At 60.8% G+C, this 43,567-nt stretch carries 38 protein-coding genes and 1 pseudogene; 25 read left to right on the top strand and 14 right to left on the bottom strand.

The window, feature by feature from the left end:
* Positions 1–18 precede the first annotated feature (18 nt).
* The 5 genes from FNJ47_RS14915 to FNJ47_RS51225 form a co-directional block, all read right to left on the bottom strand.
* Entirely contained in the window at positions 19–831 is an 813-nt protein-coding gene (locus FNJ47_RS14915; protein WP_163154250.1) for an FAD binding domain-containing protein, read from the bottom strand.
* Positions 828–3,206, bottom strand: a complete 2,379-nt coding sequence (locus FNJ47_RS14910; RefSeq protein WP_163154248.1) for a xanthine dehydrogenase family protein molybdopterin-binding subunit — start codon at positions 3,204–3,206, stop codon at positions 828–830. Before FNJ47_RS14910 ends, FNJ47_RS14915 begins: the two co-directional genes overlap by 4 nt.
* Before the next feature lie 80 nt (positions 3,207–3,286).
* Positions 3,287–3,799 (bottom strand): aromatic-ring-hydroxylating dioxygenase subunit beta, encoded by a 513-nt coding sequence (locus tag FNJ47_RS14905; protein WP_163154246.1) that lies wholly within the window; start codon positions 3,797–3,799, stop codon positions 3,287–3,289.
* A 23-nt stretch (positions 3,800–3,822) separates the two neighbouring features.
* The gene (locus tag FNJ47_RS14900) at positions 3,823–6,675 is read right to left on the bottom strand and encodes an FAD-dependent oxidoreductase (RefSeq protein ID WP_163154244.1); all 2,853 of its coding nucleotides are present in this window, start codon (positions 6,673–6,675) and stop codon (positions 3,823–3,825) included.
* 611 nt (positions 6,676–7,286) lie between these two features.
* Positions 7,287–7,712, bottom strand: a complete 426-nt coding sequence (locus FNJ47_RS51225; RefSeq protein WP_235999887.1) for a glycosyltransferase family 9 protein — start codon at positions 7,710–7,712, stop codon at positions 7,287–7,289.
* A 67-nt stretch (positions 7,713–7,779) separates the two neighbouring features.
* Between FNJ47_RS51225 and FNJ47_RS14890 the strand changes: the two genes are divergently transcribed.
* From FNJ47_RS14890 to FNJ47_RS14845, 10 genes are all read left to right on the top strand, one after another.
* Complete coding sequence (locus tag FNJ47_RS14890; RefSeq protein WP_235999886.1) at positions 7,780–8,661, top strand: pirin family protein; 882 nt, start codon at positions 7,780–7,782, stop codon at positions 8,659–8,661.
* 1,226 nt (positions 8,662–9,887) lie between these two features.
* Positions 9,888–12,764: a winged helix-turn-helix domain-containing protein gene (locus FNJ47_RS14885; protein ID WP_163154238.1), complete on the top strand. Its 2,877-nt coding sequence runs from the start codon at positions 9,888–9,890 to the stop codon at positions 12,762–12,764.
* 397 nt (positions 12,765–13,161) lie between these two features.
* Positions 13,162–14,988 (top strand): FUSC family protein, encoded by a 1,827-nt coding sequence (locus tag FNJ47_RS14880; RefSeq protein ID WP_163154236.1) that lies wholly within the window; start codon positions 13,162–13,164, stop codon positions 14,986–14,988.
* Positions 14,988–15,191 (top strand): DUF1656 domain-containing protein, encoded by a 204-nt coding sequence (locus FNJ47_RS14875; RefSeq protein ID WP_163154234.1) that lies wholly within the window; start codon positions 14,988–14,990, stop codon positions 15,189–15,191. Before FNJ47_RS14880 ends, FNJ47_RS14875 begins: the two co-directional genes overlap by 1 nt.
* 11 nt (positions 15,192–15,202) lie before the next feature.
* Positions 15,203–16,378, top strand: coding sequence for an HlyD family secretion protein (locus tag FNJ47_RS14870; RefSeq protein WP_163154232.1), 1,176 nt, complete (start codon positions 15,203–15,205; stop codon positions 16,376–16,378).
* Between the two features lie 44 nt (positions 16,379–16,422).
* Positions 16,423–17,220, top strand: coding sequence for an alpha/beta fold hydrolase (locus FNJ47_RS14865; RefSeq protein ID WP_163154230.1), 798 nt, complete (start codon positions 16,423–16,425; stop codon positions 17,218–17,220).
* Between the two features lie 66 nt (positions 17,221–17,286).
* On the top strand, positions 17,287–19,005 hold the full coding sequence (locus FNJ47_RS14860) for an alpha-keto acid decarboxylase family protein (RefSeq protein ID WP_163154228.1): 1,719 nt from the start codon (positions 17,287–17,289) through the stop codon (positions 19,003–19,005).
* A 35-nt stretch (positions 19,006–19,040) separates the two neighbouring features.
* Positions 19,041–19,955: a 3-hydroxyacyl-CoA dehydrogenase gene (locus FNJ47_RS14855; RefSeq protein WP_163154226.1), complete on the top strand. Its 915-nt coding sequence runs from the start codon at positions 19,041–19,043 to the stop codon at positions 19,953–19,955.
* 23 nt (positions 19,956–19,978) lie between these two features.
* Positions 19,979–20,953, top strand: a complete 975-nt coding sequence (locus FNJ47_RS14850) for a 3-hydroxyacyl-CoA dehydrogenase NAD-binding domain-containing protein (RefSeq protein ID WP_163154224.1) — start codon at positions 19,979–19,981, stop codon at positions 20,951–20,953.
* Between the two features lie 76 nt (positions 20,954–21,029).
* Entirely contained in the window at positions 21,030–21,740 is a 711-nt protein-coding gene (locus tag FNJ47_RS14845; RefSeq protein WP_163154222.1) for an ATP-binding protein, read from the top strand.
* A 52-nt stretch (positions 21,741–21,792) separates the two neighbouring features.
* On the opposite strand, the gene FNJ47_RS14840 is transcribed toward FNJ47_RS14845, so the two are convergent.
* The 4 genes from FNJ47_RS14840 to FNJ47_RS14825 are packed head-to-tail and all read right to left on the bottom strand — an operon-like array spanning position 21,793 to position 25,517.
* Positions 21,793–22,245 carry a cupin domain-containing protein gene (locus FNJ47_RS14840; protein ID WP_163154221.1) on the bottom strand — a complete coding sequence of 151 codons (453 nt, stop codon included), beginning with the start codon at positions 22,243–22,245 and terminating at the stop codon, positions 21,793–21,795.
* Positions 22,246–22,274: 29 nt separating this feature from the next.
* Complete coding sequence (actP, locus tag FNJ47_RS14835; protein ID WP_163154219.1) at positions 22,275–23,933, bottom strand: cation/acetate symporter ActP; 1,659 nt, start codon at positions 23,931–23,933, stop codon at positions 22,275–22,277.
* Positions 23,930–24,229 carry a DUF485 domain-containing protein gene (locus FNJ47_RS14830; RefSeq protein WP_163154217.1) on the bottom strand — a complete coding sequence of 100 codons (300 nt, stop codon included), beginning with the start codon at positions 24,227–24,229 and terminating at the stop codon, positions 23,930–23,932. Before FNJ47_RS14830 ends, actP begins: the two co-directional genes overlap by 4 nt.
* A 37-nt stretch (positions 24,230–24,266) precedes the next feature.
* Entirely contained in the window at positions 24,267–25,517 is a 1,251-nt protein-coding gene (locus FNJ47_RS14825) for an FAD binding domain-containing protein (RefSeq protein ID WP_163154215.1), read from the bottom strand.
* Positions 25,518–25,715: 198 nt separating this feature from the next.
* Here FNJ47_RS14825 and FNJ47_RS14820 point away from each other — a divergent pair, with 198 nt between their 5' ends.
* The 5 genes from FNJ47_RS14820 to FNJ47_RS14800 all read left to right on the top strand — a co-directional run bounded on the left by FNJ47_RS14820 (position 25,716) and on the right by FNJ47_RS14800 (position 30,313).
* Entirely contained in the window at positions 25,716–26,387 is a 672-nt protein-coding gene (locus FNJ47_RS14820; RefSeq protein ID WP_163154206.1) for a TetR family transcriptional regulator, read from the top strand.
* Positions 26,388–26,578: 191 nt separating this feature from the next.
* Complete coding sequence (locus tag FNJ47_RS14815) at positions 26,579–26,740, top strand: hypothetical protein (RefSeq protein WP_163154204.1); 162 nt, start codon at positions 26,579–26,581, stop codon at positions 26,738–26,740.
* A gap of 114 nt (positions 26,741–26,854) precedes the next feature.
* Positions 26,855–27,964 carry an FAD binding domain-containing protein gene (locus tag FNJ47_RS14810; protein ID WP_235999885.1) on the top strand — a complete coding sequence of 370 codons (1,110 nt, stop codon included), beginning with the start codon at positions 26,855–26,857 and terminating at the stop codon, positions 27,962–27,964.
* A gap of 70 nt (positions 27,965–28,034) precedes the next feature.
* Positions 28,035–29,153: an FAD binding domain-containing protein gene (locus FNJ47_RS14805; protein ID WP_163154200.1), complete on the top strand. Its 1,119-nt coding sequence runs from the start codon at positions 28,035–28,037 to the stop codon at positions 29,151–29,153.
* A gap of 47 nt (positions 29,154–29,200) precedes the next feature.
* Positions 29,201–30,313, top strand: coding sequence for an alkene reductase (locus tag FNJ47_RS14800; RefSeq protein WP_163154198.1), 1,113 nt, complete (start codon positions 29,201–29,203; stop codon positions 30,311–30,313).
* A 786-nt stretch (positions 30,314–31,099) separates the two neighbouring features.
* On the opposite strand, the pseudogene FNJ47_RS14795 reads toward FNJ47_RS14800, so the two are convergent.
* From FNJ47_RS14795 to FNJ47_RS14785, 3 genes and pseudogenes are all read right to left on the bottom strand, one after another.
* Positions 31,100–31,351 (bottom strand): annotated as a pseudogene (locus tag FNJ47_RS14795) (LysR family transcriptional regulator); the annotation flags it as partial.
* Positions 31,352–31,554: 203 nt separating this feature from the next.
* Positions 31,555–32,037 carry an enoyl-CoA hydratase-related protein gene (locus FNJ47_RS14790; RefSeq protein WP_163154196.1) on the bottom strand — a complete coding sequence of 161 codons (483 nt, stop codon included), beginning with the start codon at positions 32,035–32,037 and terminating at the stop codon, positions 31,555–31,557.
* Positions 32,038–32,343: 306 nt separating this feature from the next.
* On the bottom strand, positions 32,344–32,550 hold the full coding sequence (locus FNJ47_RS14785; RefSeq protein ID WP_163154194.1) for a hypothetical protein: 207 nt from the start codon (positions 32,548–32,550) through the stop codon (positions 32,344–32,346).
* 842 nt (positions 32,551–33,392) lie between these two features.
* Between FNJ47_RS14785 and FNJ47_RS14780 the strand changes: the two genes are divergently transcribed.
* The 3 genes from FNJ47_RS14780 (at position 33,393) to FNJ47_RS14770 (ending at position 34,965) form a co-directional block, all read left to right on the top strand.
* Positions 33,393–33,821, top strand: coding sequence for a hypothetical protein (locus tag FNJ47_RS14780; protein WP_163154192.1), 429 nt, complete (start codon positions 33,393–33,395; stop codon positions 33,819–33,821).
* A gap of 30 nt (positions 33,822–33,851) precedes the next feature.
* Positions 33,852–34,241, top strand: coding sequence for a PRC-barrel domain-containing protein (locus FNJ47_RS14775; RefSeq protein WP_163154190.1), 390 nt, complete (start codon positions 33,852–33,854; stop codon positions 34,239–34,241).
* Positions 34,242–34,368: 127 nt separating this feature from the next.
* Positions 34,369–34,965 (top strand): HdeD family acid-resistance protein, encoded by a 597-nt coding sequence (locus FNJ47_RS14770; protein WP_163154188.1) that lies wholly within the window; start codon positions 34,369–34,371, stop codon positions 34,963–34,965.
* Positions 34,966–35,330: 365 nt separating this feature from the next.
* Here FNJ47_RS14770 and FNJ47_RS14765 read toward each other — a convergent pair whose 3' ends face one another.
* Positions 35,331–36,788: an FAD-dependent oxidoreductase gene (locus tag FNJ47_RS14765; RefSeq protein ID WP_163154186.1), complete on the bottom strand. Its 1,458-nt coding sequence runs from the start codon at positions 36,786–36,788 to the stop codon at positions 35,331–35,333.
* A gap of 18 nt (positions 36,789–36,806) precedes the next feature.
* On the opposite strand from FNJ47_RS14765, the gene FNJ47_RS14760 reads away from it, so the two are divergent.
* On the top strand, positions 36,807–37,322 hold the full coding sequence (locus FNJ47_RS14760; protein ID WP_163154184.1) for a hypothetical protein: 516 nt from the start codon (positions 36,807–36,809) through the stop codon (positions 37,320–37,322).
* A gap of 698 nt (positions 37,323–38,020) precedes the next feature.
* Here the strand turns inward: FNJ47_RS14760 and FNJ47_RS14755 are convergent.
* Complete coding sequence (locus tag FNJ47_RS14755; protein ID WP_163154183.1) at positions 38,021–38,509, bottom strand: helix-turn-helix domain-containing protein; 489 nt, start codon at positions 38,507–38,509, stop codon at positions 38,021–38,023.
* A gap of 317 nt (positions 38,510–38,826) precedes the next feature.
* Here FNJ47_RS14755 and FNJ47_RS14750 point away from each other — a divergent pair, with 317 nt between their 5' ends.
* The 6 genes from FNJ47_RS14750 to FNJ47_RS14725 all read left to right on the top strand — a co-directional run.
* The gene (locus FNJ47_RS14750; protein ID WP_163154182.1) at positions 38,827–39,459 is read left to right on the top strand and encodes a response regulator transcription factor; all 633 of its coding nucleotides are present in this window, start codon (positions 38,827–38,829) and stop codon (positions 39,457–39,459) included.
* A gap of 64 nt (positions 39,460–39,523) precedes the next feature.
* Positions 39,524–39,904 (top strand): response regulator transcription factor, encoded by a 381-nt coding sequence (locus tag FNJ47_RS14745; protein ID WP_235999883.1) that lies wholly within the window; start codon positions 39,524–39,526, stop codon positions 39,902–39,904.
* On the top strand, positions 39,904–40,143 hold the full coding sequence (locus FNJ47_RS14740) for a hypothetical protein (RefSeq protein WP_163154181.1): 240 nt from the start codon (positions 39,904–39,906) through the stop codon (positions 40,141–40,143). Before FNJ47_RS14745 ends, FNJ47_RS14740 begins: the two co-directional genes overlap by 1 nt.
* Positions 40,144–40,337: 194 nt before the next feature.
* The gene (locus FNJ47_RS14735; protein WP_163154180.1) at positions 40,338–41,519 is read left to right on the top strand and encodes a sensor histidine kinase; all 1,182 of its coding nucleotides are present in this window, start codon (positions 40,338–40,340) and stop codon (positions 41,517–41,519) included.
* A complete protein-coding gene (locus FNJ47_RS14730; protein WP_163154179.1) occupies positions 41,516–41,971 on the top strand; it encodes a response regulator in 456 nt (151 codons plus the stop codon). Before FNJ47_RS14735 ends, FNJ47_RS14730 begins: the two co-directional genes overlap by 4 nt.
* Before the next feature lie 30 nt (positions 41,972–42,001).
* On the top strand, positions 42,002–43,567 hold a 1,566-nt coding region (locus FNJ47_RS14725), incomplete at its 3' end, for an adenylate/guanylate cyclase domain-containing protein (RefSeq protein ID WP_163154178.1).

Raw genomic sequence — 43,567 nt, 5'->3', positions numbered from 1 at the left:
AGCGAGAGTATCGGGGTTTTATTTTTGCAACAGAAAGCCGCAATCCGGGTTCTCTGCCTGTCTCGTGGCCTCTGAGATGTATATAAGATACAGTTCCTCCCCCCCAATCTCCCATGCCGCACCCGGCCCCGCCTCGGCAAGACGTGCGGCGGTCTCGGGCAGAAGCGCCGGCGAACCGCTGGTCGCACCGGCAAGCACCCGCTTTATGCCGGCCTTCTGATCGAGAACGGCAACGCCGATCGCGTTGGCGAATTCGCCGGTCTTGCGGCAAATCTTGTGATAGGCCCACGATGCGTCCGCCGACAACCGTGGAACCTCGATCGCGGCGATCACTTCGCTCTCACCGAGCTTCGTCGAAAACGCTCCGTCGACGAAGCTCTCGGCAGCGTAGCGCTTCGGCTGCTCCTCGCCCCCCTGGGCGACGATCACGGCTCCGAGCGCCGCCAGCGTCGAAACCCAGTCTGCGGCAGGGTCCGCATGCGCCAGGCTCCCGCCCATCGTTCCGCGATTGCGCACTGCCCTGTAGGCTATTCCATGCGCCACCGATCGCAGCAGTCCGCACGTCGGGTCCTCCAGGACACCATCCTCGATCTCGGCATGCGTCCATCCGGCCCCGATCGAGAATACCTTGTCGTCGGCTGCAAGCTCCCGAAAGCCGGATGCGCGCTTGATATCGACCAGCAGTTTGGGCCGTGCCAGTCTCAGGTTCAGCATCGGGACCAACGATTGGCCCCCAGCCAACACCTTGGCATTGCCGTCCGCCCCTGCGAGGAGCTCGGTTGCTTCCCCGAGGGTCCGCGCATGCTTGAGCTCGAAAGCCGATGATTTCATCGGGCCACGTCCCTTCGAGATTCTGTCGCCTGCGATGGACGCGCGCGCCGGATTGCCTCCCGTATTCGCTGCGGGCTCGCCGGCACCTGCCGTATCGTAGCGTTCAAGGGCGACAAAGCGTCGTTTATCGCGTTGACGATCGCAGCAGGCGGCGCGATCGCTCCGCCCTCGCCGACCCCCTTGATCCCGTGCGCCGAGTATGGCGATAGCGTCTCGCGATGGTCGATGCGAAATGTGGGCAGTTCCGTCGGACCAGGAAGAATATAATCGAGCAGCGTCGATGCGAGCGGTTGGGCGTTATCGTCATACGGGCTCTCTTCGAACAGCGCAGTACCGATACCCTGCGCTGCACCTCCATAGGTCTGCCCTTCGACAATCATCGGATTAACCATGCGTCCGCAGTCCTCGACGATCGCATAGTCGAGGATCTCGACAAGCCCGGTTTCGGGGTCAACCGCGAGCCGAACGGCGTGCGTGGCGTAGGAGAACACTCCCGTATCGACTTCCGGCTTGTATCCTTCGGTCGCCTCCAGACCCGCCGTGTTCACGGTCTCCGGAAGTTGGTCCGGCCGAAGATACCAGGCACGCCCAACATCCTCGTAAGTGACGCTGGCATTTGCCGCAAAGATGCGCCCTTCGGCAAATCCGACGGCGGCAGGTTCGACTTGCAGCAAATGGGCGGCAATTGACCTGATCCGACCGGCAACGACCTCCGCGGCCCGTGAGACCGCGCCGCCCGACATGACGATCCCGCGCGAAGCATAAGCGCCGGTCGAGAATGGGGTCGTCGCGGTGTCCCCCAGGGTGACCCTGATGTGCTTGAGCGGAACACCCGTCTGTTCGTGAGCAATCTGCGCCAGCGTTGTTTCCAAGCCCTGCCCGATCGTGTGGATGCCTGCGGCAACCTCCAGCGCGCCGTCAGGCGTCAGCTTCACGTGTGCCTGATCGAAGCCCGGCACCAGCGGCAATCCCCAGGATGCAAATACCTTGGTGCCATGCGCAGACTGTTCGGTGAAACTGGCAAACCCGATGCCGAGGTAACGCCCCCGGTCGTCGCGCTTGGCCCCAGCACGGAACGCCTCGAGTCCGATCATGTCCTTTGCGGCAACGAGCGCCTCCGGATAGTCCCCGGAATCGTAGTGCTTGTTCGTGATGTTGGTGTATGGCATGGCCGAAGCCGGGACCAAATTGTCACGGCGTACTTCCCATGCTTCGCGACCGACCTTCTGTGCGATCGCGTCGATAACCTGCTCCATTGCAAAGCAGACGCCCGGCCGCGCAACGCCACGATAAGGCGCGAAAGGCGGCTTGTTGGTCGCAACCGAATAGGTCCGACATCGATAGGCCGGCAGGTGATACGGCCCGGGGAGGTTGCCTCCGGCCTGCGCAGCCTCCAGGCAGGCGGTGAATGGCCAAACGGAGTACGCCCCCGTGTCGACGGACACTTCGGCGTCGAGCGCGAGAAGCCGTCCCTGCGCGTCCGCATAGGCTTTGACGTGGTATTCGTGCTGCCGCGCATTTGCGCCGGCGACAAGATGCTCTCTGCGATCTTCGGTCCAGCGGAAGGGCTTTTTAAAGGTAGCAGCCAGCCAGGCTACGGCAACCTCCTCGGGCTGCAACAGGCACTTGTAGCCGAACCCGCCTCCGACGTCCGGCGGGGCGACCCTGATCTGAGCCTGCGCGATCCCGAGGCACTCGGCCAGCCCGGCCCGTATCATATGCGGCACCTGGGTGGAGGTGTGAATGACAAGCTGATCAGCACGATCATCCCACCAAGCCAACACTCCCTTGCCTTCCATGGGGTGCATCGTCTGACGAGCACATGACATCTCGAGCTCGACCGAGATCGGGGCCTTGGCGATGACTTCGTCGACGCCACTGTCGAAGAACGTCTCCAAGAACAGATTATCACCCCACTCCGGATGCAAGAGTTCCGCGTTCTCGCGGCGACCGCCCGCACAAGATGCGATCACCGGCAGGTCGTCATAGCCGATCTCGACCTGCTCGATCAGATCTTCCGCGATCGCACGGCTCTTTGCCACGCACATGGCGACCGGCTCGCCGACGAAGCGCACCCTGTCGGTGGCCAGGATCGGATACTGCGATACCTTGTATCCCGGAATGGAAGATCGCGTAACGATCGGCGAGACCCCGATGAGATCTTCGGAGAAGAAGGTATCGACGGCGTGATCCGGTGATTTTGCCTTCGACGATATCTTCGCATGCGCCGTTGGACTGCGCAGGAATGCTACTTCCCGTAGCCCGGGCATATGGATATCGCCGACGAACCGGCCTCGACCACGCAAGTGTCGGGCATCCTCTTTGCGCGGGGCTCGCGCCCCAATACCTTCACCGGCCGGGCTGACCCTGCTCATCATGATCCCTTCATGCGCTCCGCCAAACCGACCTCGCCGCTACCAAGGTCACAGTACCTACCCTCTCCTCGCCAAAGGCTTCACACCGGAATGCAAAGCGCATTCGGAACGAGCAGGTTATCGTAGACGCAGCGGCGCTGCCTGAGCCTAAGGCCCTCGTCGGAACGCCGAAACACATCGTGATAAGTCCCGACCTGGTGAATGGTCGCGTCAGGGCGATCAAACAAGACTTGCAAGACGACGTAGTTCGCTCGAGCCTTTATGTTTCCGTCCTCATCTTCGCCGAGCAACTGCAAATTGCTGATCAGATGACGAAGGTACCGCGGTGCAAACATGGCGGTCTTCTCTAGTGCGAACGCCCGATCGCGAATCATGCCCCTATTCTCGCAGTAGATGAGACCAACCGGGTGGCCGCGATCTTCGTTCTCACGCGACAAAACGACATAGCTTGCGTCCGCCGTGAACATCTCGCTCCAGTCGGAGAGCCGCTGCTCGTCGAGGGCGGCTGCGTATTGGCAATTGAACTGCTCAATTGCGTTGCGGAGCAATAGCTGGCGGATTTCCGCGGTGTAGGTGGGATCGGTGGCCGACATCTGATTGGTCCGTATCTCTCGCGTTAGAGTTCCATCGCGCTGCGCCAGTGCTGATACATCGCCCGTATCGACGCCTCGGAGATCAAGGTATCCGCGGTGCCGATGACACCAGGATCCAACTCGACCACATGTTCACCATCGGGGACCGCAAGCATGCCATCCTGCACGAACTTGATGGCTTCGTTGTCTTCGAGGCCAAGGAAGCCTGCGGGTCCCATCAGGTTGCCTTGCCGCAACCGATGCCGCGTCATTTCCTCATCGTCGCCCTCAAAACCGAACATGGTCCACTTCATGATGAACTCGTTGGGCCCCGTCGGGACGATCTGACGAACACCGAGTGTATTCATCTCCCGCTGCACAATGAGATTGGGCCAGATCGTCGTCATGGTCACTGACCAGGGACTATCGAACTCATTGATGAAATCCATGAAGCGCGGCTCCTCGAGCTTCATGCCTTCCTTGTAAGCACGCATCTCCTTCTTGGTGCTGTTGTCGAGTTTGCTGACGTCCGACTTTGCCGATGCCATCACGCCATGCCGACCGGAGGCATCGGCGATCATGGACGATTTATTACCGGCCACCAGGAGACCGAAGGTCACCAGAAACGTGTGCAGCAACGTTGCGTGATAAGGATCCTTGAGGTTCTCGTGATAGAGCTTCCAGTTTCCCGGCAGGCTGTGGCGATAGTGACCGAGCACCTTGGGCTTCCGCCCGTCAAAGGTAGCCTCGAACTCGCGGAGAATTTCCGGTCCGAGATACTCGGCCAGCGGCTCCATGTCGTTGCAGTAGGACGCGAACACGACACCGCGATGGGTCGTGACTTTTAGCTGCCTGAGCCCGTGGTCTGCATTCTTGAAATCGCGAGGCATTCCGCCCTTGCCGTCCACACCGCGGCGGAACGGCACCCCCGCCAGATTGCCCTTCAAGTCGTAAGACCATTGATGATAGGGGCAGACGAATTCCTTGGCGTTACCGCTTAGTTCGCGGCAGAACTCGGCTGCGCGATGCGCGCAACGATTCTCGAAGACGTTGATCGAGCCATCTTCGGCGCGCGATACGACGACAGGCGTTGGCCCCACATTGGAACGGATGAAGTCGCCGACATCGGGAATCTCGCTCTCGAGCGCAACGTAGTTCCATGTTCGCCCGTGAAAGATCTTCTCGACTTCGCGCCGGTAGATGTAGTCGTCCGTGTAGACCCAATCAGGCACCCTGGTGAGCCCTTCGGATGGCCAGACGTATTGGTTCGTCATTGTCGCCACTGACCTCTCATTCACCACCTGACCGTTCTCCTCTTTGCCGTCGCTCGTGAGCCAAGCGGCGGAAGCCTTGGCGATATCAAAAACTCCCGGGCCTTCGAGCTCCTTGCGCGCGTGCCGTATCGCGGCAGGATCAGAAAACGCGACCACGCTGGTAAGCCGCCCGGTGTTCGGATCAATCGTGCGGTACACGGCGCCACGCTCGCCGTCGCGCCCAGTGAGCGCGACCTTGTCGCCCGGTGACGAGACACCGAGTATCTGGATGTTCAGGCCAAACTGATCGGTCCAGAACCAGGGGGCCTGGACGTCCTCACTCCGAGGCACCCCGGCAATCGATTGACCTGCGGCCGCACCTTGCAGCTCGGCATTGTGCCAACTCTCAAAACGGCGCGAGCGCCCCCTGACGGGACTATGGTGCAACGCACAATCGCCAGCTGCCCATATGTCTGCGACGCTCGTCCTTTGCTCTGCGTCGACAACGATCCCCCCATCCACGGCGCACCCGGCCGCGGCAGCCAATTCGGTCTCGACGGCTAACCCGACACCAATGCAAACGGTGTCCGCAGCGAAAGGGCCGGCGGACGTAGTGACCACAAGGTGCTGACCATCGAGCCGAATGTCCTGAACCTCCACGTCGCACAGAACGGAGACGTTGTGGCGTTCGGCAAGAGAGCGAAAGGTGCACCCAAGTGGTGGGGGCAGCACGCGGGCCATCAGCTCGCCCTCGCGCTCGAGGACGACGGTGGCGACCCCGAGCGTCGCGGCGGCCGACGCAAGCTCAAGGCCAATGAAGCCGCCGCCGACGATGACTAGACGCTTCGCCTTTTCGAGAGACCGCCTGATGGAATTGGCATCCTCGATCGTGCGCAGATAATGCACACCGGGTAGATCGGCACCAGCAATGGAAAGTCGCCGCGGGACTCCACCGGTCGCCAGCAAGATCGCATCGTATTGAAGCTCAGTCCCGTCACTCAAGAGCGCAATCCTGGCGGCGGGATCGATGCGAGTGACGGAGCGGCCGAGGTGCGTCCTGACGTCGAGGGAGACCACGTCGGCTTCAGGCAAATGCCGACACGATTCGATCGACGCCTTTCCAAGGAGAACATCCTTTGAGAGTGGCGGACGCTCGTACGGCAGGTGCTCCTCCCGTCCAACGAGGTCTATCGTGCCGGTGAATTCATTGGCACGCATGCTGCGAATTGCGGCTGAAGCCGCCTGCCCGGCTCCCACGATGACGACGGCCCTACTGGCAGGCCGTTCCCTCAGTGTGCCGACCGGCGCCCGATCTTCGGTCGCAGCCTTCTTGCCCTCATCGATATCGACAAATACCTCGCCATCCGCAACCTTGACCGCGTAGGTCTCAAGGTCCTTCGTGACCGGAGAGCACAGCGCCTTTCCTGACCTGATATCGAAGATGCCTTGGTGCAGCGGGCACTCGATCGTGTCGCCGTCAACGAAACCATCGGCAAGAAAGGCTAGCGCATGCGTGCATATGCCATGCGTGGCAAAGACTTCTCCACCAAGGAGATAGAGCGCCACAGGCTTGCCGTCGATCTCGACGCTCCTGACGCCGTTGGGCTTCAGTTCCTCCAAAGCAATTGCTTTTCGCCACGCCATCCCAAACCTCGGAACCACCCTGAATTTTACTCAGTATACATCCTATTTTAGACAATGCAAGCCAAAGAGACCTCACTGGGCCGCGGCAATACAAACGGTTGCAAATTGCCGCCAATGTGCATCTTTCGAACTCCGGGTTTAGCAAGTTGAGCGGCGATGGCAGCGCCATATAAGGTGATATACTGATAATATCAGCCACGTCCGCCGCATCGCGGGAGGCCTCGGTCGTGAATTTTTAGTGAAGAAGCTCGCCGAGATCAGGTTCGCATGTGCGACCGCCTGCGGCGGGCGCGATCGCCGGGCAGCAATCAGGATTTGCCGACACCGACTATAGTGACCTGATCTGTGAAAGCGCTTGAAATACTGTCTCTTGATAATTCTCGGTTTACACCAAGCGGCACCGGCGATCAGGCAGCACGGCGGTCCGGCGCCGACTGGCGCCGGCGCCACTATTCTATCGCTTATGCAATCGAGGCTTTGCTCAAACGCGTCAGTAATCGAGGGGCAACTTTCGATCAGCATTCACGTGTGGGTTTATGGCGCGCTCGGATCGCATTGTCGGTAACACGGTCTAACGTAGCTCGAAGCCACCAGGGAAGGTTGGTGCTTGGCTACTGCGCGCTTCGCGGTCCTGACGCTTCGGTGAGAAGCTTGGACTCTAGCAAATTGGCAAGTTCGGAACGAACGCGTCGGATCACGGCTTCGTAACCGCCGGCGGCCTCTTTCCTGAATAGCCGCACAGTTGGGTACCAGGGACTGTTTTCACGATCTAACAACCACCTGTAATCAGGCAAATGGGGAAGCAGTATCCAAGTTGGGCATCCCATAGCGCCGGCCAAGTGAGCAATGCTGGTGTCCACCGTGATCACCAAATCAAGGCAAGACAAAAGCGCAGCCGTCTCACCGAAATCGGCGAGATCGGCCGTCAGGTCAACGATGCCAGACGTCCCAAGAAAGACCTCATCAGTAGGACGCGGATCTTTCTGCAAGCTTATGAAGCTAGCGTTCATATCCAGAAGACTGGCAAGCAACTGCAACGGGATTGATACGTAATCGTTGGGATGCGTAAGACTACCGGACCACGTTAGACCAATACGTGGTCGATTGCGCCTGCCAAGCCGCTTCTCCCAAACTTGCAGCTGGTCGGGTTCTGACGACAAGCGGACCGGCGGGGGAATCGTGTTAAGCGTCGTTCTGAGCGGACTTAAGGCCGAATTGCGCGCACCGAAAGTCATTTCGGAGTACGTACGTACATACCTCGATGAGCGGAAGCGCCGTTTCGGCAAGCTTTGTAGGCAGGAGATTAAGCGTCCCGACGTGCTCGCTTTCATGCGTTCATACGAAGCAGAGGGAAAGCTGGAAACGCGCACCGAGGGCAACCTCCGTTTCGACATGGGCGACTGGGGCACCGGACTGCTCGACTATGGCGGGGTCGAATGGATGCGTGCCGGCAGCGGAATCTGGCATGGCGGTGAATATCGACCGGCTGGCGCGTCACGATTCAAGGGTTTTCAGCTCTGGGTGGCTCTGCCTGCCGCGCAGGAAGCGAGTGCGCCCGAGTGGCAGTTCATCGAGGCAAGCGGAATTCCGACCGTCGGCCCGGCGCGCCTGATCGTCGGCGCCTATCAAGGCAAGGCCAGCCCTGTGCGCGCCTTCAACGGCCTCAACTATCTGCTCGTCACGCTTGCTCCGGGAGAGACGTGGGTCTACGAAACGCCGGTTGGCCATGAGGTCGGCTGGCTCAGCCTGTCCCACGGTAGTCTCTTGGGCGATGGCCGATACAAGGCCGGCGACATGATCGCATTTGACCGAAGTGATGCCGCGATCTCGCTTCAGTCAGGCCCCGAGGGCGCGACCTTCGTTCTCGGCTCGGCGGTGCCGCATCCCTACGATCTCGTGCTGGGCTACTACTCGGTTCACACCTCGGACGAGGCGTTGAAAGCCGGCGAAGCGCGCATCGCCGATGTTCGGCACCTCTATGCGTAAGGCAGCCCTCGACGAAAGATGCGCGGCCGCGCGAATGTAGCAACTCCAACCCTCGGTGACGGTGAAACGCGTGGGCCGTCGACATCCAAGCTATTTTCAGCGTTCACTCAAGCGGAGGTCAGGCCCCCGATCGGCCTGGCCTCATAGATTTCATGGCAAGCTGGCAACAAGTCTACACAACGAGTTCTCGCACGATACCTATCGGGTGGAGCGGTGGTCCAACCCTCCGCCTTTCTGCACGCTGCAATGCGCCGCAATACGCTAGAGGCAAGGGGACGATCGGATATCGGATTCGGATAGGTTAGATCGAAGCACGCAACTCCGGCCGACTGCTCGGCGCCGAAAGGAAGGGAGAACAAGAATACTTCCAAAGATACGCCAATTTACGCGATGGTAGCCGCGGGACCTGCTCTCACTCTATCATTTCAAACGACGTTTCATCGTTGTTTTGCAAGCACAAATTTCCAAGTCTGACGGACAAGTGCCGACGGTATACGCGCCGCATTTTTCTGACCTTGATTTCACAGAAAACAATGCTCCTCACGAAGCACCGGCAATTCCTCTACCTATCGAAGTCTATCAACTGGACGGCGCGCCGCGTACGTGACTAAGACTGACATTGCTCGCACTGGCACAGAGCCTCAGATACCGTCAGAGATCAGGAAGGCACCTCCCGCCCGGGCGCCGCTCACTCCCACTGCTGTGTGCCAGCCATACCGGTCGGCTCCGCATTCCAAAGCCGCCCTCTCGGTCAACTCGGTTCGTGACCCGATGCGCACAAAGCGTCTAGCTTTGGGGAATTGCGCCAAGCCTTTCTTGCGCCTAAGCGGCGGCTATCCATCAACGTAGATCCGGTCCGTCGCTTCTGCCGGCTGATGGCAGGTCTTGCAATTCTCTCGGTAATCGAGCGAGGCTGCCACGCCTCCCCCGGGAGAGGAAGCGAAGCGGAGTCAGTCGACAGGTTGCCGGCGTCGAACCAAGACCAGCCCTAGCCGTCGCCAAAAAAACGCGTTCGCGGCATAGCGACCCTTGCGGTCCTTCATCATGACAAACCAACCCTCCAGGCTGTCGGGGTGACTGATTGTGCCAGATGTCATTGCCGGTAGCTGCCCTGAATACCTCTTTCACAAGCACGGTACCGTCTGGAAAACGCCCATCCTTGCAAGTGACTTGAGAACCTTATTGCCGTAAAATCAAGCCCTTAGAGCCGCCTCGCGAGGCAGTGAATGGTTACCCCGATGGCGCCAAGCAAGGACGTCCTTTCGTTCGGGCCCTTTCGCCTGGCCCCGAGCGAACGGCTGCTCACCAGAGCAGGCACGCCCGTGGAGTTGGGCGCACGCGCTCTCGATATCCTGATTGCCCTGGTCCTTAGGCCCAACGAAGTCATCACCAAGAAAGAGCTTTTGTCTCTCGTCTGGCCCGGTGTCACGGTCGAGGAATACAGCCTGCGCTTTCACCTTGCGAACCTGCGCAAGGCGCTCGGCGACGGAAAAGATGGTGCCCGGTACATCACAACATTGGCAGGACGTGGCTATTGTTTCGTCGCGCCGGTTACGCGCTCGCGTGAAGAAGTCGAAGCGGCGGCACCTGTTGCGACGGATTTTTCGTATGCCAACTTGCCCGGCCGTTTGGCACTGATGGTCGGACGCGATGAGGACGTTCTGCTCATATCGAAGCATCTGATCGCTGCCCGCTTTGTCAGCATCGTCGGCGCCGGCGGCGTCGGCAAGACCACCGTGGCGATAGCCGTCGGCCATCACTTGATCGAGGCGTTCAAAGGCGAAGTTCTCGTCGTCGACCTGAGCGTGCTGAGCGATCCTGGCCTGGTCGCTACTGCGATCGCTGCGTTGCTGGGATTGTCGGTTCAGTCGGAGGACGCGACACCGACCTTGATCGCTTTTCTGCGCGGCAAGCGGATGCTGCTCATTCTCGACACTTGCGAGCATCTCATCGATGCCGTTGCAGCGCTGACATCGAAGATTTACGTGGAGGCACCTGACGTTCATATTTTGGCGACGAGTCGTGAAATTCTTCAGGTCGAAGGCGAGCATGTCTATCGATTAGATACGCTCACTTGCCCGCCAGAAGGTGCAGAGGTGCTGAGCGCGGCTGCCCAGACATTTCCGGCGCCGCGCCTGTTCATTCAACGTGCGGCCGCGAGTGATGCTCGCATGGACCTCGGCGATGCGGAAGTCGCGGCGATCGTGCGCATCTGCCGCAAACTCGATGGCGTGGCGCTGGCAATTGAACTCGCCGCCAGGCGTGTTGAGGCCTACGGTCTATATCAGACCGAGAATCTTCTCGATCAGCATCTTGCCTTTGTGTTGCTTAGCCATCGCAGCGCGACGCCCCGCCAAAGGACGCTGCAAGCGGCGCTCGACTGGAGCTATCAGCTCCTCTCCGAACTCGAACGCGCCGTGCTGCGTCGGCTCGCCGTGTTCGTCGGAAATTTTACGCTCGACGCTGCTTTGGAGGTCATCACCGACACCGCCATCGATCAATCGCAGGTCCTGAGCGCCTTGGACAATCTGGTTGCCAAATCGATGGTTGCAACGCGTCCCATCGGCGCCCTGATGCGCTATCGCCTTCTGGATACGACTCGAGCCTACGTTCTCAACATTGCGACTGACAATGCCGAAGCGGCCGGGCTGGCAGCGCGCCACGCGACGTACTACCGGCGATGGCTCGATCAATCCGGCAGCAACTGGCCGACGTTATCCACCGGATCGGAGCGATCCCCCCATTTTTCGGCGCTGAACAATGCCCGTCATGCGCTGGAATGGTGTTTTGGCGAAGGCGGCGATGTGCAACTCGGGATCAAGCTTGCAGCGGCTGCTGCACCCGTTTTCCTGACAATGTCGCTGTTGCGTGAATGTTGTCTGTGGTCGGAACGGGCAATCGCGGCGCTCGATGATGCGACCAGCGACGGGGCCGAAGAGATGCAATTGCAGGCATGCCTGGGAGTCGCATCGCTGCACATTCATGGACCTAGTGAAGCAGCGCTTGCGGCCTTGAACAGAAGCCTGATGATCGCTGAAGCACGTGGCGATGTCCTGAGTCAAGTCATGATGCTGTGGACACTGTCGCTGTTCTGTGTTCGTCAGGCGGAGTTCAAGATCGCGCTGGAGTACGCAAAACGCGCCGGCGCCGTTGCCCGAACCACCGAAGAACCGGACGCTGCTGCCCTTGCTCAATCGGCTCTGGGGAGGGCACTTCACTTTGTTGGTGATTATACCGGCGCCCGCGCGGAGCTTGAAGCCGCGTTACAGTATTGGTCGAGTACCCGTCGGACATATCTCGGGATCGATGAACGCATACAAACTAGTGTTGTGCTGATGCGGACACTGTGGGCGCAGGGTTTCCCGGCGCAGGCGGTCGAACGCGCGCGTCAGACTCTCGACGATGCCAAGCTGAGTAGCAATCCCGTAACGCTTGCGGTCACTTTGAGTTGGGTCCCGGGCATACTCATTTGGGCTGGCGACTACCAAAGCGCCGCGGAGCACGTGAACTGGTTGATCCCATACGCGGAATCCCATTCTCTGAGCCCGAATCTCCATGTCGGACGCGCCTATAAGGGTACGCTCGCCATCTACAGCGGCAATCCCGCGGCCGGGGTTCAAACTCTTCAGGACTGTCTGAAGCACCTCCATGCGCGCAACACGGCTTCTAACAGGTTCCTCCATCAGCGTAAGGTGGAGTTCAACATTGCCCTCACGCAAGGCCTCATCACTATCGGACGAGTGGACGAAGGTATCGCCCTGATCGACGAAACGATGAGCCGCGTCGAAGAGAACGGAGAACTCTACCTGTTGCCGGAAGTGCTGCGGATCAAGGGATGTGCCATTCTCGCTTCTTCAGAGCACCGAGTTGACCAAGCAGAGGCTTGCTTCAGCCAATCACTCGAATTGAGCCGCCGCCAAGGCGCACGCGCATGGGAGTTGCGCACTGCTATCGACTTGGCCAGGCTGCTGGCCAATCGGGGCAGACCGGGGGACGGCCGAAAACTGTTGCAGCCGATCTTGGAGCAATTCACCGAAGGGCGAGACACCGCAGATCACCGGACGGCCGAGCGTTTGCTAAGGGAGCTGGGCCGGGATCAATAGATATCGAGGTTACCGGCGCTTCCGACGGTATCAGGACTCGCGCACATCTTCTGTCCTCGAGCGGGGTAAGCATCGCAGCCTGAACTTGCGGTTAAATGTTCGGCACATATGGGCACCGCGCCAGTGCCCCTCGTGGCAAACAGTGTGGCACCTCGTTTCCTCGGCGAGGTGAGAAGTCTGGCAACGCCCATAACATCATACAACATTATACAACGCATAACGAGCCATCCGCGACGGATGAGCGTAGGTCCGTTGTCGCGGACGAAGTTCGATGTCGCCTCAGGCGGTCGGCGAGAGGCAGCGCAAAGTCTTCATGCGCGCATCAACCGATGTTCCGACGCGCGAGAACTGAGCGCGAAATGGCGAAGCATGCGCAAAAATCGGTGAGGGATTTACCTTGATCGCGACAGCAGCACAGCAGCCGTTCAGTATGGCAAAGATTCCGCCCGACTCCTTGACGTTCGCCGTCCGCGTTTGGCTGGCCACCATCCTGGCGTTATTTGTAAGCTTTTGGCTGCAACTCGAAGAGCCGTTTACGGCGGCGGTGACCGTCGCAATTCTGGCAGAGCCGACCCGCGGTCAGGCACTCGACAAGGCGGCCTTTCGGTTGACCGGCACCGTTGTGGGGGTGACAGCCGCAATCGTAATCACTGGGCTTTTCTCGCAGGCCAGAGATCTGATGCTGGCAGCGTCGGCGGTGTGGCTTGGACTTTGCGTCTTTGCGGCAAAGCTCTTGGATGGCTATCGCGCCTATGCGGCGGTGCTGACCGGCTACTCCGTTGCAAATATCGCGATACAGCAGATCGACAGTCCGCAGAGCGTGTTTGACGCCAGCGTGGAGCGCGGCGCCGCGATCGCGGTCGGCATAATGTCAATAGCGGTTGTAAACGCGTTGACGTCTGCTCCCGACCGTCATTCGCAACTCGCGACGCAGCTGGCGGCAATTCATCGTCGCGTTCGTGAATACGCAAGCGCTGCCTTAAATGGCGAAAGAAGCGATTCGGCGGCATTCGTGGTCCTGGTGCGGGACATCGTTGGACTTCGTCCTGACTTAGCAAGCGTCGCATTCGAGTCGAGCAGCGGTTCCGTCGGAAGCGCCGCTGCCCGGAGCGTAGCCGTCGGACTGATCGCTGAATTGCAGGCGGCGCGGGCCTTGAATGCCGGTTCCTCCGATATCGCGACCGACGCTTCCGCTTGGAAAATGCGAGAGTTGCTGCGGCGGGACCACGCAGTCTGCCAGGATCTGTCGGCTCTGAGCTCAAACAGCTTGCCATCACGATTGCAGCGCGCCCCGTTGTATCGCTCTTATCGAACTGCGGCCGAAACTGCTGTGCGCGCGACTCTATGGTTTGCACTCGCATCGACATTTCTCGTCTGGGCTGGGTGGTCTGCAGCAAGCGCTTCGTTGTATCTTGTCGCGGCGGTTGCTGCATTGGGAGTGACAACGCCCAATCCGCGCGGTTTCACCACGATAGCCCTCGTTGGCGCGCCGATCGCGGTTGTGTTGGCCGGCATCCTCGAGTTCATCGTGCTCGACGGGACTGATGCCTTTTCCGTTCTGGCGATCGGCCTGGCTCCGTTTACGATCGTCGCAGCACTTCTCACCACGTCGCAAAGTCCCGTGTGGTCAGGAATTGGACGCATCAATCTTATCGCGATTCCAACCATCCTGGCGCCGAGCAATCCCCAGAGCTACGACCCGCAGGCCTTCCTTTTCACGTCCCTCTTCATTGTCGCGGCTGCAGCGGTCCTGCTGGCTGCGCAGATTCTCATTCCCCCCGTCTCGGACGACAGACAGAGGATGCAGTTGCTTGCGGAGGCTCGCGGCGAACTGCACGAGCCGGACCAAAAGACTGGCGAAACTCCGGAGGGGGCAACGTTCCGCGATGCGACGCGCATCGGGCAATTTCTTTCCGCCAAAGGAGCGCAGGACGATCGCGCTCTCGCGGACATGCTCTCCTGCTTCGATCGGTCGGCAATGATCCGACTTTGCAGCACGAACCTGACGCAGCTCGTCGATGGGCCATTCGCTCCGCTGGCGCAGCAAGCGCGCGAAGCGATCGTCATGCGAGATACAGCCACGCTTCGCGCCGTTGCCCGTATGCTGCTTGAGAAAGCCTCCCACAAGGATTCGATCGAGGCAGAAACTGCGGCGTGGCTCGTCCTGACAAGCGACACCATCGACCAGGACCGCGGACTGGATTCTTCTCGGGAGGCGCACTGATGGCACACACCTTTCCAGAGCTGGTCATCGGAGGCGTTCTGGTCGCGCCCTTTGTAACCTACCTGGTGGCAGCCCTTGCCGTCGTCATCGTGCTTCGGCCGCTCCTGCAGGTCGCAGGTTTCGCGAAAATGTTCAGTCACCCCGCAATAGCACAGTTGAGTCTCTCCGTAACGATCCTGTGCCTGTTGATGCTGTTGTTCTAGAGGAGCGAACCATGGACGCGATTGTTCGTGATGAGACTATGAAGCAAGACGAGGCGCAGGCAAACGTCGCTCGCTCTTCGCCGGCATCGGCCCGTGAACCAAACGTGTTTGACCACATCGCGCGGAGGATCTCGGAGGATGATGATGCAAGTAATGAAAGCGTAGCATCGTCCTTAGCGACGTCTATGCCAGCCCGAAACGGCGACGCGTCACGAACTATACTGCGTCTCTTGCGTAACCTGGCCACAGCCGGCACGGCGATTGTTGCAGTGCTAGGCGCCTTCGTGACCTGGGATCTGTACAACGCCGCGCCATGGACGCGCGATGGGAGCGTGCGAGTTCAGGTTGCGAACGTGGCGCCGCAGATTTCCGGTCAGATCACGGAGCTGCGAGTCGTCGACAATCAGTTCGTTCACAAGGGCGATATCCTGTATGTCATCGAACCCTTCGATTTCCAGGTCGCGCTGCGCGCATACAAGGCGTCGCTACAGCAAAAGATCGCAGACCATGACGTGAAGGAATTGCAGGCCGAGCGACGGCGGCGCTTGTCCGATTTAGCGGAAACCGTTGAGGACCGACAAGTCTATGAAGGGAACGCAATTCAGGCGAAGGCCGTCGTTGACTCAGCTCAAGAACAAGTCACGCAGGCGGAGATTAACCTACGACGCACCGAGGTTCGCAGTCCGGTAAACGGATACGTAACCAATCTCTTGGTCCGGGTAGGAAACTACGCGGCACAGGGCACCAGCAATATCTCGATCATAGACACGGACAGTTTTTGGATAGACGGCTATTTCGAGGAAACGAAGCTGGCCCGACTGTGCGTGGGTGACCGCGCCGAGGCCAAGCTGATGGGCTATTCATCGCCGATCATAGGTCACGTTGCAACGCTAACGCGTGGCGTCAGCGTGTCCAACGCGGCCGCCGCCACGCAGGGCTTGCCCAACGTCGATCCGGTTTACACCTGGGTCCGTTTGGCGCAGCGGGTGCCGGTCCGCATTGCGATCGACAAGGTGCCGCCCGGAGTGCCGCTGGTGTCCGGCTTGACCGCGACTGTCACGATCCGTGACGGCAAGGACGACCAGAGCAAGACGCTGTTTCAGAAGGTGCGCGCAGACGTCGAGCGGAGCTTCGCCGGACTGTTTGGTGGAGATCCGCGCCCAGGCTGCATTCCCAACCCGTCATGAAGCTCCATTTCCATCGACATCAACCGATCTGAGGAGAGAAAACGATGTCCAGCATTAAAGAGGAGAAGATCGACAGGCGTGCGTTTTCAACTGCGCTCCTGCTCAGCGCAGCGGCCTCGATGATCTCTACCCGCGGCATGGCCGCAAACGGCTTTCCGCCGAAAGCTCGCAACGTCGTGCTGGTGCACGGTCTGTTCGCCGACGGGTCGTGCTGGACCGATGTGATCGCGCGGTTGCAGGCTGCGGGCCTCAACGCGACCTCTGTGCAGAACCCGCTGACGACGCTGTCGGAAGCGGTCGCTTCAGCGGAGCGCGTGCTGGCAAGGCAGGACGGCCCTACAGTTCTGGTTGGCCACTCCTTCTCGGGAATGATCGTCACGGAGGCGGGCGCGCATCCGAACGTGTCCGCGCTTGTCTATGTAGCGGCGCGCGCGCCGGACGCCGGAGAAGATTACGCGGCCTTGGCCAAGACCTATCCGACTCCGCGTGCGACGGCCGGCATCTTGTTCGACGGGGATGAGGGTCGGCTCTCTGAGGAGGCGTTCCTGCGCGACTTTGCGAGCGACCTGCCGGAAGCAAAGGCCAAAGTGCTCTACGCGGTCCAGCCGCCGTTTCTGAAGGCGCTGCTCACAGGTAAGACCACGAATGCGGCCTGGCTATCGAAGCCGAGCTATTACGCCGTCTCGACGGAGGACCGCACTATCAATCCGGACCTCCAACGCTTCATGGCCAGGCGGATGGGCGCCAAAACCATCGAGGTGAAGGCGAGCCACCTTTCACTGATTTCGCAGCCAGAGGAAATCACGCAGTTGATCCTCGAAGCCGCGGGACAACTTGCCTGACGAAACGACGCCCAGGAGCTTCGCTCAGGTTTCCATCGACACCAACGAATCCAAGGAGACAAAGCCATGTCGAGCAACGCCACCCGACGAATGAGCATCGGTGACTTCCTGCTTCGCCGCCTCGAGGAGGCCGGCATCCAACACCTGTTCGGCGTTCCCGGCGACTACAATCTGACGCTGTTGCAGCAACTCTATGATACTGGCACGCTGAAATGGATCGGCACGACCGGTGAACTGACCGCGTCCTATGCGGCGGATGGCTATGCACGGCTGAGCGGCCTAGGCGCGCTGTTGGTCACGAACGGCGTCGGCGCTCTGAGCGCGATCAACGGCGTCGGCGGCTCATACAGCGAGCACGTGCCGGTCATCTGCATCAGCGGATCGATCCCGCTCAGGTCTATCGACCGGGGCCTGGGAATGCACCACACAATGGCCGACGGGACTTTTGATCACTTTCTTGATGCGTACGCGCCCGTGACTGTCGCGCAGACGAGGCTCACCCCGCGCAACGCGGCCACTGAGATCGATCGGCTGATCCTCACTGCGTGGAGGGAAAAGCTTCCGGTCTACATGGAGCTGCCATCCGACATCGCCTATCTCGATATCGAGGTTCCGGCAGGTCCGCTCGTGCTTGCCGAACCACCGAGCGATCCGGAACGGTTGCATTCGTGCATCGCCGCTATCGCGAAGCGGTTATCCGCCGCCACGTCACCGGCGATCCTTGTCGATGCTGACGCGGACCGGTTCGGCGTAGCGCCCGAGCTCATGGAACTTGCCGAGAGGATCCAGGCTCCGCTGGCTGTGGTCAACGCCGCAAAAGCTGTGATCGACGAGACCTTCCCCCAGTACATCGGCATCTACGGCGGCAAGGCAAGCGAGCCGCAGGTGCGCGAGACGATCGAGAGCAGCGACTGCCTGCTCTCGATCGGCTACCGCCCGATCGAGGTGACTACCGGCGACTTCTCGGCCTCGCTGCCTGCTGACACCATTCACGTGCGCGGCCACTCTGTGGACGTGGGCAATGATAACTATCAGGCGGTGACGCTCAAGGAAGTCCTCCGCGCCGTCATCGACGCCGTCTCGCCCGTCGTGAGCCGCGCTCGACGTCGTGTGGCCGCAGCGGTAGCAGGCACGGAAGTCGACGGCGGGTCCGCCAAGCTGAAGCAGGCTGCCTATTGGCAGGCCATCCAGAACTATCTCCAGCCTGGGGACGTTCTGTACGTCGACAATGGCACGTCATTCGTTCTCCTCGGCCTGAAGCTTCCGCAGAATTGCACCTTCATCGGGTCAATCAACTGGGGGTCGATCGGTTATTCGGTTGGGGCCTTGCTTGGCGCACTGACCGCAGCACCGCACCGTCGCCACCTGCTCTTCCTTGGTGACGGCTCGTTTCAGGTCACAGCGCAGGAGTTGTCGACCATCCTTCGACATGACCACAAGCCGGTGATCTTCCTGATCAACAACGGCGGATACACGATCGAGCGCGGCTACCTTGGCAGGACCGAGACCTACAACGACGTCGCCAACTGGAGCTATGCCGACCTGCCAAAGGTGTTCCGTCCCGACACCACCGCGCGATCGTTCGTGGTCAAGACCAGCGGAGACCTGCAGAAAGCGCTCAGCGCACCGAACGATACGATGATCTTCGTCGAATCGATCATGGACTCCCAAGACGCTCCCGCCATGGTCATCGCCAGTAGCAACAAGGGGGCCGAGCTCGACTATGGGCCTCGCGGCCCGCACCGACGGGATAACGCACAGCTCCGGCCGGCCGCATCCAGTTGATTCGACAGGCGCAAACGGAAAGGAAAGGACAAACCATGACAGTAGTTCAGGCCACGCAAACAAAGGCTTCATCGGGTGTCACGCGCTCCGGCCGACTGTTCGTTCTCGAACTAAGCGGTGACCGTATTCACTCGATGAATCCCGACGGTTCCGACCGCAAGACCATCGTCACCGATTGCCGCTTCCCCGACGGCATCGGCGTGGATTTCGAGGCCGGTCACATCTATTGGACTAACATGGGTATCCCCAACCTCGACGACGGCTCGATCGAGCGCGCCGACCTCGACGGCAAAAACCGCAAGGTTATCGTCCCACAGGGCGTTACCTACACACCGAAACAGCTCCACCTCGATAAGGACGGCGGCAAGCTCTACTGGTGCGACCGGGAGGGAATGCGCGTGATGCGCGCGAACCTCGACGGCTCGCAGGTCGAAACGTTGGTCGAGACCGGCTGCTCCAACAAGGACCGAGGCGATCAGACCCGCTGGTGCGTCGGCATCACCATCGATCCGAAGCTCGGCAAAATCTACTGGACGCAAAAAGGCCCCGACAACGCCGGCCTCGGCCGTATTTTCCGCGCCAACATCGAGATCCCGAAGGGCGAGACCCCGGCGAACCGCTCCGACATCGAGGTGTTGTTCGATCGTCTGCCGGAACCGATCGACCTCGAGCTCGATCGGGCGAACCACGTTCTCTACTGGACCGACCGCGGCGATCCGCCGCGTGGCAACACCGTCAATCGCGCGCCGATCGACACAAAGGCGGAGCCGGAGATCCTGGTCACGCATTTGATGGAGGGCATCGGTATCGCCCTCGACATGCCCGGCAACCGGATGTTCATCACCGACTTCGCCGGCTCAGTCTATTCCGCCGATCTCGACGGCAAGAACGAGCGCAACTTCCTCTACGCCCAGGGCAATCTCACTGGCATCGCCTACGCCGAAGTCTGAAAACCGAACGGGAGAATCAAACCATGTCGAACAGCAAACCCATTCGTCGCATCGCCATCATCGGCACGGGCGTCATCGGCGCGAGCTGGGCCTCGCTGTTCGTCGCCAAGGGATTGCAGGTTGTCGCGACCGACCCCTCGCCGAACGCAGAAGCTTCGCTACGGAAGTTCGTGGACACGGCCTGGCCGGCGCTCAAGCGACTGGGCCTGTTGGCGGGAGCATCGCAGTCGAACCTAAAGTTCACCGCAGATCTCGCGGAGGCGGTCGCCGGCGTCGATCTCGTCCAGGAGAACGGGCCCGAGCGGATCGATTTCAAGCAGAAGCTCTACGGGCAGCTCGACGAGCTGCTGCCGCCCGAGGTGATCATCGCATCGAGCTCGTCGGGACTCACCATGAGCGAAATCCAGAAGGGAGCCGCGGCGCATCCCGAGCGTTGCGTTATCGGCCATCCGTTCAATCCGCCGCACCTGATCCCGCTGGTCGAGATCGTCGGCGGGGCAAAGACCTCCGAGGAGACGATCCGGCGCGCTTCGGAATTTTATAAATCGATCGGGCAGCGACCGGTGCGACTTAACAAAGAAATGCCGGGCCACGTCGCCAACCGCTTGCAGGCCGCGTTGGCGCGCGAGGTCTATTACCTCGTCGCAGAGGGCGTGGTGAGCGCCGCCGACGTCGACACCGCCCTCTCCTGGGGGCCGGGCCTGCGCTGGGGAATCATGGGCAACATGATGCTCAATCACCTCGGCGGTGGCCAGGGTGGCATCGAGCACTTCTTCCAGCAGTTCACCGGCCCGATGACGGCCTGGTGGGAAACCCTCGGCTTTCCGGTGCTGACACCCGAGGTGCAACAGAAGCTCATCGACAGCGTGCACACCGAGGTCGGGTCGCGCAGCATCGAGGAGCTCGAGGCGGAGCGGGACAACGTTCTGCTCGGACTGCTCGAAGTGCGCGCCAGGCATCCGGGGACAGTCGCCCCGCGCGAGGTCGCCGCAGAGTAGGGATGCGCCGCAGCACTGACTTGGTGACGTCACCCCGCACTCAGCTTCGGCGAGAGAAGGACCTGAGGAGCACGAGATGTATACCGATGAATCGTTGCTTCTTCGCGAGTTGAATCACAGGATCAACAATGATCTTACTTCGGCTATCTGCGCCGTTTCGTCGAAAGCGGTTGAATCGGATAACATGGAGGTCAAACTGGCGCTCCTCGACGTCGTAGACCTCTTGCATGAGTACGCTGATGTTCATGGCGCACTGCGCATGCCGGATCGAGGACGTCTCCGCGATGCCGCGCAGTACCTTCAACAGCTTTGCGCATCCATCACGAAATGCCGACTGGCGCCCTTGACGGTTCGTGTGATGTTTTCAGCGGATGATCTTCTGCTTGAAAATGAACGCAGTTGGAAGCTTGGGCTCATTGTATCCGAGTTGCTGACCAACGTGGCACGACACGCACAGTTTGACAGTAGAAATCCGGTAGTGCGGGTGGAACTATGCGTTGCCGGCAACGTCGCGAAGTGCAGGATCTCGGACAATGGCTCGGTACCTGAACCGGTTCGGCGCGGTCGCGGACTTACCATCATTGGCGAGTTGGCCAACCGTTTGGGCGGACGCATTCAGGCGTTTTGCGACAAGGAGGGATCGTCCTTTCTTCTCAGCTTCCCGTTGACCAGGGCCGAGCAACGCGCCGCACGTACGGCTCACGTCGGTCTGTTGAAGCGGCGTGGGATCCTCCGCTGTCATACGCTGGAGGCGATCAGAAGCCCGGATCCGGCGGAGTCGACCTAGCCATTGCGAACCTTAGAAGGCTCCGGTTAGCCAGAACTCGGTTCCGCCACGCTCACGTGTTTGGCGGGAGACTTCGTTGGGAAGAGGCCATGTCACGTGCTTCATGGCCGAGCTCCAGAGGCGCATTGGTGCTGTCGAGAAACTCAACGGTGGTGAACCACAAATCGGCATCCCCGACGTTCTTGAGATCGTGAATCTTGTACTCTCCCTTTCCGTACACGAAGTGCCGGGTCTCGCCGGCCGAATAGACGGCCTCGACGATTGACCCATCCTCCGCGTGCGATTGCGCCCGCCCCGGCGTCACTGCGGTCCAAAAATAATTCAGTACGTGGCGATGGAATCCGATGCGCTCACCTGGAGCCAGCCGGATCTCCCAGACCCGGACGCGATTCGTTTCGGACAACAATCGGGTACCGACCCGGCCGTTGAGCTGATTGGCATCGAACTCTTCGCGAATGACGTCGGGCCAGGTGGCCCTACCGTTTTTCATCACGTCAGCGTTCATCGTAGCTTCTCCCTTGCTTCCGAGAGCCGTCATTCGGCGGCCAGGCCGGTCTGAGCACGAACATGCTGGGCGCCGAAGGATGCACGGACCGAGGCAGCCGCCGCGCTACGGTCCATCACCGACACTGCCCACGATACGGCGAAGGCCAGCGGAACCGAGACCAGCGCTGGATTGTCGTAAGGAAACGGCGCTGCGCCGAGCTTGAACGTGGCAGTCCACACACCGGGGCTGAGGGCTACCAGTCCGACCGAAGCCAGCAGACCGACAACCGATCCACTCACCGCCCCTCGCGTGGTGAGATCGGGCCACGTGATCGAGAGAAGTATGACCGGGAAATTCGCGCTCGCGGCAATCGCGAAAACCAACCCGACCATGAATGCGATGTTCTGGTTCTCGAACAGGACACCCAGGCCCATCGACAGCAAGCTGATCGCGACAGCGGCGACCTTCGAGACAAGCACCTCCTCCCGTTCGCCCGCGCGTCCCTTGCGGATCACGCGAGCGTAGAGATCGTGGCTCGCCGCCGAAGCGCCTGCGAGCGTCAGCCCGGACACCACAGCGAGGATGGTCGCGAACGCCACCGCGGAGATGAACCCGAGCAGCAGCGAGCCGCCGACAGCATCCGCCAGGTGCAGGGCAACCATATTCACGCCTCCAAACAGCCCGCCCGACGCATCCCTGAACTGCGGGTTGGCCGAGACGATCGCGATGGCGCCGAAGCCGAGGACGAACAGCAGACTATAGAAGACGGAGATGAAACCTGTCGCGACCAGCACGGACGTGCGCGCCTCGCGCGCGTCGCTCACGGTAAAGAAGCGCATCAGGATGTGCGGCAGCCCGGCCGTACCGAAGATCAGGGCCAGTCCGAGGGAGATCGCCGACACCGGATCCTTGACGAGACCGCCGGGGGCCATGATCGCGTCGGCCTTCGGATGAAGAGCAATGGCTTCCCGAAAGAGCACCTCGAGACTGAAGCCGAAGTGGCCGAGAATCAGAATCGACATCAGCACTGAACCCGACATCAAGAGTACGGCCTTGATGATCTGCACCCAGGTGGTCGCGAGCATGCCTCCCACGGTCACATAAACCATCATCAGGCCACCGACGATGCCGACGGCGTAGATGTAGGGAAGTCCGAACAACAGCTGGATGAGCTTTCCAGCACCAACCAGTTGCGCGATCAGATAGAACACCACGATGACAAGGGTGTTGACGCCGGCAACCGCCCTCACCGGCACTTCGGAGAGTCGATACGCCGCGACGTCGGCGAAGGTATAGCGGCCGAGGTTGCGGAGCGGCTCCGCGATCAGGAACAGGATCATCGGGAAGCCGACGAGAAAGCCGATCGCATAAATCATGCCGTCATAACCCGACGTGTAGACAAGCGCCGTGACGCCGAGGAACGTCGCGGCCGAGGTATAGTCACCCGCGATCGCAAGCCCATTCTGGACGCCTTTGAGGCCGCCGCCGGCGGCATAGAAATCCTTCGCCGTTTTCGTGCCGCGTCTTGCCGCCCACCATGTGATGGCGAGGCTGACTGCGACGAAGCCCAGGAACATGGCGATCGCCGTCGCATTCAGCGATTGCCGCGTACCGATCGCGCCAGTGAGTGCATCGGCCGCTGCCGGATAAGAAACAGAGGCGAACGCGGTTGCGAGGAAGGCGACGCAGGCCGAACGCGAAATCATCGATAATCCTCCAGCAGGAGTTGATTGAGCCGATCAAACCTGGAATTGGCTCGGCGGACATAGAGCGCCGTGAGCAGGAAGCCCAGTGCGATGAGGCCGACGCCGATCAGGATGCCCCAGGTAATCACGGTGCCGCTCCACAGCGGATGTCCGAGCAAGCGGGGCCAGAATGCGATGGTCAGGATGTAGGCGAAGTATGCCGTCGCCATGACGATCGACATGCCGACACCGAGACGGGCGCGCTCACTCGCGAGCTGCCTGAATGCGGAATTGTCTTGAATGGCTTGCAGGTCCATTGGTTGGCGTCCTCCCTTCTTGAACTCTCTATTCCAGTCAGGCGGCGATCCCGGTCGCGACGGCGGTTTCCGCCATCACGGCTTCGGGGCTACGGTGAAGCTCTGCCATCGCGCGTTGTTCAGCGGTGGCGATCTGCGCCTGCATGTAGGCGCCGAGATCGCGCGCTCGTCGCACGACCGCCGCCCCGAAGGGCAGCCGGGTGGATTCGAAGTCGGCGAGCGCGGCGGCGGGATCCCCCGGATAGGCCCGTAACGCGTCGGCAAGCGCGGCCGCGTCGCCGGCAGCCTTCGTCACACCCATTCCGACATGCGGTCTGGCGACAAAGGCGGCATCGCCCAGGATCACGGTTCGAGATCCAAGCACCATGCGCGGCGTCTCGAGATCGAGGATGGCTTGAATGAAAGGCTGACGCGTGAGGCGGACCACCTCCGCGAACTGCGGGGCGAGAAGTCGCTCCGCGTCCCGGCGCATGGAAGCGATCACGTCGGGGCGAATTCGGGTCGGCGGAATGGACAGTTCGTGCCTGACGCCGTCGACGTCCGTCAGGAGATCGCCCAACCCATGGTCGGCGTCGGCCGGACGGTACCAAACGAAATTGAAGCGCCGTTCTCCGACATTCATCTCCTCGTTGACGCCGGCGACGGGGTAACCGAGCATCTGCTCCCCTGGGGGAAGGCTGAAGGCGAACCAGTCGCACAATTCCGCGCGCGTCCGGCGCGACAGGTCCCGTTCGTCGACGAGGCCCCGCCAAGCGACATATCCGGCGTATCTGGGCCGGACGTCCGCCGCGAGTCGGGCCCGGACGGACGAAAACAGGCCGTCTGCGCCGATCAGAATATCTCCTGAAGCTTCGGAGCCGTCGGAGAAGCGCGCCACCACAAGATCGGCAGCTTCAACGACGTCCACGAGGTTCTTGCCGTGATGGTAGCTTTCGGTCGGGAAGGCTGTCCTCAGTAACCCGTAGAGGTGTCCCCACGACGTGAGAACCTGACGCAACGCGCGCTCGCCTTCGATACGGCCGGTGCGATCGAGCACACGCCGCCCCGGAACAGCGACTCCGACGGCGGCCGCCTCGGTGTCGATGCCCGCCCTAGCCAACACCTCGAACAACTCGCCGTGCGTGACGATTCCGGCGCCTCGGCCGGCCAGTTCGGCGCCGATACGTTCGTATACGTCTACCTTCCAGCCCTGGCGGCGCAGCAGCAATGCCGCGAACAGTCCGGCCATGGACCCGCCGATCACCAATGCTCTCGGCTGTGCTTCCTGCATCCAGCGGTCTTTGGTCATCAAGCAACCTCCCTCGGAGCGGTCGTTCCGATTTTCCTGCGTTATTTATCAATTGATCAACAATCTGATTGACGTTCCCCCAATGTCAAGTCTTATTTATCGCGTGATAAATTAAAAGTGACGGGCGGGCTATGATCGGCTGGCGTGGCAAATCAGTGTATGAAGCTGCAGATCTGCACTCAAACCCACGAATCCAGTGTGAAGAAGCCCAACAAAGCGCGTCCCAGAACGCCTATCCGAGAGCAGCAAAGGCTGGATCCGTCCGAGCGGGAAGGCATCATCGCGCGAGAGGCGGTCTCGTTCTTCGCCGAGCATGGATTCGAGGGGCAGACCCGCGAGCTCGCCAGACGGCTGCGGATCACCCAACCCCTGCTTTATCGCTACTTCCCGAGCAAGGACGCTCTCATCGAGCGGGTCTATCAGGAGGTCTTCGTCGAGCGATGGAAGCCCTCATGGGAGAAGATCATCACCGATCGCTCAGTTCCCCTCAAGGCCAGGCTGATCCAGTTCTATCGCGAGTACGCGGCGGTCATTCTCACCTACGAATGGATCCGCCTGTTCATGTTCGCAGGCCTGAAGGACCTTGGATTGAACGCGCGCTATCTCAAGATGCTGCGCGAGCGCGCGTTCGAGAGGCTGATCGAGGAGATCAGGTTCGAGTACGGACGCCCCTCGACCCGTGACCTCCCGATCACCGTCCTCGAAATCGAGATGGTCTGGGGCCTCCATGCGGCGATCTTCTATCTCGGAGTACGCAAGTTCATCTATTCGATGCCGCTCGAAACCGACGTCAATTCGATCATCGACGCCAAGGTAGCAACATTCCTCGGCGGCATCCGCGCGGTTCTGCCGGCGAAGGAAACGGCGTAGGCGAGCAATCTCCACACGATAGGCTGCACCTCCGTCGAGCAAGAGGTGGTCACGTCCCTCTCGCTTTCCTGGTGCATGCCGGGCCTCAAGGAACGCTGGAGCAGCCGAACGCCGTCGTATCCCGGATTGCGTTGGGAAGCGCGGCTCCGGTCGGTCCTGGCGTCGCCTCACGGGACCCGTTCGGCCCCGGCATGTCGATCAAGCTGAAGGCGACCGTCGGGGCCAACGGTTGTCCTTGCACAGCCCAGTGCGGCGCCGACCGGAATGCAATTCCGGCGGACGTGCCGCGCTCGCGCACCAACATACAAAGGCAGCAATCAATTCTTGACGAAGCCTTGTTATTTATCGATTGATAATTAGCTCCGGACCTGCTTGAGGTCAATAGCTGGCGACGTCGAACTTGAACGGCGCACCGGCGAACGACGCATCACGTTACTGAAGCATCGGCCATTTGGAGGTTGTCAGTCATGCGCATCGCGGTCGTCGGGGGTTCTCTCGCAGGACTGTTCACTGCGACGCTGCTTCGACAGCAGGGACACGATGTCATGGTTTACGAACGATCGGTCCATGGGCTCGGGGGACGCGGCGCGGGCCTGCTTGGCAAGCGCGAGACTTTTGCGATCCTGCGGGCCTCCGGATGCGAACACGTGGCGCGGGTCGGCGTCGTCGCGCGGGAACGCATCGTATTCGACGGCGCGGATCCTCCGATCGTCACGCAGATGCCGCCTCAGATGCAGCTATCGTGGGACTCCATCCATCGTGTCTTCCGAGAGCACATGACGGAAGGCGCGTATCTGCTCGACAGGAAGGTCGAGCAGCTTCACGAGGAAGCCGATCGGGTCGTTATACGCTTCGAGGACGGAAGCGACGCGAGCGCCGACCTGGTCGTCGGCGCTGATGGAATAGCATCCGTAGCGCGTCGCGTGGTCGATGGCTCTTCCGCCACGAATGCGTACGCCGGCTACGTCGGATGGCGCGGTCTGCTTCCGGAACTTGCCCTGCCGAACTTAGCGGCGGAACAACTCCTCGACCGTTTCGCATATTTTCGACTGCCCCAGTCCCATGTCATCGGCTTCCTGGTGCCCGGTCCCAACGGCGAAACCGAGACCGGACGCCGGAGATACAATTGGGTCTGGTACCGGCCTGCGGCCGGAACGAGCGCGCGCGATGAGGTTCTCACGGACCGCGAGGGTCGCATTCACCCGTACTCGCTGCCGCCGGGCGCCCTGTCCGAACATGCGCGCGAACGGCTCGTCGACGATGCTAGACGGCTGCTCCCCCGCCCCTTCGCTGCCGCGATCGAAGCGACGGCGCAACCCTTCGTGCAGGGCATCTTCGACTATGAATCTAGGCGGATGGTGTCACGACGGATCACCCTGGTGGGAGACGCGGCGTTTGTCGTACGGCCGCATACCGGGATGGGAATCGCGAAGGCTGCGGCAGACGCCATGGCGCTGCAGAAGCATCTGTCATTGGCTCCGCTCGAGAGCGCGCTACGCGACTTTGGCCAGGAACAAGTTCAAGCAGGCAGGGCTATCGCCGCATCCGGTCGCGAACTTGGCGTCCATCTGATGTGAGCGCCAGCATGGTCTTCGAAGTAACGGATTGGGGGCAAAGATGAGTTGGCATGCCGAGCACGACTTCACGGTGACGATCAGCGGCGGGTCCGTCGCTGGGCTGTGTAATGCAATCGCCCTTCGAAAGCTCGGTGCAACCGTCAGCGTCCACGAACGTACGCCGGGCCCGATGCTGGCCCGAGGGGCCGGGATCGTGGTTCAGAACGAATTGATACGGCTGCTCGAAGATAACGGCGCAGGTCCCCTTCCCTTCACATCCTGCCGCGGGCGTCGGTATCTCGACCACGACGGCGGCGACGGTGTCCTCCAAGACATGCCGCAGGAATTCACGTCCTGGGACGCCATCCACGCGGCGCTGCGGGCTGCCGTTCCGGACGAGTGCTATCGCGCAGGTTCCGAGGTGCAGGCGGTAACCCAGACCGGCTCCAGGGTCTCGGCCGCCCTAAGCGACGGCACTGTGATCGAAAGCGATCTGTTCATCGCCGCTGACGGTTCAGGGTCTGCAATGCGGCAAAGACTGCTTCCCGATGTCGAGGCGAGATATGCCGGCTACGTCGCCTGGAGAGGAACGCTCGACGAAAGCGACGTGCCCAGCGATCTTCTGCCCTTTTTCGATGACCTCTTCACCTTCTCCGAGGCTCGCGGCGGCGGGCATATGCTGGCGTATTTCATTCCCGGACGCGACGGCGCGATTTCGAGAGGTTCACGCCGTCTGAATTGGGTCTGGTATGTGCACGTTGGCCTCACCGACTTGGCGACCGCGCTCACCGACAAGAACGGCCTCCAACATCGATCTTCGCTTCCGCGGGGCACGACGCCGGAGCGGGCCATCGCCGCGCTGAGGGCGCGTGCTTCACGCGAGATCCATCCCAAGATGGCCGCGCTGGTCTCGGAAACGCGCGATCCCTTCCTCCAGACCATACGCGACGTGATGGTCCCGAAAACCCTGTTCGGTCGAATCCTTCTGACCGGCGACGCCGCGTTCGTCGTGCGGCCTCACACCGCGGGAGGGACCGCCAAGGCCGCCTATGAGGCTTCCGTCCTCGCACGAGCTTTGAAGTCGGCAGGCGCGAATGTCGATGTTGCGCTCCAGTCCACCGAGGAGCTTCAGCTCGAATACGGGAGTGCGCTCTATCAATACGGCCTCGAGCTGGGAAATCGCTGGTCGCGCGACAGAAGCACCGACTAGCCCGCTAAACTTCAACAACGAATCCGAATCTCCAAGGAGCGTGACACATGACCGATCTATTCCATCCGGCGACCCTGGGCGCTCTCGATCTGGCGAACAGGATCGTCATGGCCCCGATGACGCGTTCGCGCGCCGACGAGACCGGCATCATCAACCAGACCGCGTCCGAATACTACGCAACGCGCGCGAGCGCCGGTCTCATCGTGAGCGAGGGCATCAACGTCAGCCCGCGGTCCCGTGCATTCGACCGGACGCCCGGTCTCTGGACGGACGAACAGACTGAGGGATGGAAAGCGGTCGTCGACCGGGTCCACGAGAAAGGCGGACGCATCGTCGCGCAGCTTTGGCATGCCGGGCGCGCCAGCGCGCGCGGCCTGTTGTCCGAGGAGCAACCGCTGTCCCCCTCGGGGGTCAACGACGACCTGAACGCGCTGCAGGTGTGGGCGCTCCTCGCCAACGGCGCATATGTGCGGATTGCCGCAACGTCGTCGCGCGCGATGACGCTCGGCGAGATCCGGGATGTCGTGAACGAATTCAGAGTTGCGGCCGCCAATGCCGTTCGCGCCGGATTCGACGGCGTGGAGATCCACGGCGCCAACGGCTATCTGATCCATCAGTTTCTGTCCCCGACCATCAATCTGCGCGCCGACGGCTATGGCGGCAACTCCGAAGGCCGTTCCAGGCTGCTACAGGAAATCGTCGCGGCGATTTCCGAGGTCATGCCGCGTTCGCGGATTGGACTGCGGCTCTCGCCCTTCGCGGATTACAACAGCACGCGAGACCCGAAACCTGAAGACACCTATGGGGCACTGGCGCATTGGCTGCAGACCGCCGGGCTTGCCTATCTGCACCTTGCCGATACCAACGCCTGGACGGGCGCGCCTGACTACGAACGAATGCTGTCGATATTCCGCGAACACTATCGCGGGCCGCTCATCGTCAATGCGGGCATCACTCCGGAGCGCGCCGCAGGAATCATCAGCTCTGGCGAGGCCGACGCCGTTGCTTTTGGCCGCCTCTTCCTCGCCAATCCGGATCTCCCGGCGCGGATTCGGGCCGGCGGCCCCTACAACGCGCCGCAACGGATCGGCATCTATGGCGGCTCGGATTCGGGATATCTCGACTATCCGAGCCTCGAACCGACCGTCGCCGGAGGCTAGCGCGGATATCCACCGACAAACGCCCTAGTCGAGCCAACCTTTCCGTCCGCGCGAGCCATCAGCAGAGGGACGTCCCATCTCCAATGGATGTAGGAAGGTCATCCGGGCTGTTCTTCATTTCCCATTGGAGGAGCCACGTGCGGCGGCTCTATTGCATCGCAGTACCATGTCGTAGGCAGTCGTGGTTTTGAATACTGCGGACCGCTGTAGCGTAGGCAATGGTTGCGGGGACCTGCACCCATCTCAACTTGCGTTATTTCTCAAAGGGTTACTCGTTACTAACGGATATGGTAGCGGCGTATGGCAGCGGACTCTTTCGCAGCGCCGCGTAGTAGCCGTTGCGTCCAAAACTGCCGAGAGTAACAGCCTATCTCTGCAGGCAAATGCGGGACCGAGCGCCTCCGACGAGGAACGCAACTTCCATCACGATCGGCGCAACCTGGCTGGATTGAGATTGTGCATATCCGCCGGCGCTAGGACGTCCGACATCTTCGTGAAATTTCTGAGGTCCGAGACCCAGATCACGGTGCGAATCGAGTCTCCGGCACCGCGTTTGATCGCACCTTCGAGCACCTTGGCGGCAGCGCCCGATCCGAGATAGGTACCCAACGCATTCTCGAAGATCCTCAGTTCGCTGTGCCTCTGCACATGCAGGGCAAACGAACTTGAAAAGATCTGTCAGGCAGTCGAACTCGGCTTCGCGAAAGCCACCTGGCGACTTCGTCGCGATGGTAATGACGTTTCTGGAATCCAACCCGCACAGCGGAATTGCCGCGTAGTCAGGTGCGTCACGGCTTGGTCGGCCGCATCGATCTCCGAAAGGATGACGAGCGCGCGCTCGAAATAGAGCTGACCATTCTCATTCGGGCTGGCATGCCGCGTCGTGCGATCGAGGAGCTGGACGCCCAGGCTCTCCTCTAGATCGCTGACATATTTGCTAATCGCGGATCTGGATAGGCGCAGTTGGCGGGCCGCCTCCGAGAAACTGCCGGTTTCAACCACCCTCACGAAAGCCTGCAGACTGGTGACCTTGTCCATCCTTTTTGACCCCGATTCGTCCGCGACGACGTCGTCGCCGCTCTCCTCGTCAGGCGCCGGGATCGGATCGCCTCACCTAGGCGAGCAACGGCCAGATGACGTCTCTGCCCTTAAATTCCTTGTTGCGTCGAGTACGGGCACGGATACTTCCGAGGTCCGACATTCCGCGCGACAGCAGGTCGCGGTCGAGACGAGCCGCGTCATCAATCGCCGCCATAGCAGCGGCCTGACGCGCGCGCGTGGCAAAGGCGTAGGCCGTGTAGCAGTCCGGAGGTACCAGCGCCGCCCAGGCGACGGCCGCTTCGATCAGCTTGTCCGGCGCGACGGTCTGCTGGACGACGCCCATCCGGATCGCGGCGGCAAGGTTGTAGATCTGACCGAACAGCGTTAGTTCCGAAGCCGATCGCGTGCTTGATTATCTCGCAATAGACAGCGGGCATCGGAATGCCGATCGGCACCTCGTTCAACGCGAACTGCAATGGGCCCTTGCTCGCGATCCGGTGGTCGTAATCGATCGCGGTGATGAATCCGCCAGCGTAGGCGTGGCCGTTGATCGCCGCCACAGTCGGCCTCGGGTAGGCATCGCCGAACTTCTCGAGGCCGACCTTGGCCGTGAAGAGCTTGGCCCGGTCCATGACTTCGGCTGCCGACCATGACTTCGACTTCTGCATCGGATAGCCCGTCAAACATGACTCAGCGGTGCCGTGTTGCGCCGGCTGACCGGATCAGCCGGCGGGAAGTGCTGTCGTAGATCGTGCGCGCTTCTCGAATGAGGCAGGCAACCTCGCGCCCTGACTTTGGGATAAATCGGACAAACTCACCCTCACTTGCTCCGAATGAGCCATGAACCAAGCGGCTGCGCTTCGGCTCCGGGGCAAATCGAATGACATCGCTCGTGTTCGCTCCAAACCAGATATTCGCACTCACGCTATCCATGATGTGGGCCCCCGCGCTTGCTTTTTGCAGCCCGGCAGTCGGTGAGGCCTGCCCAATCACTCTGGTTCAGCGACAGCCGCCGTGCGAGCCAAAGCTCTTGCGGCATCAGCACGCGAAGCTTTCTCGGCTCGCCGCTCGTAGTCGTCGGCAAGGGTTTTGAGCTGACTCACAACCAGGTTGTCGGTCATGATTTGGGCAGCGCGAAGCAGCGTCTGCGCGGTCTGCAAATACTGCTTACCCCGCTGTGAGATCTGGAACGTCATAGCGACCTCACACGGTTTTCTGGCGCCTCGTCCAGGCTCATTGGGAGCCAGCTCAGCCAATTGCGGTCAGTTTGCCGGCGAGATCTGAAGCGATCGACGCACTTCTTGGAACAGAGAGGAGTCCGCCACGAATGGTATCGGACGAGGCCAAACTTGCCGTCACAGACCGCGCATCGCGTGGCTTTGCCATGTCCGGGGTCCTTGGTGCAGTTGGGCATTGTAGTCTCCTCTTGGCTTTAGCGCAGCTGTTCCCCGATCTTCCCTCTTTCGTCATTGCACGCACGATAGGCACGCACGCTCTTTTCCAGTGCATGCACCTTAAAACTATCGGGACGAACGGCTCAATCGAACCTAGGTAAACGTCGGTCATCTAAAAGGATCACCGAAACGATACGAAGGTCTGGTGCGCGCTGGGACTGTTGACGGTTACGACTGCGGAGGACGCACCAACAGTGCAGCGTCCGTTGACCTTGCCTGATCCGAAGCGCGCGGCACTCTTAGCAGTAGTTTGGCTCGATTTGCCGAGCTTTAGCTGCGACGACAGCACATGCGCGTCAAATCAGGCGCGGGGACCCGAATGCACGGCGTCGCTTGCAGAGGCTGTGCGCGCTCGCTCACTTCAAGGATTGATAAAGTCCGCTCCGAAGCAAGCAGTCGCGATTCTTCGCGATGCAGGCGTTTGGTCACCCACCGCACGCCGACGCGGGAGGATTGGCAAATTTCCTCCCAAAGAGAGCAAGATCGTACAAGCGGCGCGGCGCGATGTGCCCCCATTTTCTTCGGACACCTGCACTACGTGCGGCGATAGACGCCGCTCCGAGAATAGCCAATGGAGCACATCAATGACCAAGTCACTGTCCGAACAACTCGCTGACCTGTCGGTTCGTGCCAAGCATGCTGAAGACGCTTTCTCTGCGGCGAAGAAGGAAGCGCACGACAAGATCGAGATTCGCAAGCAGGAGGCGCATGCCGAAGCGACGACGGCCGTCGAGAACGTCAACCAGAAGATCAAGTCCGCCAACAACAGTGCCGCGCGGGACTGGAATGCCGTGAAAGCGAAAGTCGCTGCCGACATCGCCACGCTCAAGGCGAACGTCGCCGAGGCCAAGCACAATCACGACGTGAAGCGTGCTGACCGGCGCGCTGACGAGCTGGAATGGGATGCGAGCTTTGCGATCGATTACGCCATCGCGTCGGTCGAGCAGGCGAACCTCGCAGTTCTCGACGCCATCGACGGCCGGATCCAGGCCGAGCTGGCGAAACAGGCTTGAGCCTCAATCGTCCAACCTTTGGAGCCTGTCATGAAACTCGTTCACTTCACCATCGTCGCAGGCATCGCGTTGAGCGCACCGGCGATCTCGTATGCGCAGGTCGCTGGATCTACTCTGCTCGGCGTCAGCGTTGGCGAGCTGCGCGATGTTACAGTCGGCTGGAGCGCCAAACGGCAAATCCTTGGCCATACCGTCTACAACAACATGGACGAGCGCGTCGGATCGATCGACGACATCATCGTTACGACCGGCAAGGCCGTGTCCTACGCCATCGTCAATGCCGGCGGCTTCCTTGCCGTTGCCAAGCACAACGTCGCCATTCCGGTTTCCCAGTTCCAGCTAAACGGCGACAAGCTGGTTTTGCCTGGTGCCACCAGGGACGCTTTGAAGGCAGCGCCAGAGTTCGAATACGCCAACTAGCCGGGCTGAGATCCCGGTGATTGCGCGCCGCCAATGCCTCCGGGATCCAGACAGGGACCATACCGGCCGGCGGATCCATCCGCCGGCTCCGGACCTCACACCGACATGAACTAGACGGAGAATGAGAATGGCTGACACACATGCCCAAACTGGACCAAATCTGGGCCTTTCCGGATCCGAAGTGCTGCGTTCGCTGGCCGACAATTGGTGGCTCTTGCTGTTGCGCGGGATCGCCGCCATTGCCTTTGGCGTTCTGGCGTTCTTTTGGCCGGGCCTCACGCTGGTCACGCTGACCCTGATGTGGGGAGCTTACGCCCTGATGGATGGCGTTATCGCCATATGGGCGGCTTTCAGTGCATCTGGTGGCGACGCGCGTCCGCGCTGGTGGCTGGGCCTGAGCGGCGTCGCCGGCATCCTCGCCGGCGTCGTGACCTTCTACTACACCGGCACGACGACGCTGGTGCTGCTGACGTTCATCGCGGTCTGGGCGATCATCATCGGCGTCATGCAGATCTGGGGCGCGATCGCGCTACGCAAGGTGCTGCAACAGGAATGGCTTCTTATTTGTAACGGCCTGCTATCGATCGCCTTCGGTGCAATCCTGTTGGCTCAACCGGGCACCGGCGCGTTGGCGCTGGTCTGGGTGATCGCCTGGTATGCAATCTTCTTCGGCTGCCTCTATATCGCGCTCGCGTTCAAGCTGAAGCAATACAAGCGGGCCTGACAAGACGGATGCAGGGGCCTCCCGCCCGGAGGCCTCTCCTTTTGCCCGGCTACCGGCACAGCGTGGGGGTCAGCACGCCTTGCGTGACCAAGTCCATCTCGCGCCGCATGTGAGCTCGCAGTTCGCCACCGAAATCCAGGCGCTCCTAGCGTGATCTCGCACCACCAAGCGACAAGCTCCGACCAGAGGAGGCCATTCGAGCTGATCGGCCTGTCGTAGGCCAACCACCTCTCCTCGCCCGAGAGAATGACGATGTCGTTCTTGATAGCGTCGGCGAAACCGATCTCCTGCTTTGGTCCTCGCGAGGCGAAGATCAGGTTCTAGATCAAGAAGATCGACAGCGAGCTGGATACGCCTTCTCAACCTCACCCTCCTGACTGTCGTTCCAGCTGGTTGGCCCAGCCCACACCCAGGCCAAGCTGTCCAGCCGCCATCACCGCAGCACGAGCCAGGATCCCGCCGTAGGTCGGATAGGCCAGCGGGATCTGGGCCAGATCGTCGACGCGCATTCCGGCGGCGATGGCGATTGCGGCCACCTCGGCGATATCAACCGCGCGCTCGCCGATCACGTGACACCCGATCACCTTGCAGCTCTTGCGATCGGTGATCAACTTGCAAAAGCCGAACGTGCGCCCGTCGATCAGCGTCCGCGTCGTCACATCAAAATGAACGATCGAGGTGACGATGTCGTGCGACTCGCGCGCCTTGGCCTCGGTAAGGCCGGCCTGCGCATATTCCGGCTCCGTGAAACTGCCCATTGGGCTCACCTGATCGGCGAGCGGCATTGTCGGCCCCGTCACGGCATTGGTCGCAGCGGTCCAGCCGCCCTGAACGGCCTGCGGAACGAGCATGAGATGCCCGGTGATGTCGCCGGCGGCAAAAATATGCGGCGCCGATGTGCGCAGGTACTCGTCAACCTTCACGAATTTTCGCTGATTGAGTTCAATACCGGCCGCCGCAACGTTCAGCTCACTTGTCTCGGCCGCCCATCCCGTCGCCACGACCACCAGCGAGGCCTCGGCGTCGAACCGGCAACCGTCCTTGGTAAAGATCATCCGCACGCCGGTCGCGGACTTCTCGAACGCCTCGATCGCTCCAAAGGCTTCGTGAACAGCAATTCCAGATTGACGCAGAGCTGCGGCGGCGGCGACCGATATGTCGGCATCCTCGGTCGCCAGAATTCGCGGACCAGCTTCAAAGAGCTGAACTCGAGAGCCGAATGCATTGAAGATCGAAGCAACCTGCATCCCCGTTGCGCCCGCACCAACCACCAGCATAGATGGCGGGACCGACGTCAAGCCCCAGGCGTCGCTGTGCGTGCACGTCAGCTCGAACCCCGGGATCGGAAGCCGCCGGCTCACGCCGCCGGTGCAGATGATGATCTTGTCCGCGGACAACCTGAGGCCGGAGCGGGTCTCGATCGAATTCGGGTCGACGAAGCGGGCCACCCCGGCACGCTCGTGGATCGTCACTCCGAGGGAATCGATTTGGCGGCGTAGCGACGAATTGGTGCGCACGTCCCCGACGATCTCGCGAACGCGACCGAGAAGCCGGGAATAGTCCAGCACCGGTTCGCTGATCGTGATGCCGTATTGGTCCAGTTGCCGCGCATCGCGCAGCAGTCTGCCGGCATGGGCCAGGGCCCGGACCGGAACAGGGCCGTCGTTGGCGGCCATGCCACCGAATGCCGCGCTCGTCACCAGCGCCGTCCGCGCCCCAAGATCTGCGCTGCGAAGCGCAGCAGCCGCGCCGGCCGGCCCGGCGCCAATAACAAGCACGTCAGTCATGTGATGATCTCCATAGCGGGCAAGAGCAGTCAGCACTTTCCGGCAAGAGCCGACATGTTGCTTGCACTGGCTTGCTGCGGCCGGGATGATTTTGCGTCCTCCCGCGCATTGCGGCGGCAAGTTCCATCACGCGTGAGCGCCGCGGCTGACGGCACTACGGCATTTCCCGCAAGTTCGTTCAAATTCCCGACAACCCAAATCGCGAAAGTAACTCCGCCCGACGATAGGGATTGCCGCAACATCCTTGCCAATATGCGGAGACTGGCTGGCCTGCTTGCTTCTGTCATGATCAACGCCTCGACGATTCCGGCAGTCGCGCCGGAATGCGCGTCAAGCAGGGATATCGACACCTCTCGTGCCCGTTGGGCGGCCGTGCGCACGCAGCCGACCAAAGCCGCCGACGATCAGGCGACCTGCCGCTCCTATGCGGCCCCGTTCCATGAATCGGTGAACCTCCGTCAGGAGGCTGCGCTGTGCAGCGGCGATACAGATCATGCGAGAAACCTGACCATTCTGGATTCAGAGATCGATACCTTCAACAACCTGCTGGCAACGAGGTGCGGCAGCTAAAGATCTCCCGCGGTCTCAGATGACGCCGTTCATTCCGCGAGGTGCGCAATCCTTTTCGCTCTGATGAGCCTCTGGATGTGGGGCGAGATCGTCATGGTGACATGGGCTGCACCTCCCCTGGCGAACATCCCGCAAAGTGCAACTTCGCAGCATTGCTCCATCTGAGGCGGGCGATGACCCAGATCTATTTCCATTGCTCCAACCCTCGAGGAGTCCTGCTCGATCGGCGCGGCACCGCTGTCGATGACCTAGCTGAAGCGCCGTGACCAGGCGGCATGTGTCGTGCATTCGCTGACCATGACACACGGAGCGGAGGATTGGCGCAGTTGGATCCTGCACGTCAGCGACGACCTCAAAGACGAGCTGTTCGTCTTGCCATTCGCGCGCTCGTGCTGGGCAAAGCGCATTGAGAACGGGTCAGACCTGCCGGACGACTGCACCTCCACCCCTCCCGAACTCCCGGGACGCGCGCCCCGCCGGCTCCGCGAGGAGAACCGCGAATGTAAAAAAGGGCCGGTGAACAGTGTCACCGGCCCGAATGACCCGTCGTCGCCATCAAATCAGCGGCGCTGGAGCGTCCCGGGGCAAGGCGCTCGATCGCGGGTCTTTGCAGCACACACGGGAGGAATATGTGCGGCAGATCCAATTCTCGCAAGAAACGCAATCATCCTTCTGTGGTCCTCAGATCTCGTGAGCCTTCACGGTCTCGACCACCGATAGTCTCGCGGCGACATTCCGACATACTGCCGGAAGCGGCGCGCGCAGTGGCTTTGATCGGCAAATCCCGCGGCGAGCGCGATTTCCGAAAGCGACATGTCGGTGCCCGACAACAGCTCCATGGTCCGCTCAACGCGCCGCCGTATCAGGTAGTCATGTGGCGTTACTCCGAGCGACTGCTTGAATGCACGCACGAAGTAGCAAACCGAGAGATTCGCCAGCTTCGCCAACGCTTCGACACTGATCCGCTGTTCGACGTTGTGGTCGATGTGCTCGCAGACCCGGCGGACCACCCGAGGCGGCAGCCCGCCCCGCGCATAAGCAGTTGGAGCCGTGGTATTGACGTGACCGGCGTGATTGGCGACGTACGGTACTGGCCCAGGAACAATATTGGACTTTTCTTCCAGGGCGAATGAGTGCAAGGCTTGCATCGCATACTCGCTTCGCTCCTGGTTTGCTGCTCCGAACATCGCGAAAACTCCCTCTTCGATTGATTGATCCGCTTCCGGCTAACCTGCGGGTGCCACAGGCTCCGCTGGTTCATTGCTGCATCATGTGCGAAAGAATGGTCGACGACTCGTCCCACGCCAATTCGTGCGACGGTGTGGTCCAGTCACACCTTGGTATCGCCGCCGGGAAATCAGTGAGGTCGGCAACCGCCGGACGCGATCAAGCGCAAGGGTGCCGCTTTACGGCGATTTTCGCCGGCAATCATACCTTCGTGTGATGATGAAGCTGCCGATCTTCATGCTATTGTCGCAAGACCTCTTGCTGGCTGGAACTTGGCATGCCTCTGGGACCGAACGAGCCCACCGTTGTACACATCGTCGACGACGACGATTCACTGCGCGAGGGGCTCGCCAGCTTGCTCGGCTCGGTCGGCTTAGGTGCAATGACCTACAGCTCCACGCAGGAGTTTTTGCAGACGGACCGTTTGGATGCTCCGGGATGCATCGTTCTCGACATCCGCCTTCCGGGGATGAGCGGGTTGGACTTTCAGGAGCAACTCGCGGGCCTCGGCATTCGCCTGCCCGTGATCCTGATGACGGGGCATGGCGATATTCCAATGTCGGTCCGCGCGATGAAGGCGGGCGCTGTCGATTTCCTCCCCAAGCCTTTCCGCGATCAGGACATGATCGACGCGGTCGCGGCGGCGATCAACCGGGACCGAATGCAGCGCGAGAAGGAAGGCCAGTCACTGGCAATTGCCGAACGCTACGCAACGCTTTCCCCGCGCGAGCGCGAGGTCATGGCGTTGGTGACGGCGGGCAAGCTGAACAAGCAGGCCGCGGGGGCGCTGGGGCTGAGTGAGGTGACCATAAAGATTCATCGTGGTGCGACGATGCGAAAAATGGGGGCCCGTTCCCTGGCAGACCTGGTTCGCATGGCAGTTGCCTTGAAGGAGACCAAAGCGCGGTGAGGCATGTCGTGAACCCAGGAAAGATTTGCAGGCCAGTGAGCATCGAGTTATGGCGGGGGCTTGAATGAATACGCCCATGGCGGGCGGGAAGTTGATTTCCGTCGTTGACGATGACGACTCGATGCGCGACGCGCTGGTTGCGCTCTTCCGTTCGATCGGCTACGACACCCGCGGGTTTGCGTCTGCCGAAGCTTTTCTGGCATGCGACGACCTTGAACGGTTTTCCTGCACAATCACCGACATCCAGATGCCGGGCATGAGCGGCATCGAACTCAAACAACACCTTGACGAGCGTCACAGCACGATGCCGGTGATCATGATCACGGCGCGTTCCGATCCGGAGCTGAAGGAGAGAGCCATCTCCGTCGGAGCTGCGTATTTTCTCCGCAAGCCGTTCGAGACCGCGATGCTAGTCGATTGCCTTGAGAAGACCCTAGAAGGATAATGCAAGAGAGCAGCGCCTACGGCGAACGTTTTGGCGTGCGTCTCAGGGCGCAGACGGTCTGTTTCGTTCGCACATTGCGCAACACCAATATTGCCGTCACGGAAGTTCGGGTCGACAACCCGCCACATGGGCTGTCGGGCGAGCGAATACGTGAGGATGAATTTCTTATTGCGGTGATGCGACGGGACTATCCGGCGGGACCCTGCCTGTTCTCGCTGCGCCGAGGGTATCTCCTCTAAATCGGACAAGATCAGACAAGCCGGTTCTATCGCCGTCTTCTCGTCCAGTGTTTTTTTCGCAGCCAGAACCTGGTGCGCGGTCGACGCCCCTATTGGGTAGACCTGACGGCACATCACGCGCTGATATCGTAAGGATGCGGCCCTTGAAGCGTTCATGGATCCCGTCCTTCCACCCTTTGTCGGGGTAACCGCACATGGCGTATTGGGATAGCGAATTCCAGCGAGTCCAGTCACCGTTCCTGCGTTACGGAATTTCGGTCGCTGCTGTGGTGATCGCGACTGCCATCGCGCTCGCGGTCCAGGAATACCAGTTTCGTGATGTAGAGCTACCAGTTCTGGTACTCGTCGTCGGTCTTGTTACTTGGTACGCGGGGACCGGACCTGCAGTGGTAGCCGTTCTCTTGTCCACGGCGGTGTTCGCGTATTTTTTCGCGGAACCTCTCTACAGCTTTTACGTTTCCGCGCGGGACCTCCCTTACTTTCTGATCTTCGTGCTCTCGGCCGTTATCGTTGCCTCCTTCAGCGCTGTTCGTCGTCGGATAGAAGACAATCTTCGCCACGCGAGAGATCAGCTTCAGATCGAACTCCTGCAGCGTCGGCAGCATGAGGTTGAAATCCGCAAGCTCAATATGGAGCTGACCGAGCGCGCCGCGGAGCTTGCAGCAGCCAACAAGGAGCTTGAATCGTTTGCCTACTCGGTATCGCACGACCTGCGTGCGCCATTGCGCCATCTCGTCGGCTACTCGGAACTCTTGCAAAAGCACGCAACGAGTTCACTGGATGAGAAGAGTCAACGATATCTGCAGACCATTCTCGAAGCGGCGAAAAAAATGGGCAACCTGATCGATGATCTACTGGCATTTTCCAGGATCGGGCGGGCCGAAGCCAAAACGACGGCAGTGGACATGCAGCAGCTGGTCGCGGAGGTGACTTCCGAAATCGGGGCGCAGGCGAACGGACAGGAGATCTCCTGGAAAATTGGTGCGCTTCCAGTCTGCCTTGGAGACCGCGCCTTGCTGAGATTGGTTCTCGTCAATCTGCTTGCCAATGCGGTCAAGTTCTCCGGCACACGCCCGCAAGCCGAAGTCGAAATCGGTTCCGTGGATGGACACGGAGACAAGCCGGAGATCTTTGTGAAGGACAACGGCGTTGGTTTCGACATGCAATATGCCGATAAGCTGTTCGGCGTATTTCAACGGTTGCATCGAGCTGACGAGTTCGAAGGCACCGGGATAGGACTTGCGACCGTCCAAAGCATCGTTAATCGCCATGGCGGGGCGGTGCGAGCCGAAGGAACGTTGGATCAAGGAGCCACCTTCTACTTCTCATTGCCTAACGCCAAACAACCCGTGGAAAGGACGGTGAGCGCGCCATGAGTGATTTCGGACGCATTCTGGTCGTTGAGGACGATCCGAGGGATGTCGAGCTTACTCTTACAGCTCTCGGCGAGTACAAGCTCGCGAACGAGGTGGTCGTTGCCCGCGATGGCAAGGAGGCTCTCGACTATCTGTATCGTCGGGAACAATTTGCGCTGCGCCCGGAAGAAAACCCGGCCGTCATTCTACTGGATCTGAAGCTGCCGAAGGTGAATGGCCTGGAGGTCCTGCAGCAAATCAGATCCGACGAACGGCTCAAGATGGTTCCCGTGGTCGTGCTGACGTCATCGCACGAGGAACGGGACAAGGTGGCAGGCTACAAGCTCGGGCTAAACGCCTACGTCGTAAAGCCCGTCGATTTCCACGAGTTCATCAACGCGGTCAAGGAGCTCGGTGTGTTCTGGGCCGTGATAAATCAGCCGCCCCCCGGAAGCGCGAAGAAGATGTTATGAGTTCGCCTCTCGCTACGGCTCCGGAGCAGAATGCAAGCGGCCAACCCAATTGGAGAGGCGCAACTCGTGCTAGCTGATTTTGGAGAAGCCATCTTGAGTGGTGAGCGGGTCGAGCGCCGCCTTGCGGCCATTCTTGCGGCTGATGTCGCGGGCTATTCGCGACTGATGGGCCTGGATGAGGAAGGCACATTGGCCGCCCTCAAGGGCCACAGACGCGCGGTCGTAGATCTCAAGATCGCAGAACACCGCGGGCGCATCGTCAAGACGACGGGCGACGGCATGCTTGTCGAGTTTGCCAGCATCGTCGATGGCGTACGCTGCGCCGTCGACGTCCAGCGGCAGATGGCCGAGCGCAATGGGTCGATTCCACCGGAGCGACGCATCGAGTTTCGGATTGGTCTGAACGTCGGCGATATCATCATTGATGACAAGGACATCTATGGCGACGGCGTCAACATCGCGGCGCGGCTCGAAGCCCTGGCGGACCCGGGGGGCATCTGCGTCAGCCGCATCGTGCGCGACGAGGTGCGCGACAAGCTTCACTTCTCGTTCGAGGACATGGGCGAGCACCAGGTCAAGAACATCGCCCGGCCGGTGCCGATCCATCGCGTTCGGTTCGATAAGCCGGGCAATGAGGTAAGCGCGGCAGCGCTCACCACGACCCGGTCGGCACGACCGTCACAGCAGAAGCCGTCGATCGTGGTGCTGCCCTTCGCCAACATGAGCGGCGACGCCGAACAGGCGTATTTCTCGGAAGGTATCACCGAGGACATCATCACCAACCTGTCGCACTTCCATTCGTTTTTTGTGATCTCGCGCAGCACTTCCTTCACTTACAAAGGTTCGGGAGTCAACGTCGGCAAAGTCGGTCGCGAGCTCGGCGTACGCTACGTGCTCGAAGGCAGCGTGCGACAGGCCGCCAATCGCGTCCGCATCTCCGCCCAGCTGATCGAGGCCGCGACCGGCCATCATCTGTGGGCGGAACGCTACGATCGCGAGCTGGCCGATGTCTTTGCCCTCCAGGACGAGATCGCCCGCAGTATTGCTGCCGCGATCGAGCCTGGCATCATCGCGGCCGAGATCCAGCAGGCGCGGAAGGAACCGGGTGAGCTCGATGCCTGGGACCGGACCATACGAGCCCATTGGCATATTTGTCGCTTCACGTGTGAGCACCTGGCCGAGACGCGCCGCCTGTCGACTGAAGCCATCTTGCTGGATCGGGCAAATTCGACGGCATATGCGGCTCTCGCCTTTGCTCGGCATTTCGAGGCGTTGTTCGGCTGGGGTGACGGGCCAACGGAGTCCCATAACCGGCTCGGCGAAGCGGCGCGGAAAGCGATCGCCGCCGACGACCGCAACCCCACGGCGCACACGGCGCTGGCGATTTTCGAGCTATTTTCAGGCCGTCACGAGGAGGCCCGATTATGCCTCCGTCGTGCCCTCAAGGACAATCCCAATTCGGAGTTCGCCCGCGGCTATCTCGGCGTAACCTACGCGTTCGCCGGCGATTATGACGCTGCCCTGCAGCACCTCGACGAGGCGATCCGCCTCAGCCCGCGCGGCTTGCTGGTGGTCATCTGGCATCTCTGCAAGGGC

The sequence above is a fragment of the Bradyrhizobium uaiense genome (assembly GCF_010811875.1).
Lineage (GTDB): Bacteria > Pseudomonadota > Alphaproteobacteria > Rhizobiales > Xanthobacteraceae > Bradyrhizobium > Bradyrhizobium uaiense.
The sequence above is the reverse complement of the archived record's forward strand: the minus strand, read 5'-3'. Positions and strand labels throughout refer to the sequence as shown.

Bases quoted from the DNA above. Each gene is read 5' to 3' on its own strand.
- FNJ47_RS14915 (WP_163154250.1), bottom strand. From the start codon at position 831: ATGAAATCATCGGCTTTCGAGCTCAAGCATGCGCGGACCCTCGGGGAA.
- FNJ47_RS14910 (WP_163154248.1), bottom strand. From the start codon at position 3,206: ATGAGCAGGGTCAGCCCGGCCGGTGAAGGTATTGGGGCGCGAGCCCCG.
- FNJ47_RS14905 (WP_163154246.1), bottom strand. From the start codon at position 3,799: ATGTCGGCCACCGATCCCACCTACACCGCGGAAATCCGCCAGCTATTG.
- FNJ47_RS14900 (WP_163154244.1), bottom strand. From the start codon at position 6,675: ATGGCGTGGCGAAAAGCAATTGCTTTGGAGGAACTGAAGCCCAACGGC.
- FNJ47_RS14885 (WP_163154238.1), top strand. From the start codon at position 9,888: ATGGTTACCCCGATGGCGCCAAGCAAGGACGTCCTTTCGTTCGGGCCC.
- FNJ47_RS14875 (WP_163154234.1), top strand. From the start codon at position 14,988: ATGGCACACACCTTTCCAGAGCTGGTCATCGGAGGCGTTCTGGTCGCG.
- FNJ47_RS14870 (WP_163154232.1), top strand. From the start codon at position 15,203: ATGGACGCGATTGTTCGTGATGAGACTATGAAGCAAGACGAGGCGCAG.
- FNJ47_RS14865 (WP_163154230.1), top strand. From the start codon at position 16,423: ATGTCCAGCATTAAAGAGGAGAAGATCGACAGGCGTGCGTTTTCAACT.
- FNJ47_RS14860 (WP_163154228.1), top strand. From the start codon at position 17,287: ATGTCGAGCAACGCCACCCGACGAATGAGCATCGGTGACTTCCTGCTT.
- FNJ47_RS14855 (WP_163154226.1), top strand. From the start codon at position 19,041: ATGACAGTAGTTCAGGCCACGCAAACAAAGGCTTCATCGGGTGTCACG.
- FNJ47_RS14850 (WP_163154224.1), top strand. From the start codon at position 19,979: ATGTCGAACAGCAAACCCATTCGTCGCATCGCCATCATCGGCACGGGC.
- FNJ47_RS14845 (WP_163154222.1), top strand. From the start codon at position 21,030: ATGTATACCGATGAATCGTTGCTTCTTCGCGAGTTGAATCACAGGATC.
- FNJ47_RS14840 (WP_163154221.1), bottom strand. From the start codon at position 22,245: ATGAACGCTGACGTGATGAAAAACGGTAGGGCCACCTGGCCCGACGTC.
- actP (WP_163154219.1), bottom strand. From the start codon at position 23,933: ATGATTTCGCGTTCGGCCTGCGTCGCCTTCCTCGCAACCGCGTTCGCC.
- FNJ47_RS14830 (WP_163154217.1), bottom strand. From the start codon at position 24,229: ATGGACCTGCAAGCCATTCAAGACAATTCCGCATTCAGGCAGCTCGCG.
- FNJ47_RS14825 (WP_163154215.1), bottom strand. From the start codon at position 25,517: ATGACCAAAGACCGCTGGATGCAGGAAGCACAGCCGAGAGCATTGGTG.
- FNJ47_RS14815 (WP_163154204.1), top strand. From the start codon at position 26,579: ATGTCGATCAAGCTGAAGGCGACCGTCGGGGCCAACGGTTGTCCTTGC.
- FNJ47_RS14810 (WP_235999885.1), top strand. From the start codon at position 26,855: ATGCGCATCGCGGTCGTCGGGGGTTCTCTCGCAGGACTGTTCACTGCG.
- FNJ47_RS14800 (WP_163154198.1), top strand. From the start codon at position 29,201: ATGACCGATCTATTCCATCCGGCGACCCTGGGCGCTCTCGATCTGGCG.
- FNJ47_RS14785 (WP_163154194.1), bottom strand. From the start codon at position 32,550: ATGACGTTCCAGATCTCACAGCGGGGTAAGCAGTATTTGCAGACCGCG.
- FNJ47_RS14780 (WP_163154192.1), top strand. From the start codon at position 33,393: ATGACCAAGTCACTGTCCGAACAACTCGCTGACCTGTCGGTTCGTGCC.
- FNJ47_RS14775 (WP_163154190.1), top strand. From the start codon at position 33,852: ATGAAACTCGTTCACTTCACCATCGTCGCAGGCATCGCGTTGAGCGCA.
- FNJ47_RS14770 (WP_163154188.1), top strand. From the start codon at position 34,369: ATGGCTGACACACATGCCCAAACTGGACCAAATCTGGGCCTTTCCGGA.
- FNJ47_RS14760 (WP_163154184.1), top strand. From the start codon at position 36,807: ATGTTGCTTGCACTGGCTTGCTGCGGCCGGGATGATTTTGCGTCCTCC.
- FNJ47_RS14755 (WP_163154183.1), bottom strand. From the start codon at position 38,509: ATGTTCGGAGCAGCAAACCAGGAGCGAAGCGAGTATGCGATGCAAGCC.
- FNJ47_RS14750 (WP_163154182.1), top strand. From the start codon at position 38,827: ATGCCTCTGGGACCGAACGAGCCCACCGTTGTACACATCGTCGACGAC.
- FNJ47_RS14745 (WP_235999883.1), top strand. From the start codon at position 39,524: ATGAATACGCCCATGGCGGGCGGGAAGTTGATTTCCGTCGTTGACGAT.
- FNJ47_RS14740 (WP_163154181.1), top strand. From the start codon at position 39,904: ATGCAAGAGAGCAGCGCCTACGGCGAACGTTTTGGCGTGCGTCTCAGG.
- FNJ47_RS14735 (WP_163154180.1), top strand. From the start codon at position 40,338: ATGGCGTATTGGGATAGCGAATTCCAGCGAGTCCAGTCACCGTTCCTG.
- FNJ47_RS14730 (WP_163154179.1), top strand. From the start codon at position 41,516: ATGAGTGATTTCGGACGCATTCTGGTCGTTGAGGACGATCCGAGGGAT.